This is a genomic window from Synechococcus sp. KORDI-49 (genome assembly GCF_000737575.1).
GTDB lineage: Bacteria > Cyanobacteriota > Cyanobacteriia > PCC-6307 > Cyanobiaceae > Parasynechococcus.
Genome location: NZ_CP006270.1, coordinates 818624 through 874174, shown reverse-complemented (window position 1 = coordinate 874174; position 55551 = coordinate 818624). Strand labels below are relative to the sequence as shown.

57 protein-coding genes (1 of these 57 running past the window's edge) are annotated in these 55551 nt (G+C 64.2%); 23 read left to right on the top strand and 34 right to left on the bottom strand.

The annotated features are described in order from the left end of the window. The 5 genes in view from KR49_RS04730 to hpf are tightly spaced (at most 44 nt apart) and all read right to left on the bottom strand, a layout consistent with a single transcriptional unit that may run on beyond the window. On the bottom strand, positions 1–485 hold the 5' end (the start) of the coding sequence (locus tag KR49_RS04730; protein WP_043692231.1) for a glycosyltransferase family 4 protein. The gene continues 685 nt to the left of window position 1, outside the view; only the first 485 of its 1170 coding nucleotides appear in the window; the start codon lies at positions 483–485; its stop codon lies beyond the left edge, outside the window. 34 nt (positions 486–519) lie between these two features. Next, positions 520–1827 (bottom strand): MFS transporter, encoded by a 1308-nt coding sequence (locus tag KR49_RS04725; RefSeq protein ID WP_084188106.1) that lies wholly within the window; start codon positions 1825–1827, stop codon positions 520–522. A 44-nt stretch (positions 1828–1871) separates the two neighbouring features. Continuing rightward, positions 1872–2681 (bottom strand): DNA repair protein RecO, encoded by an 810-nt coding sequence (recO, locus tag KR49_RS04720; protein WP_043692227.1) that lies wholly within the window; start codon positions 2679–2681, stop codon positions 1872–1874. 4 nt (positions 2682–2685) lie between these two features. After that, positions 2686–3363 carry a deoxyribose-phosphate aldolase gene (locus KR49_RS04715; protein ID WP_043692224.1) on the bottom strand — a complete coding sequence of 226 codons (678 nt, stop codon included), beginning with the start codon at positions 3361–3363 and terminating at the stop codon, positions 2686–2688. A gap of 14 nt (positions 3364–3377) precedes the next feature. Continuing rightward, complete coding sequence (gene hpf, locus KR49_RS04710) at positions 3378–3965, bottom strand: ribosome hibernation-promoting factor, HPF/YfiA family (protein ID WP_043692222.1); 588 nt, start codon at positions 3963–3965, stop codon at positions 3378–3380. Between the two features lie 11 nt (positions 3966–3976). Here hpf and lipB point away from each other — a divergent pair, with 11 nt between their 5' ends. The 5 genes from lipB (at position 3977) to queA (ending at position 9640) form a co-directional block, all read left to right on the top strand. Next, positions 3977–4672, top strand: coding sequence for a lipoyl(octanoyl) transferase LipB (gene lipB, locus KR49_RS04705; RefSeq protein ID WP_043692219.1), 696 nt, complete (start codon positions 3977–3979; stop codon positions 4670–4672). Positions 4673–4703: 31 nt separating this feature from the next. Next, entirely contained in the window at positions 4704–6629 is a 1926-nt protein-coding gene (locus KR49_RS04700) for an AMP-binding protein (RefSeq protein WP_043692216.1), read from the top strand. Between the two features lie 70 nt (positions 6630–6699). After that, a complete protein-coding gene (locus tag KR49_RS04695) occupies positions 6700–7143 on the top strand; it encodes a YlqD family protein (protein WP_043692213.1) in 444 nt (147 codons plus the stop codon). A 56-nt stretch (positions 7144–7199) separates the two neighbouring features. Continuing rightward, positions 7200–8534 carry a dihydrolipoamide acetyltransferase family protein gene (locus tag KR49_RS04690; RefSeq protein WP_084187959.1) on the top strand — a complete coding sequence of 445 codons (1335 nt, stop codon included), beginning with the start codon at positions 7200–7202 and terminating at the stop codon, positions 8532–8534. Between the two features lie 5 nt (positions 8535–8539). Continuing rightward, entirely contained in the window at positions 8540–9640 is a 1101-nt protein-coding gene (gene queA, locus KR49_RS04685) for a tRNA preQ1(34) S-adenosylmethionine ribosyltransferase-isomerase QueA (RefSeq protein ID WP_043692210.1), read from the top strand. Positions 9641–9646: 6 nt separating this feature from the next. Here queA and cysK read toward each other — a convergent pair whose 3' ends face one another. From cysK to psbD, 5 genes are all read right to left on the bottom strand, one after another. Further along, positions 9647–10633 carry a cysteine synthase A gene (cysK, locus tag KR49_RS04680; protein WP_043692206.1) on the bottom strand — a complete coding sequence of 329 codons (987 nt, stop codon included), beginning with the start codon at positions 10631–10633 and terminating at the stop codon, positions 9647–9649. Positions 10634–10726: 93 nt separating this feature from the next. After that, positions 10727–12181, bottom strand: a complete 1455-nt coding sequence (locus KR49_RS04675; RefSeq protein WP_043692203.1) for a PLP-dependent transferase — start codon at positions 12179–12181, stop codon at positions 10727–10729. Then, positions 12178–13347, bottom strand: coding sequence for a PLP-dependent aspartate aminotransferase family protein (locus tag KR49_RS04670; protein ID WP_253912822.1), 1170 nt, complete (start codon positions 13345–13347; stop codon positions 12178–12180). Before KR49_RS04670 ends, KR49_RS04675 begins: the two co-directional genes overlap by 4 nt. 137 nt (positions 13348–13484) lie before the next feature. Beyond that, complete coding sequence (psbC, locus tag KR49_RS04665; RefSeq protein ID WP_043692198.1) at positions 13485–14873, bottom strand: photosystem II reaction center protein CP43; 1389 nt, start codon at positions 14871–14873, stop codon at positions 13485–13487. Continuing rightward, the gene (psbD, locus tag KR49_RS04660) at positions 14857–15912 is read right to left on the bottom strand and encodes a photosystem II D2 protein (photosystem q(a) protein) (RefSeq protein ID WP_043692195.1); all 1056 of its coding nucleotides are present in this window, start codon (positions 15910–15912) and stop codon (positions 14857–14859) included. The genes psbC and psbD overlap by 17 nt, the downstream gene beginning before the upstream one ends. 187 nt (positions 15913–16099) lie before the next feature. Here psbD and KR49_RS04655 point away from each other — a divergent pair, with 187 nt between their 5' ends. Then, positions 16100–16636, top strand: coding sequence for a photosystem I assembly protein Ycf4 (locus tag KR49_RS04655; protein ID WP_043696814.1), 537 nt, complete (start codon positions 16100–16102; stop codon positions 16634–16636). 5 nt (positions 16637–16641) lie between these two features. Continuing rightward, a complete protein-coding gene (locus KR49_RS04650) occupies positions 16642–17328 on the top strand; it encodes a peptidylprolyl isomerase (protein WP_043692192.1) in 687 nt (228 codons plus the stop codon). 12 nt (positions 17329–17340) lie between these two features. On the opposite strand, the gene ilvN is transcribed toward KR49_RS04650, so the two are convergent. Beyond that, positions 17341–17871, bottom strand: coding sequence for an acetolactate synthase small subunit (gene ilvN / locus KR49_RS04645; RefSeq protein WP_043692189.1), 531 nt, complete (start codon positions 17869–17871; stop codon positions 17341–17343). Continuing rightward, a complete protein-coding gene (locus KR49_RS04640) occupies positions 17868–18824 on the bottom strand; it encodes an alpha/beta fold hydrolase (RefSeq protein WP_084188104.1) in 957 nt (318 codons plus the stop codon). Before KR49_RS04640 ends, ilvN begins: the two co-directional genes overlap by 4 nt. Positions 18825–18873: 49 nt before the next feature. On the opposite strand from KR49_RS04640, the gene KR49_RS04635 reads away from it, so the two are divergent. Genes KR49_RS04635 through KR49_RS04615 form a run of 5 tightly spaced genes read left to right on the top strand, consistent with a single transcriptional unit; the run spans position 18874 to position 22204 of the window. Next, positions 18874–19995: a N2,N2-dimethylguanosine tRNA methyltransferase gene (locus KR49_RS04635; RefSeq protein WP_253912821.1), complete on the top strand. Its 1122-nt coding sequence runs from the start codon at positions 18874–18876 to the stop codon at positions 19993–19995. A 28-nt stretch (positions 19996–20023) separates the two neighbouring features. Next, on the top strand, positions 20024–20122 hold the full coding sequence (gene petM, locus KR49_RS04630) for a cytochrome b6-f complex subunit PetM (RefSeq protein ID WP_011130544.1): 99 nt from the start codon (positions 20024–20026) through the stop codon (positions 20120–20122). A 56-nt stretch (positions 20123–20178) separates the two neighbouring features. Beyond that, positions 20179–21141 (top strand): NAD(P)H-binding protein, encoded by a 963-nt coding sequence (locus tag KR49_RS04625; RefSeq protein ID WP_043692184.1) that lies wholly within the window; start codon positions 20179–20181, stop codon positions 21139–21141. A 47-nt stretch (positions 21142–21188) separates the two neighbouring features. Beyond that, positions 21189–21404 (top strand): hypothetical protein, encoded by a 216-nt coding sequence (locus KR49_RS04620; RefSeq protein ID WP_043692181.1) that lies wholly within the window; start codon positions 21189–21191, stop codon positions 21402–21404. Next, on the top strand, positions 21401–22204 hold the full coding sequence (locus KR49_RS04615) for a methyltransferase domain-containing protein (RefSeq protein ID WP_052378169.1): 804 nt from the start codon (positions 21401–21403) through the stop codon (positions 22202–22204). Before KR49_RS04620 ends, KR49_RS04615 begins: the two co-directional genes overlap by 4 nt. On the opposite strand, the gene KR49_RS04610 is transcribed toward KR49_RS04615, so the two are convergent. Beyond that, positions 22158–22823: a pseudouridine synthase gene (locus KR49_RS04610; RefSeq protein WP_043692176.1), complete on the bottom strand. Its 666-nt coding sequence runs from the start codon at positions 22821–22823 to the stop codon at positions 22158–22160. The genes KR49_RS04615 and KR49_RS04610 overlap by 47 nt on opposite strands. 166 nt (positions 22824–22989) lie before the next feature. Here KR49_RS04610 and infA point away from each other — a divergent pair, with 166 nt between their 5' ends. Then, entirely contained in the window at positions 22990–23259 is a 270-nt protein-coding gene (gene infA / locus KR49_RS04605; RefSeq protein WP_006041809.1) for a translation initiation factor IF-1, read from the top strand. Positions 23260–23262: 3 nt separating this feature from the next. Here the strand turns inward: infA and trxB are convergent, their stop codons facing one another. The 3 genes from trxB to KR49_RS04590 all read right to left on the bottom strand — a co-directional run bounded on the left by trxB (position 23263) and on the right by KR49_RS04590 (position 26554). Then, positions 23263–24645 (bottom strand): thioredoxin-disulfide reductase, encoded by a 1383-nt coding sequence (gene trxB / locus KR49_RS04600; protein WP_043692170.1) that lies wholly within the window; start codon positions 24643–24645, stop codon positions 23263–23265. A gap of 112 nt (positions 24646–24757) precedes the next feature. Next, complete coding sequence (locus tag KR49_RS04595; RefSeq protein ID WP_043692166.1) at positions 24758–25006, bottom strand: hypothetical protein; 249 nt, start codon at positions 25004–25006, stop codon at positions 24758–24760. A gap of 96 nt (positions 25007–25102) precedes the next feature. Beyond that, complete coding sequence (locus KR49_RS04590) at positions 25103–26554, bottom strand: DEAD/DEAH box helicase (protein WP_084187955.1); 1452 nt, start codon at positions 26552–26554, stop codon at positions 25103–25105. Between the two features lie 101 nt (positions 26555–26655). Here KR49_RS04590 and KR49_RS14265 point away from each other — a divergent pair, with 101 nt between their 5' ends. Continuing rightward, entirely contained in the window at positions 26656–26832 is a 177-nt protein-coding gene (locus tag KR49_RS14265; protein WP_173402128.1) for a hypothetical protein, read from the top strand. A gap of 7 nt (positions 26833–26839) precedes the next feature. On the opposite strand, the gene KR49_RS04585 is transcribed toward KR49_RS14265, so the two are convergent. Beyond that, positions 26840–27418 carry an EF-1 guanine nucleotide exchange domain-containing protein gene (locus KR49_RS04585; RefSeq protein ID WP_043692159.1) on the bottom strand — a complete coding sequence of 193 codons (579 nt, stop codon included), beginning with the start codon at positions 27416–27418 and terminating at the stop codon, positions 26840–26842. Between the two features lie 126 nt (positions 27419–27544). Between KR49_RS04585 and KR49_RS04580 the strand changes: the two genes are divergently transcribed. Genes KR49_RS04580 through KR49_RS04565 form a run of 4 tightly spaced genes read left to right on the top strand, consistent with a single transcriptional unit; the run spans position 27545 to position 31564 of the window. Then, on the top strand, positions 27545–28684 hold the full coding sequence (locus tag KR49_RS04580) for an NAD(P) transhydrogenase subunit alpha (protein WP_173402127.1): 1140 nt from the start codon (positions 27545–27547) through the stop codon (positions 28682–28684). Beyond that, positions 28684–28989, top strand: coding sequence for an NAD(P) transhydrogenase subunit alpha (locus KR49_RS04575; RefSeq protein WP_043692155.1), 306 nt, complete (start codon positions 28684–28686; stop codon positions 28987–28989). Before KR49_RS04580 ends, KR49_RS04575 begins: the two co-directional genes overlap by 1 nt. Then, a complete protein-coding gene (locus tag KR49_RS04570) occupies positions 28989–30410 on the top strand; it encodes an NAD(P)(+) transhydrogenase (Re/Si-specific) subunit beta (protein ID WP_043692152.1) in 1422 nt (473 codons plus the stop codon). The genes KR49_RS04575 and KR49_RS04570 overlap by 1 nt, the downstream gene beginning before the upstream one ends. Positions 30411–30451: 41 nt before the next feature. Then, the gene (locus KR49_RS04565) at positions 30452–31564 is read left to right on the top strand and encodes a YheT family hydrolase (RefSeq protein ID WP_052378299.1); all 1113 of its coding nucleotides are present in this window, start codon (positions 30452–30454) and stop codon (positions 31562–31564) included. On the opposite strand, the gene KR49_RS04560 is transcribed toward KR49_RS04565, so the two are convergent. The 3 genes from KR49_RS04560 to KR49_RS04550 form a co-directional block, all read right to left on the bottom strand. Continuing rightward, on the bottom strand, positions 31527–32711 hold the full coding sequence (locus KR49_RS04560; protein ID WP_052378168.1) for a fatty acid desaturase: 1185 nt from the start codon (positions 32709–32711) through the stop codon (positions 31527–31529). The genes KR49_RS04565 and KR49_RS04560 overlap by 38 nt on opposite strands. Positions 32712–32825: 114 nt before the next feature. Continuing rightward, positions 32826–33161 carry a ferredoxin gene (locus KR49_RS04555; protein ID WP_043692150.1) on the bottom strand — a complete coding sequence of 112 codons (336 nt, stop codon included), beginning with the start codon at positions 33159–33161 and terminating at the stop codon, positions 32826–32828. After that, a complete protein-coding gene (locus KR49_RS04550) occupies positions 33158–34411 on the bottom strand; it encodes a 1-deoxy-D-xylulose-5-phosphate reductoisomerase (RefSeq protein ID WP_043696791.1) in 1254 nt (417 codons plus the stop codon). The genes KR49_RS04555 and KR49_RS04550 overlap by 4 nt, the downstream gene beginning before the upstream one ends. 79 nt (positions 34412–34490) lie before the next feature. Here KR49_RS04550 and KR49_RS04545 point away from each other — a divergent pair, with 79 nt between their 5' ends. Continuing rightward, the gene (locus KR49_RS04545) at positions 34491–35810 is read left to right on the top strand and encodes a sodium-dependent transporter (RefSeq protein WP_043692147.1); all 1320 of its coding nucleotides are present in this window, start codon (positions 34491–34493) and stop codon (positions 35808–35810) included. A 6-nt stretch (positions 35811–35816) separates the two neighbouring features. Here the strand turns inward: KR49_RS04545 and KR49_RS04540 are convergent, their stop codons facing one another. The 4 genes from KR49_RS04540 to KR49_RS04525 are packed head-to-tail and all read right to left on the bottom strand — an operon-like array spanning position 35817 to position 41758. After that, positions 35817–36047, bottom strand: a complete 231-nt coding sequence (locus KR49_RS04540; protein ID WP_043692144.1) for a hypothetical protein — start codon at positions 36045–36047, stop codon at positions 35817–35819. Between the two features lie 34 nt (positions 36048–36081). After that, entirely contained in the window at positions 36082–37563 is a 1482-nt protein-coding gene (gene cysS / locus KR49_RS04535; protein ID WP_043692141.1) for a cysteine--tRNA ligase, read from the bottom strand. Between the two features lie 46 nt (positions 37564–37609). After that, complete coding sequence (gene polA / locus KR49_RS04530; protein WP_043692138.1) at positions 37610–40561, bottom strand: DNA polymerase I; 2952 nt, start codon at positions 40559–40561, stop codon at positions 37610–37612. Positions 40562–40582: 21 nt separating this feature from the next. Further along, entirely contained in the window at positions 40583–41758 is a 1176-nt protein-coding gene (locus tag KR49_RS04525) for an efflux RND transporter periplasmic adaptor subunit (protein ID WP_043692135.1), read from the bottom strand. A gap of 52 nt (positions 41759–41810) precedes the next feature. On the opposite strand from KR49_RS04525, the gene ychF reads away from it, so the two are divergent. Both ychF and KR49_RS04515 read left to right on the top strand, forming a co-directional pair. Further along, complete coding sequence (gene ychF, locus KR49_RS04520; protein WP_043692132.1) at positions 41811–42902, top strand: redox-regulated ATPase YchF; 1092 nt, start codon at positions 41811–41813, stop codon at positions 42900–42902. 94 nt (positions 42903–42996) lie between these two features. Then, positions 42997–43299 (top strand): hypothetical protein, encoded by a 303-nt coding sequence (locus KR49_RS04515; RefSeq protein WP_043692124.1) that lies wholly within the window; start codon positions 42997–42999, stop codon positions 43297–43299. On the opposite strand, the gene KR49_RS04510 is transcribed toward KR49_RS04515, so the two are convergent. After that, positions 43234–44421: an MFS transporter gene (locus tag KR49_RS04510; RefSeq protein ID WP_253912820.1), complete on the bottom strand. Its 1188-nt coding sequence runs from the start codon at positions 44419–44421 to the stop codon at positions 43234–43236. The two genes, KR49_RS04515 and KR49_RS04510, sit on opposite strands and share 66 nt — an antisense overlap. Positions 44422–44522: 101 nt before the next feature. Between KR49_RS04510 and KR49_RS04505 the strand changes: the two genes are divergently transcribed. Then, on the top strand, positions 44523–46127 hold the full coding sequence (locus KR49_RS04505; RefSeq protein WP_253912819.1) for an alpha/beta hydrolase: 1605 nt from the start codon (positions 44523–44525) through the stop codon (positions 46125–46127). On the opposite strand, the gene KR49_RS04500 is transcribed toward KR49_RS04505, so the two are convergent. The 8 genes from KR49_RS04500 to KR49_RS04460 all read right to left on the bottom strand — a co-directional run bounded on the left by KR49_RS04500 (position 46121) and on the right by KR49_RS04460 (position 53711). Further along, positions 46121–47140 carry an ABC transporter permease gene (locus KR49_RS04500; protein WP_043692122.1) on the bottom strand — a complete coding sequence of 340 codons (1020 nt, stop codon included), beginning with the start codon at positions 47138–47140 and terminating at the stop codon, positions 46121–46123. The two genes, KR49_RS04505 and KR49_RS04500, sit on opposite strands and share 7 nt — an antisense overlap. Then, the gene (locus KR49_RS04495; protein ID WP_253912818.1) at positions 47140–48690 is read right to left on the bottom strand and encodes an ABC transporter substrate-binding protein; all 1551 of its coding nucleotides are present in this window, start codon (positions 48688–48690) and stop codon (positions 47140–47142) included. Before KR49_RS04495 ends, KR49_RS04500 begins: the two co-directional genes overlap by 1 nt. Before the next feature lie 102 nt (positions 48691–48792). Continuing rightward, positions 48793–49032, bottom strand: coding sequence for a hypothetical protein (locus KR49_RS04490; protein WP_043692115.1), 240 nt, complete (start codon positions 49030–49032; stop codon positions 48793–48795). A gap of 110 nt (positions 49033–49142) precedes the next feature. Then, the gene (locus KR49_RS04485) at positions 49143–50459 is read right to left on the bottom strand and encodes a homoserine dehydrogenase (RefSeq protein WP_043692106.1); all 1317 of its coding nucleotides are present in this window, start codon (positions 50457–50459) and stop codon (positions 49143–49145) included. A gap of 37 nt (positions 50460–50496) precedes the next feature. After that, the gene (locus KR49_RS04480; protein WP_043692104.1) at positions 50497–50940 is read right to left on the bottom strand and encodes a SufE family protein; all 444 of its coding nucleotides are present in this window, start codon (positions 50938–50940) and stop codon (positions 50497–50499) included. An 8-nt stretch (positions 50941–50948) separates the two neighbouring features. After that, positions 50949–51395, bottom strand: a complete 447-nt coding sequence (locus KR49_RS04475) for a carboxypeptidase regulatory-like domain-containing protein (protein WP_052378166.1) — start codon at positions 51393–51395, stop codon at positions 50949–50951. After that, positions 51392–52000, bottom strand: a complete 609-nt coding sequence (locus KR49_RS04470) for a 5-formyltetrahydrofolate cyclo-ligase (RefSeq protein ID WP_156957097.1) — start codon at positions 51998–52000, stop codon at positions 51392–51394. The genes KR49_RS04475 and KR49_RS04470 overlap by 4 nt, the downstream gene beginning before the upstream one ends. Positions 52001–53489: 1489 nt before the next feature. Continuing rightward, positions 53490–53711, bottom strand: coding sequence for a hypothetical protein (locus tag KR49_RS04460; RefSeq protein WP_052378165.1), 222 nt, complete (start codon positions 53709–53711; stop codon positions 53490–53492). A gap of 255 nt (positions 53712–53966) precedes the next feature. Between KR49_RS04460 and KR49_RS13220 the strand changes: the two genes are divergently transcribed. Beyond that, positions 53967–54257, top strand: coding sequence for a DUF3104 domain-containing protein (locus KR49_RS13220; protein ID WP_071839655.1), 291 nt, complete (start codon positions 53967–53969; stop codon positions 54255–54257). Between the two features lie 80 nt (positions 54258–54337). Here KR49_RS13220 and KR49_RS04445 read toward each other — a convergent pair whose 3' ends face one another. Then, positions 54338–54601, bottom strand: coding sequence for a hypothetical protein (locus KR49_RS04445; protein ID WP_043692091.1), 264 nt, complete (start codon positions 54599–54601; stop codon positions 54338–54340). Between the last annotated feature and the right edge of the window lie 950 nt (positions 54602–55551).

Genomic DNA, 55551 nt, shown 5'->3' with positions numbered 1-55551 from the left:
GCCTGCAGCTGGGAGAACACGATCACCCGGTCGTAACGGGCAAGCGCCGGGGCATAGAGCTGGTAGGAGAGCTGCTGGGTCCCGGCGGTGAGGTTGCGCATCCCCGCGTCGAAGGGGGGATGGAACGTGGCGACCAGGGGGACCCCCAGCTGCTGACAGAGGTCGGGTAAGCGGAAATCCAGCGGCGAGAGAGTCAGGCTGGCGTGGACGATGTCCGGCCTGATCCGTTCCAGGGAGTCCCTCAGTTCCCTCTGGGCGCCTGGAGAAGGGATGGTGTAAACCTGCGATTTCACCAGGTAGGGCAGGCTCACATCCGGATCATTGGCCAGCAGTGAGGTGGAACCGCTTTCCGGGCTGCGGGGATTGTCGAAATGAATGAAGTGAGTCTGGTGACCGCGTTCACGCAGGGCCTCAGTGGTGCTCAGGCCGTAGGAGACATTGCCGCAGAACGGAGATTTCTTACCCAGCCAGGCAATCTGCACCAAGCGCTCTGCGATCCTCCTCTGGCAAGGCAGCAAGTTAGCAGCGCTTCCAGGGTCTCTCCAGCACTGCCGCGCCGAGGGCCAGGGTCGCCAGCAGCAGCAGCACCGGCCTGAGTCCGACGCTGCTCACGAGGGTCCCCGCCAGCACCAGCGGCAGGCTGAGGGCGATGTTGATCAGGTTGTTCTGCAGGCCGAACACGCGGCCCCGTTCCCGTTCCGGGGTGTCCTCCTGCAGTGTCGTCTGGGCTGGGATCGCCACCAGGGCGGCACCGATGCCGAGCAGGGTGCAGAGGCTCAGTGTGATCAGCAGGCGCCCCTGAAGCTGGCCGAGCAGCACCAGGCAGCAGGTGATGGCAGCCAGTCCGGCGGCTCCGAGATGGTGGCGGCTGATGCGATGCCCGAGCTGGGCGGTCAGCACCGCTCCGATCGCCATACCCAGGCCACTCATGGCCAGCAGGCTGCCGAATCCCGTCGGCCCCAGGCTGCTGATCGACCCCGCCAGGCTGATGGCGAGCACGTACATCGCGGCCAGCAGGCTGTAGAGCAGCACCAGATTGCGCATGGCCCGCCGCACGGTCGGCCGTTTCACCAGCACCTGCAGTCCTTCACGGATCTCTTCCCCGATGCCGATGTTGTTCGGCCGCGAGGGGGTCTCGCGCAGACGGATGGTGCTGAGGCTGAGAGCCGCCATGCCGTAGCAGAACGGCAGCAGTAGGAATTCACCTCCCGACAGTCCCAGGCTGGCGAGGCTCTGATTGAGCAGTCGCAGGATCGGTTGACCGAGGGCGAAGCCCACGATGGTGGCTGCCATGCTGGTGGCCTGGTAAAGCGAATTGGCCGCCAGCAGCAGTTTGTTCGGCACCAGCAGCGGAATGGCCGCCTGTTCCGCCGGGGCGAAGAACTGGGTGAGCACCGACTCCAGGAAGGTCATCAGCAGCAGGGCCCAGTACCCCCAGCTGAGCCCGAGCAGTTCAGGACCCGGCAGGAGACAGACAGGGGCCAGCAGCACCAGCAGGGCCCGCATGGCGTTGGAGGCCACCATCACCCGCCGTTTCGGCCAGCGGTCGGCCCAGACCCCCGCCAGCATTCCCAGCAGCACGGCGGGCACGGTGTTGGCCACGTAGATGCCTGTCGCCAGCAGGGTGATGCGCTGAGCTCTGGTCTCGATGTCCATGCGGATGGCGGAGGCGACCTCCGCCATGGCGCCGCTGCTCTGAGCGTCCTGACTCACCCAGTGCTGGGCGATCAGGAACACCATCAGCACGATGTAGAACTTGTCCGCCAGCTGGGAGAAGATCTGGCCGATCCAGAGCCGGCGGAAGTCCTCGAGCCGCACCACGGCCATCAGACCCTGGCGTCCCTCCTCCCGCGCGCTGGAAACCGTGCCGCTCAAGATTCGCCCGCGTCGGGCACATGATCGCTCACCGCAGGGTGAGCCAGCGATTCCCGCAGCATCGGCAACGCCCGGCTGCCTCTCGGCAGATGGCTGCGGATCCAGAGCTCCACGACGGAGAGCAGCCTGAGCCAAACCGGTTCGGGGCCCATCAGCTCCCCGGAGCGTCGGCAGGGCAGATCCGGGCGGGGCAGCCGCTGCAGCAGGGCCAGCTCCGACGGATTCAGCATCAGCCTCGCCGTGGGTTCCGCCCCGATGGCGAAGCCGTCCTCGGGCAGAAGGCTGCAGCGCCAGTCCCACTGACCGATGGGGGGATCCAGCGGGGCGCCGCTGCGGCAGCAGCTCTGCAGCGGCAGCCCGTAGCCCCCGAGGCTCAGCAGGTGGACACAGCCCTGAACGGTGCTCGCCAGCACCATGGTCGGGGCCTCGGCCCGTTGCTCGAGCCGCTCCAGATGCAACATCAGGGTCGCCAGCATTCCGGTGATCGGATCGTCATCAGCGCCCATCAGCAGGCAGAGATCACTGAGGGCCTGAGCGGCGGCCAGGGTCTCCAGCCGCCGGCCCAGACCGCTGAAACTGCGCTGGACGCGCAGTTGCCGCACCCGGGCCAGTCCGCTGCGGCCTCCCACCTGAAGCTCCAGGAGGGTGAGCGGGGCAGCGGCGGCCAGGCTGCTTTTTGGTCGTCGCGCCCCAGGGACCGCCAGCCGGCTCACCCCCTCCGCCTCGCTGAGCAGAGTGAGCAGCCGGTCGTGCTCCCCCAGGGGACCCACCTTCAGGACGAGCCCTTCCAGCCGTCGTTCCGCCATGGGGTCAACCGATGGGCTGGCGCTGGGACTGGAGCAGTTGAGGCGCACTGCTGGTGCCGAGCAGGTTGGCGCCGGCGGCAACCAGATCGTGCACCAGCTCCAGGCTGTGGATCCCGCCAGCGGCCTTGATCGCGCAGCGGCCGCGACAGAGCTGTTTCAGCTGGCTCACCTGATCGGGATGGCAGGCGGGGCCGAAACCGTTTCCCGTCTGCACACCGCTGGCCCCGGCATCGATCGCCGCCTCCACCGCCAGTTCCAGCTGCGCGTCGCTGAGCCTGGCCATGTCGAGCACCACCCGCAGGGGGAGGCCCAGGTCACACAGAGCGGCCAGGTCCTCGGCGAAGCGGCCGGAGTCGCCATCGGCCAGGGCGCTGAAATCCGGCACCACATCCAGCTCGTCGGCGCCGTTGGCTGCCGCCCACTGGGCCTCAGCCAGTCGCAGACCGGCGGGGAGGGTGCCGAACGGAAAGTCGATGGCGGCGATCAGTCGTGGACCGTCACCACCCCCGAGTCGATGGCGCAGGGCCGGTAGCCTGGCCAGGGTGCCGCAGATGGCCCGGATGTTGCGTTCCCGGCTGGCATCGCAGCATTCGATCAGCTGCTCGGTATTCAGCAGCGGGTCGAGGATGGCCTGGTCCAGAAGGGGAGGCAGATCCGGAAGGTCCTGAAGGGGATCGGCCATGGCGGTTGCGGTCTTCAGTCCCGAGCCTGAATCACGCCGTAGCCCCCATGGTTGCGCCGGTAGATCACCTGCAGCTCACCGCTGTCACTGTCGCGGAAGAGGTAGAAGTCGTGATCGATCAGATCGAGCTGATGACGGGCCTCCTCCAGGCTCATCGGCGGCATCGCGAAATATTTGCGGCGCACGCCGGGGTCGGGGAGCTCGGCATGGCGGCCCTTCAGCAGTGAGCCGTCCACCGGTTCGTCATCGGTGATCGATTCGGTGCCGGGCGTCAGGCTGGCGCTGTGGCCGTGGCTGTGGTGGTGATCGCTGTGGCGCTCCTTCCAGCGCCGCAGCTGACGCGCCAGCTTCCCAGCGGCCATGTCGATGCTGGCGTAGAGGTTCTCACTGCGCTCCTGAGCCCGGATCACGGTGCCGTTGGCGAAGACCGTCACCTCCGCGGTCTGCTGAGGAACACGGGGGTTGCGGGCCACTGAGAGATGCACATCCGCCTCGCGCACCGCCTCAGCGAAGTGATGCGTCGCCCGTTCGAGCTTGGTCTGGGTGTAGTCCCGCAGGGCAGGCGTGATCTCGAGGTTGCGACCATGGATCAGCAACTTCATGCAACGCTCCTGTGCCGATTGTTGACGGCAAATTAGGAACGGTTGGCGATTCGGCACAGTCCTCCGGTGCAATTCTTTTTGAGCCTGCGGAGCCGGTGCCGTTCGAGCAGGCCTGGAGCGCTCAGCGGCGCTGGCAGCAGCGTCTTCTGGAGAATCCCTGCCAGCCGCAGGCGGTCTGGTTGCTGCAGCATCCGGCCTGTTACACCCTCGGTCGCGGTGCCAGCGCTGAGCATCTTCACTTCGATCCGCAGGTTCCGCCGGCTCCGCTGCACCGGATCGATCGCGGAGGGGAGGTGACGCACCATCTGCCAGGCCAGCTGGTGGCTTATCCGGTGCTGGATCTGCGTCGTCACCAGCCGGACCTGCACTGGTATCTGCGTCAGCTGGAACAGGTGCTGCTGGATGTGCTTGCGGAGTTCGACCTGGTGGGAGAGCGCATCCCGGGTTTCACAGGGATCTGGCTGGAGGGTCGCAAGGTGGCGGCCATCGGAACCGGATGCCGTCGCTGGATCACCCAGCACGGTCTCGCTCTGAATGTGTCCTGTGCGCTGAGCGGGTTTGAGCTCATCACCCCCTGCGGTCTCCGGGGCAGCCGGGTGGGTCGTCTGTGCGACTGGCGGCCTGGGTTGACGGTGGAACAGGTTCAGCCCCGGCTGCGGGAAGCCCTGCGCCGACGTTTCGATCTGGTCTGGTCCGCGGAAGCGTGATAGGCCTGAGCCCATCGATGGATCGCCTCCGATGACGGCCAGCTGGACCCCGACACGCCAGGAGCAGGACTCGCTTCGACGCCATCAGCACGTCCTCGAGCTGCAGCGGGTTGATGCGATCTGGCCCTGGCTGGCGGATCACCACGGCACCCTGACGGCCCTGGATGCGCCCCATGTGGCACATCCGGAACGGCTCAGCTTCGCGGAACTGGCTCAGTGCATCGCCACGGCGGCTGCGGCTTTCCGGGAGCAGGGTCTGGAAGCCGGCGAGGTGGTGGCGCTGTTCGCCGAGAACAGCCCCCGCTGGCTGGTGGCGGATCAGGGGCTGATGCGGGCCGGAGCTGCCGATGCCGTTCGGGGGGCGTCCGCTCCGGTGGAAGAGCTGCGTTACATCCTGTCGGACTGTCGGGCCACTGCCCTGGTGGTGCAGAACGCGGAGGTGTGGCGACGCCTGGCGTTGACACCGGAGCAGCGAGCCCCGCTTCGCTTCGTGCTGCAGCTGGAAGGGGAGCCTCAGGACGGGGTGATGAGCTGGGACGCCTTCCTGGCAAGCGGGCGTGGTCGCCCGTCGGTGCCATGCGACGCGGATCGTGAGCCGTCACGTCAGGCGGTGGCCACGGTGCTATACACCTCCGGCACCACCGGCCAGCCCAAGGGGGTGCCGCTGACCCACGCCAACCTGCTGCATCAGATGCACTCTCTGGCCTGTGTGGCCTATCCGGCACCGGGCTCGCCTGTGCTCAGCGTGTTGCCGATCTGGCACGCCTATGAGCGCAGTGCCAGTTACTACTTCCTGTCCTGCGCCTGCACGCAGACCTACACCACGATCAAGCAGCTGAAGAAGGATCTGCCGCGGGTGCGGCCGATCGCCATGGCCACGGTGCCGCGTCTGTGGGAAGCGGTGCAAGCTGGGTTCGAGGATGTGCTGAAAACCTTTCCGCCGTCGCGACAGCGGCTGTTGAGAGCGGCCCTGGCCAACAGTGCGGCCCAGCGGCGTGCGATCCGGACCGCGCGCAACCTGCTGCTGGAACCGATGGCTCCGGCCGCCCGGCTGGCGGCGGCTGCGGAAGCGGGGCTTCGCTGGCCTCTGCACGCCCTTGCCTCCACGCTGATCTGGCCGAAGCTGCGGCTTCAGCTCAGCGGCGGACAGCTGCGGTATCCCATCAGCGGTGGCGGAGCCATCGCCCCTCACATCGATGCGTTCTTCGAAGCGGTGGGGATCGAGCTGCTGGTGGGGTACGGACTCACGGAGACCAGTCCGGTGGTGAGCTGTCGCCGACCGTGGCGCAACATCCGCGGCAGTGCAGGCCTGCCGATGCCGGAGACCGAGTTCCGCATCGTGGATCCGGAGTCCGGGGAGGATCTGGGACTGCGCCGCAGGGGCCGGGTGCTGGTGCGTGGTCCCCAGGTGATGGGGGGCTATCTGGGCCGGCCGGAGGCCAGCGCCAAGGTGCTCGATGCTGAGGGCTGGTTCGACACCGGTGATCTGGGACTGCTGCTCGCGGATGGTTCGCTGGCGTTGACCGGCCGCGCCAAGGACACGATCGTGCTGAGCAGCGGTGAGAACATCGAGCCCGGTCCACTGGAGGAGGCTCTGGTGGCCAGTCCGCTGATCGAGCAGGTGATGCTGGTGGGTCAGGACGAACGCCAGCTCGGAGCACTGGTGGTGCCCCGGGTGGAAGCGCTTCAGACCTGGGCCTCGGAGCAGGGGATGGCCCTGGCGGAGGATCTCGGAGGGCGCCCGGGGGATGCACTGTTGTTGAAACGGCTGATGCAGGAGTGCAACCGGTTGCTCAAGGGACGATCCGGGTCCCGCGGGGATGAGCGCTTGGCCGGGGTGGTGCTGGTGGATCCCTTCAGCATCGAGAACGGTCTGCTCACGCAGACGCTCAAGCAGCGTCGCGATCGCATCACGGCCCGGGATGCTGCCCTGATCGAGCAGCTGTACGGCCGATGAGGGGATGATCATGGAGGTGATTGACCTGAGGCCGCACGGCTGAGACGCTTGCTGCTTCTCAAGCAGTCCCATGGCCGACGGCACCATCCTGACGATCAAGCGCCCGATCACCGTTCGTGCCGTGGTGACCCCCACCTGGAAGGAGGAAGCGGAGCGGGAGATCAGCAACGGCATCGCCAACTGCGATCAGCAGCTGGCCCAGCTGGAGCAGGAGGGTCAGCAGGTCGTGGATGAGGTGCGCCGTCAGAGCGCCAACCCGCTCGATCCCCGGGTGCAGGAGCAGGTGGCTCAGATTCAGCAGCAGGTCGCCGCCAAGCGTTCCGAGATCGAGGAGCAGAAACGCGGGTTGCTGCAGCAGCAGGCTCAGGTGCGTGAGCTCGAGCTGGAGCAGATCGTGGAGCAGGGCCAGTTGGAGAGCACCTGTGAGCTCGCCGTCGGCGACAACCTGGTGCAGAAGATGCAGGTGTCGATCGTCGTGCGGGACGGTGTCGTTCAGGCCATTGAGGAGGCCTGATCAGCAGCCATCAGCTGACTCGTAAACTCCCCTGATCTGCCCTCTCGGAGACGGTTTTGGCAACCCACGACATCTTCATGCCTGCCCTCAGCTCCACCATGACGGAGGGCAAGATCGTGGAATGGCTGAAGCAACCCGGCGACAAGGTCGGACGGGGGGAGTCGGTGCTCGTGGTCGAGTCCGACAAGGCCGACATGGATGTGGAGTCCTTTCAGGACGGCTATCTGGCCGCGGTGCTGATGCCGGCCGGCAGCACCGCGCCGGTGGGCGAGACGATCGGACTGATCGTGGAAAGCGAGGCGGAGATCGCTGATGCCAAGGCCTCGGCTCCGGCAGCCCCCGCTGCCGCTGCTCCTGCACCGACGGCCACAGCTCCTGCTCCCGCACCGACGCCTGCCCCCGCACCGGTGGCTGCGGCAGCTCCCGTGGCAGCTCCGCCTCCGGCAGCCATTCAGCCGTCTGCTCCGGTTGTCAACGACGGCCGCATCGTCGCCAGCCCCCGTGCCAAGAAGCTGGCGTCTCAGATGGGCGTGGATCTGGCCACCGTGCGCGGCAGCGGCCCCCACGGCCGGATCCAGGCAGAGGACGTGGAGAAGGCGAGCGGTCAACCGATCTCCGTTCCGAGGGTCGCCGAGGGCACAGCTCCTGCCGTCACTGGAGGCGCGTCCTCTGCTGCAGCGGCACCGGCCGCACCGGCTGGCAGCAGCTTCGGGCGACCCGGTGAGACCGTGCCCTTCAACACCCTGCAGGGGGCGGTCAACCGCAATATGGAAGCCAGCCTGGCGGTGCCCTGCTTCCGTGTCGGGTACACGATCACCACCGACAAGCTGGATGCCTTCTACAAACAGGTGAAGCCCAAGGGCGTCACCATGACCGCCCTGCTGGCCAAGGCCGTGGCCGTCACGCTGGCTCGCCATCCCCAGGTGAATGCCGCCACCACGGCGGCCGGTATGGCCTACCCCGCCGACGTGAACGTGGCCGTGGCCGTGGCCATGGAGGACGGCGGCCTGATCACGCCGGTGCTGCGCAATGCCGACCGCACCGATCTCTATGAGATGTCACGCCAGTGGGGTGATCTGGTGAAGCGCTCCCGCAGCAAGCAGCTGCAGCCGGAGGAATACAGCACCGGTACCTTCACCCTCTCCAATCTCGGCATGTTCGGTGTCGATCGCTTCGATGCGATCCTTCCTCCCGGCACCGGCGCGATCCTGGCGGTGGCGGCATCACGCCCCACCGTGGTGGCCGGCAAGGACGGTTCCATCGCCGTGAAGCGTCAGATGCAGGTGAATCTGACCGCCGATCACCGGGTGATCTACGGGGCTGACGGTGCGGCCTTCCTGAAGGATCTGGCGGAGCTGATCGAGACCCGCCCCGAGAGTCTGGCGCTCTGATCGGAGTGTCCGATCCCAGGGACCGGCAGCTCAGCAGCTACGACTATCCACTGCCGCCTGAGCGCATCGCGCAGGCCCCGGTCGAGCCACGGCACAGCGCCCGGTTGCTGATGGTGCCTCCTGCGGGCAGCGGCGTGGCGTCGCCCCGGCATCGTCAGGTCTGGGATCTGCTCGAGGAACTGCAGTCCGGTGATCTGCTGGTGGTCAATGACACCCGGGTGCTCAAGGCGCGTCTGAGGGTGCGCCGCGCCGGTGGCGGACTGTCGGAACTGCTGGTGCTGGAGCCCCGCGGTCAGGGGTTGTGGCTCTGTCTGGCCCGGCCGGCCAAGCGGATGCGGGCTGGGGACGTTCTCACCATCGATGGAACTGAGATCAGGCTCACCGTGGCGGCAGAGGATGCCGCCAGCGGCGGGCGCATCGTTCAGTTTCCGGACGACTGCACCGATGCGGCGACGATCGAGACCCTGCTCAACCGGTGCGGTGAGGTGCCGCTGCCGCCCTACATCGAACGGCACGACCCCGGAGATGCCGAGCGGTATCAGACCCGCTACGCCGAGCGACCCGGAGCCGTCGCAGCCCCGACGGCGGGGCTGCATTTCAGTGATGCACTGCTGGACGCGTTGGCCCGCAAGGGAGTGGAACTGGCCCGGATCACCCTGCATGTGGGACTCGGCACGTTCCGCCCCGTGGAGACGGAGGATCTCACCACGCTCGAACTGCACAGCGAGTGGATCGAGGTCAGTCCGGCGGTGGTGGAGACGATCCGCCACTGCTCAGGTCGGGTGATCGCCGTCGGCACCACCAGCGTGCGGGCCCTCGAGGGAGCAGCGCAGGTCCATGGCGGAGAGCTGAAGCCGTTCACCGGCCCCGTGGATCTGGTGATTCAGCCCGGCTATCGCTTCCGCGTGGTGCAGGGGCTGATCACCAACTTTCATCTGCCGAAGAGTTCGCTGCTGTTGTTGGTGAGCGCACTGATTGGCCGGGAGACGCTGCTGGGGCTCTACAGCGAAGCGATCAGCAGGAACTACCGCTTCTTTTCCTATGGCGATGCGATGTGGATCGCGCCGGAGGCGGTGCTGGATGCAGCCAGACCCCCGACGCGCTGATCGATCTCAGACAGCAACAGGTTCCTCGATGATGCCCGTGGGCACCTCGCTGAACATCACCGAGGAGAGGTAACGCTCGGCCAGATCGGGAAGCACCACCACAATGGTTTTTCCGGCGTATTCATCCTGTTCCGCCAGGCGGATGGCTGCAGCTGCAGCGGCGCCGCAGGAGATGCCCACCAGAAGTCCCTCCTCCTCGGCCAGGCGCAGAGCCATGGCGATGGATTCGTCGTTGGTCACCTGCTCCACCTTGTCGACCACGGAGAGGTCGAGGTTCTTGGGGATGAATCCGGCGCCGATGCCCTGGATCTTGTGGGGTCCGGGCTTGACGTCCTCACCATTGAGGGTCTGGGTGATCACCGGACTGTGGCTGGGCTCCACGGCCACCGATTCGATCGCCTTGCCGGCCTCGTTCTTGATGTAGCGGGAAACGCCGGTGATGGTGCCACCGGTGCCGACGCCGGCCACGAGCACATCAATCGCTCCGTCGCAGTCGTTCCAGATCTCCGGACCGGTGGTCTTGAAGTGGATCTCAGGGTTGGCGGGATTGTCGAACTGGCCGGGCATGAAGTACTTGGCCGGGTCGGTCTCGGCGATCTCCTTGGCCTTGGCGATGGCGCCGGGCATGCCTTTGGCAGCTTCGGTGAGAACGATCTCGGCGCCGAGCACGGCCATCACCCGACGTCGTTCGATCGACATCGATTCGGGCATGGTCAGGATCAGCTTGTAGCCGCGCGCAGCAGCCGTGAAGGCCAGGGCGATGCCGGTGTTGCCGGACGTGGGCTCGACGATCACCTTGTCCTTGGTGAGGGCGCCGCTCTTCTCGGCGTCCCAGATCATGTTGGCGCCGATGCGGCACTTGACGCTGTAGGCAGGGTTCCGGCCTTCGACCTTGGCCAGCACGGTGGCCTTGCAGTTCTTGGTGACGTGGTTCAGCTTCACCAGCGGGGTGTTGCCGATGGCCTGGCTGTTGTCGTCGTAGATGCGGGACATGAAGCGTCTGTAAGGGCCCGAAAGGTCAACCTAGAAACACAACCCGCTCGGGAGCCTGGTTGTTAAGGGCTTTTTCAGGCTTCCCTCCCGCTCTCAGTCGTCCAGGGCGTCGCGGAAGCGTTCCCAGAGTTCCCCGGGGTCCTCCAGTCCCACCGAAACGCGCAGCAGGTGGGAGGGCACGCCGCACTCCGCGGCCCATCCGAGTTCGTCGTAGTGCGCCAACTGGGTGTAGGGACAGGCCAGGGTGAATGAGGTGCCCAGGCTGGGTCCCTTGCAGACCCTCAGGGCGTCGTACACCCTCGATGCCTTGGCTTCCCCCTGCTTCAGCTCAAGGGACAGCAGGCAGCCGTGGCCTCCATCCGGGCGCATCAAGGCCAGGAAATGGGGGCAGTCCTTCGGGTGCTGCACGCGCGCCACCGCCGGGTGTCTCTCCAGCCGTTCCGCCAGCGCAAGGGCATTGGCATCCAGCTGCGGCACCCGCTGGTCAACGTCGCGGCTCGCCTCCTCCAGGGCGATGGCATCGCCATCCGCCAGCCGGGCAACCGGGGAGATGGCCGTCAACAGTTGATCACTCCAGGGGGAATGGGGGCTCACGAGCAGGCTGCCGGCCATCACATCGCCACGGCCGGCGAAGCTCTTGGTGAGCGAGGTGAAGATCAGATCCACATGGGGCAGGGCCCTGAGGTTGAGGCCGGTGCCGATGGTGTCGTCGGCGATCACGGGAATGCCATGGCGGTGGGCCAGCTCAGCCACGGCCGGCAGATCCACACAGCGCAGCAAGGGATTGCTGGGCAGTTCAACGATCACAGCTGCGGGATCGCGACGCTCCAGGGCATCCTTCAGCTCCTCCAGGTTGTTCCCCTGCAGCAGCTCGCCGCCGTGGAACACCACCTGCGGCTGCTTGAGCACATCCACGTAGGGGAAGCCCAGCTGCAGGGTGGGGCGATTCGGCTTGAGGCTTTGGATGGCGGAGAGCGCCGCATGCAGTCCGGCCATGCCGGCTGGGTGCAGGCTGATCCGATGGGCCTCGATGCCGTGGATGGCGGCTAACCGCTGTCGCACCGCTGTGCGGGCCGCTTCAGCCGTTGCTGGCGCCGGAGCTGATTCCCTTCTCAGCGCAACGGCGGCCTGACGGGAGGAGGCCCCCAGACCCGTGTGCTGCCAGAAGGCCTTGGCGTGGGGGCTGGTGCTGGCGTCGGTGTGCAGGGCCACAAGCGTCTCGTCACGGGTCAGCCGGGTGTGACCATCCGGTTCCTGGCGTTGGCAGTGGGCCTGGGCTGCACGGGCGGCTGCTTCTGTGGAAAACGGCCATGCGGTCAAACCATCCACGGCCATCTGGACGGACAGCTCCTGCAGCAGTGGGTGCAGCCCGAAGCGGGGATAAATCGTCTGCAGGGCCTTGCGACAGGCGGGATCCTTCTCCTCGTAGGCGATCACGTCCTGCCAGCGCGGCAGTGTCATCGAGACGGCATGGGTCGCGTCGGGGAGCGGTTGCCCCAGATCCTTCCCCTGCCAGCAGGGATCGTGCAGCAGATCGCGGGGACTCACACCAGCTGCTCCAGGGCCTGCTGCAGATCCGTCTGCAGATCCACCAGGTCCTCGCAGCCAACGGAGAAGCGCACCAGCCCGTCGTCGATGCCCAGCTTGGCCTTCACCTCTGAAGAGACAGCGGCGTGGGTCATGGTGGCCGGATGGCAGATCAGGCTCTCGATGCCTCCCAGGCTCTCGGCCATGGTGAACCAGCGCAGCCGTTTGCACAGGGCGTAGGTCTGCTCCTGGCTGGCATCGAAGCTCACCGTCACGATGGCGCCTCCGGCGGCCATCTGCCGGCTGGCAACCGCATGCTGAGGGTGATCCGCTCGGTGGGGGTAGCGCACCCAGTTCACCCTGGGGTGCTCCGCTAGCTGGTCGGCAAGAGCGGCAGCGTTGGCCATCTGCTGCCGCAGCCGCAGCGGCAGGGTCTTGATGCCCCGGGTGATCAGCCAGCAGTCGAACGGCGAGGGCTGCAGACCCAGCGCCTTCTGGGAGAACACCATTTTCTGGTGCCAGTCGGGGTCGTTGGTGCAGACGGCTCCACCCAGAGCATCGGAGTGACCGTTGATGTATTTGGTGGTGCTGGTGAGTGACAGGGTGGCTCCCAGCTCAAGCGGTCGCTGCACCAGGGCCGTGGCAAAGGTGTTGTCCACCAGCACGGGGATACCGAGGGACTGGGTCACGGCGCAGACCTCCTGGAGGTCGATCACCTTGAGCAGGGGGTTGGTGGGACTCTCCAGCCAGACCATCGCAGGCTTATGGGATCGGACCTCCTGCAGGGCCTCCGGGCGGGTGAAATCCACCCAGGCGGTGCGCAGGCCGAACTTGGCGAACACCTGCTCGAACAGACGCACGGTGCAGCCGTAGAGGTTCTCTTCGCACAGCACCAGATCTCCCTGCTTCAACTGGGAGACCACGGCGGTGATGGCGCTGACGCCGGAGGCGAACACGGTGGCATGGCTGCAGCCCTCCACCGAGGCGAGCACAGCGTCGAGGATGCGGAAATTGGGATTGCCGGAACGGGTGTAGTCGAAGCCGGCGGAATTGCCGTGGGCAAAGGTGGAGGTTGGAAAGATCGGCGGCATCACGGTGCCGGTGTCCCCAGCGAAGCTGTCGCCGTGATGGATCACCCGGGTGTTCAGACCTTCGTTGCCGCCTTCCTTCAATGCCACTGAAGCCACAGTGACAGGCTAAGAAATCAAGGTCGGCACGATTTCGTGAATAAATGCACCCGGAATCTTCACGATTTCGTGCCAGCAAAAAGCCCTCGCCGTTGGGCGAGGGCTGATGGACGATCGCAGACTGAACCGTTGAAGGATCAGTCGAGGTCGGGCATGCCCAGAACGGGCTCGGCCTGGCGATCGATGCCTTTCTCGAAACCGGCAGCGGCGGCGCGGGCGCGGCCTGCATGCCAGAGGTGACCGATCAGGAAGAAGAAGGCGAGCACGAACTGCGTTGCACCCAGCCACTGGCGGAGGTTCACGTAGTTCACCGAGTTGGGCTCGGTGATGATGCCGCCCACGGAGTTGATCGACGCGTTGGGAGCGTGGGTCATGTATTCAGCGGCGCGGCGAACCTGCCAGGGCTGAATGTCGTTCTGCAGCTTGTCGAGGCTGAGACCGTTGGGACCGCGCAGAGGCTCCAGCCAGGGACCGCGGAAATCCCAGAAACGCATGGTTTCTCCACCGAAGATGATCTCACCGGTGGGTGAGCGCATCAGGTACTTACCCAGACCGGTCGGGCCCATGGCGGAACCGATGTTGGCGCCGAGGCGTTGGTCACGCACCAGGAAGGTGAAACTCTGGGCCTGGGAGGCCTCAGCGTTGGTGGGACCCCAGAACTCGGAGGGGTAGGCGGTGTTGTTGAACCAGATGTAGGCCGAGGCGATGAAGCTCATGAAGCTCAGGGCGCCCAGGCTGTAGCTGAGGTAGGCCTCACCGTTCCAGATGAAGGCGCGACGCACCCAGCCGAAGGGCTTGGTGATCACGTGCCAGATGCCTCCGAAGATGCAGGTCAGGCCGAGCCAGATGTGGCCACCGATGATGTCCTCCATCGAGTTCACACCGATGATCCAGCCCTCGCCACCGAAGGGGGCGCGGAACAGGTAACCGAAGATCACGCCCGGATCGAGAGTCGGGTTGGTGATCAGGCGGACATCTCCGCCGCCGGGGGCCCAGGTGTCGTAGACGCCGCCGAAGAACATGGCCTTGAAGACCAGCAGCAGGCAGCCGACGCCCAGCAGGATCAGGTGATAACCAATGATGTTGGTCATCTGGTTCTTGTCGCGCCAGTCCTGAGAGAAGAAGGAGGAGTAGTTCTCCAGGATCTCCGGACCGCGCAGGGCGTGGTACAGACCGCCGAGGCCGAGCACGGCGGAACTGATCAGGTGCAGAACACCGACCACGAAGAAGGGGAAGAGATCAGTGACCTCACCGCCGGGACCCACGCCGTAGCCAAGAGTGGCGACGTGGGGCATGCAGATGAAGCCCTGCTCGTACATGGGCTTGTCGTAGGTGAAGTGACTCACCTCGAACAGCATCATGGCGCCGGCCCAGAACACCATCAGACCGGCATGGGCCACATGGGCACCAAGCAGACGGCCTGAAAGGTTGATCAGACGGGCGTTACCGGACCACCAGGCGTAGCCGGTGGAGTCGAGATCTTTGCCGCCAGTGGCGCCAAGACCGGGATTAGAGAGCGTTACCACGGGGCAGAACCTCTTCAGGGAAGACGAAGTTTTCGTGCGGCTGGTCAGCCGGTGCCATCCAGGCACGCAGACCTTCATTCAGAAGGATGTTCTTGGTGTAGAAGGTCTCGAATTCGGGATCTTCTGCTGCGCGGATCTCCTGCGACACGAAGTCGTAGGCGCGCAGGTTGAGGGCGAGGCCGATGATGCCGATGGAGCTGGTCCACAGGCCCATCACAGGCACGAACAGCATGAAGAAGTGCAGCCAGCGCTTGTTGGAGAAGGCGATCCCGAAGATCTGACTCCAGAAGCGGTTGGCCGTGACCATGGAATAGGTCTCTTCTTCCTGAGTGGGCTCGAACGCCTTGAAGGTGTTGGCCTGCTCGCCGTCCTCAAACAGGGTGTTTTCCACGGTGGCGCCATGGATGGCGCAGAGCAGTGCGCCGCCGAGGATGCCGGCCACGCCCATCATGTGGAAAGGATTCAGGGTCCAGTTATGGAAGCCCTGAAGGAAGAGGAGGAAGCGGAAGATCGCCGCCACGCCGAAGCTTGGCGCGAAGAACCAGCTGCTCTGGCCGAGGGGGTACATCAGGAAGACACTGACGAACACCGCGATCGGACCGGAGAAGGCGATGGCGTTGTAGGGGCGGATGCCCACCAGACGGGCGATCTCGAACTGACGCAGCATGAAGCCGATCAGCGCGAAGGCACCGTGCAGGGCCACGAAGGCCCAGAGGCCGCCGAGCTGACACCAGCGAACGAAGTCGCCCTGGGCCTCAGGGCCCCAGAGCAGCAGCAGGCTGTGACCCATCGCATCAGCGGGGGTGGAGACAGCTGCGGTGAGGAAGTTGCAGCCTTCCAGGTACGAGGAGGCGATGCCGTGGGTGTACCAGGAGGTGACGAAGGTGGTGCCTGTCAGCCAGCCACCGATGGCCATATAGGCCGTTGGGAAGAGGAGAATGCCGGACCAGCCGACAAAAACGAAGCGGTCGCGCTTGAGCCAGTCATCGAGGATGTCAAACCATCCCCGCTGAGGCGCGCGTCCTACAGCGATCGTCATGGAGGAAACGGAGCGGAAGAGCCGCAGGCTGTGGGATACCGGGCGACCTTAACAATCCTGAAGCGGAGCGCGGGGCCTGTTTGCTTCAGCTGAAATCCCTTGTATCGCTTTGTTTCTTTGGGATTTCTTCCTGTTTGGCCGCGGCGGCCTGCCGGAGGTCACAATGACGCTTCCCTCAGGGTCGGCCATGTCCACCGATGTGCTCGAGCAATCCGTGCTCGGCTCCCGGCGCATTTCCAACTTTCTCGTCGCCGCCGCCGTCAGCATCGGTGGCATCGGTTTCCTGCTGGCATCTCTCTCCAGCTATCTGGGCCGAGATCTGCTGCCGATCGGCCATCCGGCGGCGTTGATCTTCGTGCCTCAGGGTGTGGTGATGGGTCTCTACAGCATCGCGGCCGCCCTGCTCGCCACCTACCTCTGGTATGTGATCGCTGTGGATGTCGGCTCCGGCAGCAACCGCTTCGATCGGAAGGCCGGGTTGGTGACCATCAGCCGCCGAGGCTTCCGCAAGCCGATCAGCGTTGAGATCCCGATGCGGGATGTGAAGGCGGTGAAGGTGGAGGTGCGGGATGGTTTCAATGCCCGCCGCCGGGTGTCCCTGCGCATTCAGGGACGTCGCGACATGCCTCTGACCCGTGTCGGAGAGCCACTCCCTCTTGCCCAGCTCGAGCAGGACGGTGCCGAGCTGGCCCGTTTTCTCGGCGTCAACCTCGAAGGTCTTTGAATCCCATGCGTGCGCTGACCCGTTCCCTTCTCTGGTGTCTGCTGCTGCTGCTGACCCCTCTGGTCGTCAGTTGCAGTCCGTCCCCGACGGCTGCGGTGGCACAGGGCTGCGCCGAGGCAGATTCCGCCTGTCTGCAGGGCAAGGCCACCGTTCTGATGAGCACCAGCCGCGGCGACATCACCATCGAGGTGGATGGGGATGCGGCTCCTCTGACGGCGGGCAATTTCGTTGATCTGGTGCGTCGCGGTACCTACAACGGAACCCTGTTTCACAGGGTTGTGCGCGAGCCGGTGCCCTTTGTCGTGCAGGGTGGTGACCCCCAGTCCAGCGACCGCTCTGTTCCTCTGAGCCAGCTCGGAACCGGCAGTTTCGTGGATCCAGCCACCGGTCAGGCACGTCTGATCCCGCTGGAGATCAGCTTCGAGGGTGAGGACGGCCCCCGTTACGGCCGCGTCAGCACCAATCCGAGCGAGCTGAACAAACTGGCGCTCCGGCACGATCGCGGCGCTGTGGCCATGGCCCGTTCCCAGGCTCCCAATTCGGCCAGCGCCCAGTTCTACATCGCGCTCAAGCCACTGCCGGAACTCGATGGTCGTTATGCCGTCTTCGGCCGGGTGAGTGAGGGGCTGGAGGTGGTGGACGCCATCCGTCAGGGGGACCGCATCACCAAAGCCACCCTGGCTCCCTCCTGATCGCCTCTGCGCTCAGGCAGGAACTCTGCTGTCGCTTGGCGACACCTTGAGCAGCTCGGTGTTCACACCCGAGGCCCGTTCCAGGGCCACCTTGCCGGTGCGGGCGATCTCGAGAATGCCGAAGGCCGTCATCAGTCGCTCCAGAGCCACCAGCTTTCCAGGGTCCCCGACCACCTCCAGTGTCAGAGCTTCGTCGGCCACATCCACCACCTTGGCCCGGAACACCTGCACCAGGTCGAACACGGCGCTGCGCGTCTCCGGGGGGGCGGCCACCTTCAGCAGCATCAGTTCCCGCTCCACGGCAGGTCTCTGGGTGAGATCGAGCACCTGCAGCACATTCACCAGCTTGTCCAGCTGCTTGGTCATCTGCTGCAGGGTCTGGTCATCTCCCTCCACCACCATCGTCAGGCGTGACTGCCCACCGCTTTCGGCCGGGCCGACAGCCAGGCTGTCGATGTTGAAGCCGCGTCGGGCGAACAGGCCCGAGATCCGGCTGAGAGCGCCGGATTCATCTTCCACCAGCACGGAAAGGGTGTGCTTCATCTCCGCTGTTTGTCCCCTGCCGGGCTGCTTTCATCCAAACTACGGTCCAGCCAGGGCAGCACTGCCTGAAGAAAGGCGTCCGGCGTTTCGTCATGCGGGCAATGCCCGGTCTGATCGATCACCTGCAGCGACAGCCAGGGGTGCCGTTCGGCGGTTGTCCGGCCGATCGCGAGCGGAACGAAGCGGTCCTGCCGCCCCCAGACCAGCAGCAGCGGCAGTCGGCCGTTGAGTTGTCCGAGCAGGGCCGGTGCGGTGGCTCCCCTCGGCCTCAGCGCCATGCCGATGCTCATCGCCCGCAGTGATCGTGCGGCGGTGGCTCGACGGGCCGGGGCGGCGATGAGTTGAAGAAGTTCGCGGTCGTTGGCAACCGAACGGCGATAGGCCCCTTGCAGTCCGGCCCGCAGCAGCGGGGTGCGGCTGATCAACGGCACGATCAGCTCCAGAGGCAGCAGCCGCAGCAGGCCCACCACCAGAAGACGCTGCAGACGCCGGGAGGCAGGTGGCCGCCGGCGCGGCACCGGTTGCATCAGGGCAGGATCCGGCAGTGGCGCGGCCACCACCGCTGTCACCAGTTCAGGCTTCAGCAGCGCTGCGGTCAGAGCGGTCAGCCCCCCGAGTGAGTTGCCCATCAGCACGCAGGGACGCTGGACGACCTCCTGCATGAAGCCGATCACCTGACGTCCCCACAGTCGGTTGTCCACGGGGCGGGAGGAGTGATAGCCGGGTTGTGATGACGCTCCGAAGCCGATCAGGTCCAGCGCGTAGACCCGATAGCCGCGGGTGGCCAGCAGGGGGGCACAGCGACGCCAGTGCGCACTGCTGGCTCCGAAACCGTGGAGCAGCAGCACGGCCGGACCGTGCTCAGGGCCGAGGCAACGCCAGTGGCAACCATGGCCCTGCCAGAACCAGCGGCCATGCTCTCCCCAGTGGGCACTCTGGAGAGCAGAGGTCATCACGGCTCTGGAGAGTTCTTCTGCTCACTATTGCGAAGGGCGGGCCCGGTTGTCGCTCGGCGACGGATTCTTCCGGGCGCAATCGCGACCGGCCCGGGACATCTCGGTGCTGCTGGCCCGGTCTCTGGCCCGGCGTCCCCGTGGAGAAGGCGGCCAGCGCTGGCTGGATCTGATGGCAGGCTGCGGCATCCGGGCTCTGCGCTGGGGGCTCGAAGCGCTTCCGGAGGTCGGTTCCGGGGTGGAGCTGTGGGTCAACGACGCCGACCCAGACCGTCTGCCGTTGCTGAAGACCAACCTCGCACCGCTGGCTTCACGGGTTCAGGTTCTGAAGCTCAGCGCGATGCCTGCCGAGGTGCTGCTGGCGCGTGCCTTCGCGGAGAAGCGCTTCTTCGATCTGATCGACCTGGATGCCTTCGGCAGCCCCTCGGCCCTGATCCAGCCCGTGCTGCAGGTGTTGGCGTTCGACGGTGTGCTCCTGCTGGCCAGCACCGACGGCCGTTCCCCCACCGGCCATGACCGTCCGGGAGCCATCCGCAGTTTCGGCGCCGCAGCCCGGGCCCATCCAGCCAGCTGGGAGCTGGCGCTGCGGCTGCAGCTGGGTCTGCTGGCCCGGCAGGCCTGGATGCTGGGGCGGGGGGTGCAGCCCTTGCTCGCCTTCAGCGAAGGCCGCACGTTCCGCCTGGCGGTGAGGCTTGCGCGGCGCCCGACCGCTGCGGAGGAGGAGCACCTCGGACTGGTCGCCCGCTGTGAGCGCTGCGGCGATCAGCAGCTGCAGCCGCTGCTGCGGTTGCAGGGCTGGCCCCGCTGTCACTGTCCGGACGGGGCCGGTCGCTGGGCGATCAGCGGACCTCTCTGGCTTGGAGCGCTGCAGGATCCATCAGCGCTCCAAGCGCTGATGGATCCCAGGGAGGACCTGGAGACCAGGACCCAACGCCTGATCCAGCGCCTTCAGGCTGATCCCGGTGTCCCTGCCCGCGTCTGGCCCACGGATGAACTGTCCCGGCGGCTCGGCATGGATGGTCCTCCAGGGGTTGCTGATCTGGTGGAGACGCTCAGGCGTGCGGGGCATCAGGCCTGGCCGAGTGCCGTCATGGCTGGTCAGGTGCGGACCGATGCCGATCTTCCCGAGCTGTTACAGCTCTGTGCCGGGCTTCGCTCGGAAGGTCCTTAAATGGGTCGGTGAACATTGAGCCCTGACCATGGCTTCTGAGATCTTCGGTATTGCAGCCGTTTTCTGGGTTCTGATCCCGGTCGGTCTGGCCGGTGGTGCCCTGCTTCTCAAGCTTCAGGGCGACTGAGCCGCGACAGGTTCCATCCCGGGACCATTAAGCTCCCACCTTGAATGTTGGGCCCCATGCAGGTTCTTGTGGTGGGTGGCACGGGCACCCTGGGGCGGCAGATCGCTCGGAACGCTCTTGATGCCGGTCACCAGGTCCGCTGCATGGTCCGAGCGCCGCGCAAGGCGTCCTTTCTGCAGGAATGGGGCTGCGAGCTCACCCGCGGCGATCTGCTGGAGCCCGACAGCCTCGACTACGCCCTGGATGGCGTGGATGCCGTCATCGACGCCGCCACCAGCCGGCCCACCGATCCACAGAGCGTTTACGTCACCGACTGGGACGGGAAGCTGAATCTGCTGAGGGCCTGTGAACGGGCAGGTGTCTCCCGCTTCGTTTTCGTGTCGCTGCTCGGTGCTCACCGTCACCGCGATGTTCCTCTGATGGACATCAAGGCCTGCACGGAGAACCTGCTCGAATCGTCCGATCTCGACTACACGATCCTGCAGGGCGCTGCCTTCATGCAGGGCGTCATCAGCCAGTTCGCCATTCCGGTTCTGGAGAGTCAGACGGTCTGGGTGAGTGGCACTCCAACGGCCATCGCCTACATGAACACCCAGGACATGGCGCGTTTTGCCGTGTCGGCCCTGGGGCGTCCGGAAACCATCCGTGGCAGTTACCCGGTCGTCGGCCCCAAGGCATGGAACACCGGTGAGCTGGTGCAGCTCTGCGAGCGCTACAGCGGCAAGACGGCCCGGGTGTTCCGGGTTCAACCGTTGCTGATCCGTTTGATGCAGGGCGTCGCGTCGTTCTTCGAGCCTTCGGTGAATGTTGCGGAACGTCTGGCCTTCGCGGAGGTGACCGGAGGGGGGCAGGAACTCAACGCACCCATGGACACCTGCTATGCGGCTTTCGGGCTCGATCCCGAGCAGACCACGTCGATGGAGGCCTACATCCGTGAGTACTACGACACGATCCTGAAGCGGCTGAGGGAGATGGAGGCGGATCTGGACAAGGACGCGAAGAAAAAGCTGCCGTTCTGACCAGGTCGATGGTTCCTTTGTACTATTGAACGAGTCCCTGTTGTTCCATGTCCGTCGCCCAGCTCAAGAATCTGCAGCGGCGACTGCTGCTGCTCTCCGATGAGGCGGAGCAGGGTCTCAACCGTGCCTGCGGGCATGAGCTCTGGAAATCCCTCGGGCCTGACGCCATCGATGGTCTGGAGGATCCCGCCCGCCGTGCTGAAGCGAACTACTGGTATGGGCAGTGGAACGTGGTTCGGGAACTGCAGGAGGCGATCGGATGATCGATGACCCCGGCTGCTGTGGCTCTGCTCCACTGGATCAGACCAGGGCGGTGGAGGATCGCTACGGCGCTGCTGCCCAGGAGTTGGAGACCTGTCTCTGCACACCGGTCGGCTTTGACGCCGAGCTGCTGAAGGTCATCCCTGAGGAGGTGGTTGAGCGGGACTACGGCTGCGGCGATCCCACCCGCTGGGTTCGCAGCGGTGACAGGGTTCTTGACCTCGGCAGCGGCAGTGGCAAGAACGCCTTCATCTGTTCCCAGGTCGTCGGTGCTGATGGATGGGTGACGGGTGTGGACCGGAACGCCAGCATGCTGGCCCTGTCGAGGGAGGCGGCCGCACGGGTTGCTGAGGCAGTCGGCTACGCCAACGTCCGGTTCCTGGACGGGGCGATCGAGGCGCTGGATGCTCCCGGATCGGATGGGGCGCCGCTTGTTGCGGATGCCAGCGTTGATGTGGTTCTGAGCAACTGTGTTCTGAATCTGGTGAATCCCTCCGCCCGGGATCGGTTGCTCGGCAACATTCAGCGTGTTCTGGCACCCGGGGGCCGGGTCGCCATCAGTGACATCGTCTGTGATCGTCCTGTGCCCCGGCATCTTCAGGAGGATCCGGAGCTGTGGAGTGGCTGCATCAGCGGCGCCTGGCAGGAAGAGGCTTTTTTGGAGGCCTTCCGGCAACGCGGGTTTCAGGATGTGCGCTACGCCGATCGCAGCCTTGATCCCTGGCGGGAGCTGGAAGGGATTGCGTTTCGCGCCGTCACCCTGGTGGCGACCCATCCCTCGGCCGGCCGCGCCTGTTGCTGATCAGGCGTGTCAACCGCTTCTGCTCCTCCGCTGTTGTCGGCCGCCAGCAGCCCTGAGCCAGTCCCTCAAGGTTCAGGCGCGGGCCTCCATCCATCAGGTCGATGCTGCTGCGGACCAGCCGCAGTGTCGGCAGCCCCACTGCGGCGGTCATCCGGCGCACCTGGCGGTTGCGTCCCTCCCGCAGGGAGAGCTCGATCCAGCTGGTGGGAATGGAGGCTCGCCAGCGCACCGGCGGTGTTCGCTCCTGCAGGGCGGGGATGGCATCTCCCTGGAGCCAGCGCGCCTTTGCGGGCCGGGTCAGCTTCTCCTGGATCACCACGCCGTCACGGAGCTGCTGCAATCGCTGCTCATCAGGCACCCCTTCCACCTGAACCCAGTAGGTCCGCCAATGTCCGAAACGCGGATCGGTCAGCTGCTGCTGGAGGCGCCCGTTGCTGGTGAGCAGCAGCAGGCCCTCACTGTCTGCGTCCAGGCGACCTGCGGCATACACATCAGGAACGTCCACAAACTCAGCCAGGCATCCCCAGCGGCTGCCGGATTCACGGGTGAACTGGCTGAGCACGCCGTAGGGCTTGTGCAGCAGCAGGGTGGTCAACCGGCGTTCTCGCGTGCTCTCCACAGGTTCACGACACCGATCGAGATCAGCAGCAGCCCGAGATCCATCGTCAGGGGAGGAAGAATCATGGCTGCACACTCAACGGTGGGGCACCCTAAAGGGCTTTCAATACGGACGGGCCTGCGACCCACCCTCGTAAAGTGGTTTGAGGCAAACCGTTTAAGGGCGAATGATTGAAACCTCGGGAGTGATCGAGAAGGAACAGGGAAACGGGTTCTATCTGGTCACGCTCGAGCAGCCTGCCGGTCACCAGTGCCTTTGCCGAGCAGCAGGCAAGCTCACGAAGTTCAGGATCAAACTGCTCGCCGGTGACAAGGTGCTGGTGGAGATCAGCCCCTACGACCTCACCCGCGGTCGGATCACGTACCGCGAGCGGAACGCTGGAGCCCCCGGCGGGCGCCCGGGTGGCAACCGTCCCGGTGGGCCCCGCCGCCGCTGATCTTCAGGCTGGTTCCAGCAGCGCTTCGATCGCCGATTTGAACGTGCTGCGCTGTTTGACACCGCGCCACTGTTCCACCATCGATTTCCGGTGGAAGAGCTGGACTGTCGGGGTTCCGTTCACGCCGGCCTGTTCAGCAATGTCCTGATCGGCCTCGATGTCGATCACCACGGCCTGTGCCCGGCCTTCCAACTCGGTGATCACCCGCTTCAACTGCGGTTTGAGCACGTGGCAGGGTCCGCACGAGGGTGAGGTGTAGATCACAAGCAGCGGGCGGCTGCTGTCGTGATACAGCTTGCGCAGGGCATAGCTGCCTTTCTGCCAGGGAGCATCCGGGGCATAGGTCTCCTCGGTCGTGACGGCCACATTCACCGGCATCTCCGCCTTCGCGGGGTCAACCGAGCGTCTCTGCACCCGTTGCGCCAGATCGTGATGGGTCAGCCAGCGCTCAGCGGCCAGGGCCGCCTTGCAACCGCTGCCGGCTGCTGTGATCCCCTGCCGCCATTCGGCATCAGCGACATCTCCGGCAGCGAAGACACCTTCGATGGAGGTTTCCGGTCGGCCTGGCTCGGTGATCACATACCCCTTGGCATCCAGAGACAGCTGCTCCTTCAGCAGATCCGTGTTCGGTGTGTGGCCGATCGCATAGAACAGGCCCTTGGCAGCAAGGCTGGCCTGATCTCCGGTGGAACGGTCGCGCAGGGTCAGGCTCTCCATCCAGCCGTTGCCGCTCACGTCCACCACTTCGCTGTTCCAGTGAAGGGTGATGGCGGGGTTGGCCCGAACCCGGTCGGCCATGGCGGCGCTGGCCCTGAGTTGCTCGGAGCGCACGATCTGGTGAACGTGACTGCCGTATTTGGTGAGATAAACCGCTTCTTCGCAGGCGGAGTCGCCTCCTCCCACCACGGCCAGTTCAGCGTTGCGGAACTGAGGAGTCGCTCCGTCGCAGATGGCGCATGCACTGATGCCGCTGCTCCAGAAGCGCTCCTCTGAGGGCAGGCCGAGTCGGTTCGCGCTTGCGCCCGTGGCGATCACCAGGGCATGGGTCAGCAGAGTGCGTCCATCCGCCTTGATCCGGAAGGGCCGCTGACTGAGATCGATCTCATCGGCATCCGCTTCCAGCAGGTGTGTTCCCCAGCGCACGGCCTGGGCACGCATCAGATCCATCAGGTCCGGGCCCAGGACTCCGTCGGGAAAACCAGGGAAATTTTCGACATCGGTGGTGGTCATCAACTGACCGCCAGGAATACCGCCGCGTTGAAAGCCTGTGATCAGCAGCGGTTGCAGGTTGGCCCTGGCCGCGTAGATCGCTGCGGTGTAGCCGGCCGGGCCCGAACCGACAATCACGAGATTCTCGACAGTCTCCGAGGCGCTGCCGGCTGCCATGGCCTTATACGGAATGAATATGAGTTGACTTTAAAAGGAGGAGCCGCTCACCGCGCGCAGGCCGGTCAAGAAAAAATCTGCGGACAATGATTCCAGGAATTTAAGGATCTGTTCAGATTTCGAGGGGATTGTCGGTGCTGTTCTGGCCAAGCAGCCTGTATCGCTTGTCGGGATTGCGAGGAACGGCGTGCACGCTCTCTTCGAGCATGTCGCTGTTTTCTCCCAAACAGGTGATCCACTCGCGGAATTCCTGGGTCACCGCATAACTGTCCTCATAGCGCTCTTCGCTGTCCAGAACGGCGATCCTGGTGGACGCCCAGCCGGTGGCAACGCTCACCCGGCGTTCCATTGCTGCGTCCATGTTCACTCCTTTGCCGAGGTACAGGTTGAAGGATCGAGGTCCAGGGAAAGACCTGATTTCGCAGAAATTCGCATTTTTCTACCGATAAAGATGTCGTCAGCGCTGCAGAAATGTAGGCAGTTGCGGAGTTTTCAGGCGGATCACCTCACCAGCCCCGTCCTCCACTGCCTCCAGGGGCAGCTGCAGTGTTGCGCCGGATGCGGTGCTGGGATCAGCTGCGTCTCCCTCCTCCGCCGGATGGCGGAGGACGTAAGGCTCCGCCACGGACCAGGTGCGGGCGTAACCCATCAGCAGAGGGTCAGCCGGTGCATAGACATAGGAGGGGTGGCGCGGAATCGGTTCCGCAGCGGCCAGGTCCGCCGTCATCCGCACGGCCCGGGTGATGCCCTGCACGAAGCGGCTGCGGGTCACCACCGTCGTGAGATAGGCGACCACCCGCAACCGAGGTGCGTCGAATCCCTCCGCACACATGTCGATGCTCACCAGCCAGTCGGCCTGTCCCGTCTGGAACAGCCGCAGTCGATCGGAGGCCTCACGCTCCTGGGAGTGCACCAGATCCACCCGGTTGCCGTCGTCCTCGAGGATCTGGGTGATCGCTTCGGCATGGGCGATGTCTCTGGCGATGACCAGGCCGGCAGCCTGGGGATGGCAGCGGCGGATCTGCTCGAGTTTTCTCTGGGCCCGCAGCAGCACCTGCTGACCGATGCAGCTGCTGTCCGCCAGCCGGATCGCGCGACGCAGGTTGCGGGCCCGCCAGCTCTCCCGCCGTTCGCCGGACAGCGGGGAGACATCCCGGTCCGGCACCCCCTCACGACCGTGCTCCACCCAACCGTCCTGGAAATGGAACTCCAGGGGACGCACGTCTCCGGCGGCGATCAGTTCGCGCGGCTCCACGCACAGGTCGGGACTGATCAGCTCCACCGGCATTCCGCCCTGGACGCTCCGTACCCGGCGTGCGGCACAGAAGGCGAGGTTGTCCGCCCGGAACGGCGTGCCGGTCAACCCCAGCCGCAGGCGGCTGCGGCCCGTCAGATCAAGGAATGTCTGCCCCCAGGCCAGACCGTCGGGCTCGTCGGGATCCACCCCGAGGTGATGGGCTTCGTCCGCGATCGCCAGACAGGAGGTGCCCATCCAGGGTTCCAGGGTCTCGCTGAGATGGCCCAGCTGCCGGCGTGCCCCCTGGTAGGTCAGCACCAGACCGTCGGGGGGCTTGCCATCGGGGCCTTCGCCGTCGGCTGGCCATGGCCACTCCTGCAGGTTCAGCCCGAGCCGCTCCCCAGCGCTCAGCCACTGATGAAGGATCGAGGTGCGGTGGCAGAACACCAGGCAGCGCTCCAGCTGTCTGTCCTGCTGGAACGTCCGGAATGCCAGCAGGGCACCGAGGGTCTTGCCGGCTCCCGGACCGGCGAACACCAGCACATCCTGTTCGCGCTCGGCCGTCGTCAGCAGACGTCGCCGCAGCAGCTGGATCAGCTGCTGCTGCCAGCGTCGCGGCCGCAGGGAGGAGGGGGCCGCAGCACGCGGCAGATCAAAGGACGGCGCGGCGATGGCGTGCCTGGGGAAGATGAGTCTTTTTAACCATTCCTTTCGGCAGCGGCATCTCTACGGTCCGGCCATCGGCATCCGTCGGGTCCTTTCCCGTCACCGCCATGGCCAAGCGTCGTCCCTCACCTGAATTCCGAGATCAGTTGCGCCAGCAGCTTGATCGCTGCTGGCAGAACGATTGCGATATCGATCCCTTGATTCTTCGCGCACGACAGCTGCGCCGGCTCGGACGTTTCCGGCTGGCGCGCTGTGTGGATCAGGAGGTGCTTCCGATCGTCTGAAGCCCTTTCAGAGCGCTTCGGCGTGGTTCACCACAAGACGCTCCACCTCCATCAGGGCATCCTCGGCCGCTCCGAGTGCGGCCTGGAAATCTCCTTTGGCCGTGACCAGAAGCTGCTGAGCCAGCCGGTCGAGAAGCTCCTGACGCCTCTCTTCCAGCATCGCCACGATCTCCGTCTCCACCAGGGTGCGGACGGCCTGGATCCGGAGGTCATCAGCCGCTGCTTCGGCGAAGGTTCCCTGCACCAGTTCCTGGATGAACAGACGGTGCACCTCACTGCTGCGCAGGAAGCTCTCGGTGGCGTTGATGATCCCGTCGACCAGGGTGCGGTCCGGTTCCGATTCCTGCTCGTTGAGCTTGAACTCCCAGTCGAGATGCCGGCGCTGCCAGCCCGCGGAATGCAGGCTCGGCATCACGCTCTGGGAGAAGGTGTCGACGGAGATCTCGTAAATCCGTTCGGCCAGGCGCTCGCACCAGTCCTTCCCATGGCTCTCCAGGGTCGACTGCATGGTTTGCCGCTCGACCGCATGGCCACCGTGATGGCTGTGGCAGACGCCGTCAGGACATTCGATCGCGGTGAGGCCCATGGAAAGCACGGTGGTGTTTTCCTCACGTAGCCAGAGGTCCTGTCGTCGCTCGGTTTTCTTCAGGAAACCTCCCGGTCTCCCGGGGGTGACCTCGTAGTCTCGCTCGGGTCGGTGGATCTGCTCACCTTGCCCAGACTTCTCATTCCTGTGGAGGCAACGCCGGGTGAAACCCGGGTGTCGGCCACGCCCGAGACGGTCAAGACGTTCGTCTCTCTCGGCTGCAGTGTCTGCCTTGAGCGGGGTGCCGGTACCCCTGCCGGTTATCTCGATGCCGCCTATGCCGATCAGGGGGCTGACCTGGTGTCGCCAGGTGATGCGGATGCCTGGTCCGGTGCCGATGTGCTCCTGTGCGTTCAGACGCCCAGCAGCGACGCCCTGGGACGGCTGCGCCGCGGCGCCCTCGTGGTGGGTCTGCTGGAGCCCTATGCGAACGAAGCTCTCTCCGCTGCCCTCGAGCGCGGTGGATTGTCCGCCATGGCGCTGGAGCTGCTGCCGCGGATCAGCCGGGCTCAGGCCGCCGATGCGCTGTCGTCCCAGGCCAACATCGCCGGCTACAAAGCCGTGCTGCTGGCCTCCGGGGCGCTCGATCGCTATTTCCCGATGCTGATGACGGCGGCGGGCACGGTTCAGCCGGCGAAGGTGGTGATCCTCGGTGCCGGTGTCGCCGGTCTGCAGGCGGTGGCCACAGCCCGACGCCTGGGAGCGGTGGTCTACGTGAGCGATATCCGTCCTGCGGTGAAGGAGCAGGTGGAGTCACTGGGAGCCCGCTTCATCGATCCCCCTGAGATGGACGACAAGCCGGCGGAGTCCGGTGGCTATGCCAAGCAGGCCTCCGATGCCTTCCTGGCAGCCCAGCGCCAGCAGCTCTCGGATCAGCTGGCGGAGGCGGATGTGGCCATCTGCACCGCTCAGGTTCCAGGCCGGCGCGCGCCGCGCCTGATCAGCGAGGACATGCTCGATCGCATGCGTCCCGGTGCCGTGGTTGTTGATCTGGCGGTGGCCCAGGGCGGCAACTGCGCCGACACCGTTCCCGGCCGAACCGTGGACCGCAACGGCGTCAAGCTGATCGGCGGCAATGATCTGCCCTGCACCGTGGCCAACCACGCCAGTGCCCTTTATGCCCGCAACCTGGTGGCACTGCTCAAGCCCACCCTCGCCGATGGCGTGCTGACCCTCGACACCGAGGATGAATTGATCGCCGGTTGTCTCGTCGCTCAGGACGGTGGCATCCGCCGTGGTGACGTTCTCACACCAGGAGCCAAGTGATGGATCCCACCTTTGTTGAATTCCTCTGGGTGCTTCTGCTGGGCAGCCTTCTCGGTCTGGAACTGATCGGCAAGGTGCCTCCCACCCTGCATACGCCTCTGATGAGCGGCGCCAATGCGATCTCCGGCATCACCGTGCTGGCAGCGCTCACCGCCATCATCAAGGCCGGCGACAACATCGTTCTGCTGCTGCTGGGTTCGGTGTCCCTCGGCTTCGCTCTCTTCAACGTGATCGGTGGCTTTCTGGTCACCGACCGCATGCTGGCCATGTTCAGCCGCAAGCCTGCCCGCAAGGAGAACCGCTGATGACCGACATCCTTCGCTACGCCATCGAACTCGGCGCCGTCCTGCTGCTGGCGCTCGGCATCAAGGGACTCTCCAAGGTGCGTTCCGCCCGCGGGGCCAACCAGCTTGCCGCCGTGGCCATGGCCCTTGCGGTGCTGGGTCTGCTGTTCAATTCCCTGGCCACCAGCGGGATCAGTGCCTCTGCCTGGATCTGGATTCTTCTCGGCACGCTGGCCGGTGGTGTGCTCGGCGCCATCACGGCCCAGCGGGTCCCGATGACATCGATGCCCGAGACCGTTGCGCTGTTCAACGGCTGCGGTGGCATGTCGTCGTTGCTGGTGGCTCTGGCGGCAGCGCTGTATCCCCAGGCCCTGGAGGCCACCGGGGCTGTGGCTCTGGTTTCGATCGTCGTCTCGGTGTTCGTCGGAGCGATCACCTTCACCGGTTCGATCGTGGCCATGGCCAAGCTCCAGGGCTGGCTCTCCACGCCGGGCTGGATGCAGAGCCGGCTGCGACATGCGGTGAACATCGCTCTCGCCGTGCTGGCCCTGATCGGCGCGATCGAGATGTTGCGCACCTCCGGTGGTGCCACCGGTCTCTGGATTGTGGTGATCGCCTCAGGTCTGCTGGGCATCGGCGTCACCCTGCCCATCGGCGGTGCCGACATGCCCGTCGTCATTTCCCTGCTCAACAGTTATTCCGGCGTTGCGGCCGCTGCAGCAGGCTTTGTGGTGGGCAGCCAGCTTCTGATCGTGGCGGGTGCCATGGTCGGGGCCGCTGGCCTGATCCTCACCCAGGTGATGTGCGACGGCATGAACCGTTCGCTGCTGTCGGTGCTGTTCGGCGGCGCACTCGGCGCCTCGGCGACCTCCGGTGGCGGCGGTGGTGAATACACCAACATCACCAGCTGCAGCACCGAGGAGTGCGCCCTCACTCTCGAAGCCGCTGAACGGGTGGTGATTGTGCCTGGCTACGGCCTCGCCGTCGCCCAGGCCCAGCACACCCTGCGGGAGGTGACACGGGTGCTGGAGAGTGCCGGAATCGACGTCACCTACGCGATTCATCCGGTCGCCGGCCGCATGCCCGGTCATATGAACGTTCTGCTGGCCGAGGCGGACGTTCCCTACGAGCAGCTGATCGAGATGGACCAGATCAATCCTGAGTTTCCGGCCACCGATGTGGTGCTGGTGCTCGGGGCCAACGATGTGGTGAACCCTCAGGCCAAGAGCGATCCAAGCTCTCCTCTCTATGGCATGCCGGTGCTGGATGTACAGGAGGCCCGCACGGTCTTTGTGGTCAAGCGCGGCATGAGCGCCGGTTACTCAGGAATCAAGAATGATCTGTTCGAGCTGGCCAACACCTCGATGGTGTTCGGCGATGCCAAAAAGGTGCTCGGGGATCTGCTGGTCGAGTTGAAGGATCTCGGACTCGGCAAGACGTGAACGATCGGGCCGTCAATGTCATCGATGACCCCCAGCTGCTTATGCAGCTGGGGGTTTCTGTCTATCGGCAGCGCTGGCCTTGGTTGGGGGGCGATCTGCAGACCCTGAGGGACACGCTCCGGCCGGCGGCTTTCCCCGTTGATGGGGGGGAGCCCGTTCAGATTCCTGTGCCTCCGCTGGCGAGTGGTGCTGCTGATGCAGGAGAGCTGCTGGCCTATCTCGATCGTCCGCTCCGAACGGGTGAAGGTGGTTCAGCGACGCACGCAGCGATCGCGCCGAAAGCACTGGTGGTGGTGTTGCACGGCCTGGGGGGCTCGAGCCGCAGACAGGGGTTGCGCAGGTTGACACTCAGCCTTCAAGGGGCTGGGTTTGCTGTGTTGCGGCTGAATCTGCGCGGTGCTGACCCTGGCCGCCATCTGGCCGGTGGCACCTATGCCGCCGCTTGCAACAGCGATCTGCTGCCGGTGCTGGAGCGGGCTCGGCATCTGGCCGCGGCCTTGGCCCTGGAGGCTGGCCTGTCCCAGCCGGTGCCTCTGCTGGGCGCAGGGATCTCCCTGGGGGGAACGATGCTGCTGAACGCCTGTCTGGATCAAGCCGGGGCTCTGGATGCGTTGTTTTGTGCCAGCAGCCCTCTGGATCTGGCTGCCTGCAGCGCCTCGATCGAACGCCCGCGCAACAGGGTTTATCAACGCTGGCTGCTGCAGCGTTTGGTGCGACAGACCCTCGCCGATCCCTTCGGGGTGAGTGCTTCAGAAGAGCGTCAGCTGGGTGGCAATCCTCCACGCTCGATCCGCGCGTTTGATGCGGCTGTCACGGCGCCGCGCTGGGGATTTTCTTCGGTGGATGAGTATTACCTCAGTGCTTCTCCCCTGCAGCGTCTGGCCAAATCGCCGCAGGGACTTCCTCCGACGTTGCTGTTGCAGGCCCTTGATGATCCCTGGGTTCCGGCAGCTTCAGCACGGCAGTTGCAATCGTCGCTGGCTGAGCGTTCGGCACAGGGATCGCAGACGCCCGTGGAGATTCTGTTGACGGCCCGTGGTGGACACAACGGCTTCCATGGCCCCGGGGACAATCTCAGTCTCGGTTGCTGGTCGGATCGGTTGGCTCTCGCATGGTTCAACCGCAGCATTCCATCTGCGGTTTGTCGTCCTTAGATGTGCGGTAATAAAAGGCCTGATCGGTTGCATCCTGATAGACAGTTCCACACGTTGTGGCAATACGCCAAAGGGCTTGAGGAATCGGGGTTGAGTCGTAACGAACGAGATCGGGAAAACGTTGCCTCAGCAGGGCTGTGCCGCGCCAGGCGTTGTAGTGAGGGATCGTGGAATTGATGTGATGACAGACATGAGTTGATCCGATGCCATGGTGCAACAAGTTCAGAATGCCGCCGTAAGGGCGATCAACTGTTTGCAGCGCGCCTTTCGACCAGCTCCATGTCTCGTCAGAGAAATGAGGAATGTTGCGATCAGTGTGTTGCAGCCAGGTGTATGTCGTCAGCCAGATATTGATGACAACGTAGGGAAGTCCGTAGAGGCATAGAATCCGCAAAGGTGAAAAATAACTCCCCGCTGTGATCAGAAGCATGATCATCGCAATCAGGCCCAGGTTCGAGCGCACCATCAGATGGCGAAAAGAAGCTGGAAAGAGTTCACGTTTGCCGTTTGTGAATGGAGCTCCATTCCAGAAGTGAGAGGTGGGAAAGCCGTAGTCTTCACCTCCAGTAGCGCCTGAAAAAAGATAAATCTGCCAGCCGATGATCAAGTGATTAAACAGCGAAATGATGCCAAACAATCGCCTGTTGAGCTTGCGCTGCAGATGTTCCATTGCCTGCCCCTGAGGTGAGCTTGCTCGCGGTGGAACATGGGTTTCGCCGCCCTCGAGATGGTTGCAGTGAGCATGGTGAACGGCATGACTGCGCGCCCAGCTGTAGTAAGGAACCAGCAAGGTGCTGTGCAGAACAAATCCGACGACTCCTTCAATCCGCCTGTTCGGGTGAAAAGCGTTATGGCCGCATTCATGAGCCAGCACCCAGCAGCCCATGGCGATGGTGCCGGTGACAGCGGCGTAGATCACCCAAAGTGGGATGGCCGTGAGCGTCAGCGGAATGGTTGTACCAATGCCAACAGCTGCAAGGGAAAGGCTCACCGACATCGCCAGACTTCCCCAGGCTTTGCGAGGATTGAAGGTGGTGAGGTCAGTGGGTAAGACGCTCAGAAGCTCTTTCTTGCTTGGATAGCTTGGGGCTGCGGTGGTTGTCGCTAACGCGCCCTCAAACGGTGGCGAGGGAGAAGTGAGTGTCAAATGAAAAGATCAGGCAGGCCAAGAAATGCCTGGTCTGTTTAAAACGCTCCGGCAGTCTAGGTAGCGCTCCTGGTTGCTGTGGACGCCAGAGAAAAGCAGATCAGACGTTCATGTTTAAAAGCTCGATGTTCTGAGGATCCACTCCTGAATGGGTTGCCTGTTAATGATGTGTTGATGAATGATTTGATTGATCCTCTCGACGGTCACTTCCGAGTACCACACGCCATCAGGCCAAACCAGAAGGATCGGACCTTTCTCGCAGATCCTCAGGCAGTCAACTTTGCTTCTGAGGACGACTCCTTCCGGTCGATCACTGTGTTCCAGTCCAAGCTCCCTGACGAGCCTTTTCAATTCATTCCAGGTCGCCAGGCCTGCTTCCGGGTCGCAGCATTTTGCCTTGGTGGGAGTCGCGCAGAGCAGCAGATGGTGGCTGACCTGGTGGGTGCTCATGCCGCCAGGGCGGCGACCGGCACGCGCCGGGTGCCTCGGCTGACCTGCTCACGGACGGCCTCGCGGGCCCAGCGGTCGACGCTCAGCACATCCTCGAGCTGGGGATGGTTCATCAGATCCGGTTTGTGGCGTTCACAGGCAGCCTCGATCACCTCCGGGATATCCAGGAAGTGGATGCGTTCCTCGAGGAATTGAGCGACGGCTTCCTCGTTGGCCGCATTCAGCACGGCAGGCATGGTGCCACCCGCTCGCCCGGCGGCGTAGGCCAGTTCCATGCAGGGATATTTGGTGGTGTCAGGAGCGCGGAAGGTCAGCTGTCCAACCTCGGTGAGATCAAGTCGTCGCCATGGGGTCTCCAGGCGGGAGGGCCAGGAGAGGCAGTACAGGATCGGCAGTTTCATGTCCGGCCAGCCCAGCTGGGCCAGCACAGAAGAGTCCGCCAGCTCGATCATCGAGTGGATGATGCTCTGCGGGTGGATCACGATCTCGATGTGGTCGTAATCAAGGCCGAACAGGTAATGGGCCTCAATCACTTCCAGGCCCTTGTTCATCAGGGTGGCTGAGTCGACCGTGATCTTGCGCCCCATGCTCCAGTTGGGATGGCTGGTGGCATCGGCCACGGTCGCGTTCTCCAGGTCGGCCGCCTGCCAGTCCCGGAAGGCGCCGCCGGAGGCGGTGAGTTGAATCCGCCGCAGGCCAGGGGTGGGCACGCCGGTGGACAGGCGGGCGTTCTCGGCCCAGGGGGTTCCCTGCAGGCACTGGAAGATGGCGGAGTGTTCGGAATCCGCCGGCAGCAGCCGGCTGCCGCTCTTCTTGAGTTCCGGCAGCACCACCGGTCCGGCCGCGATCAGCGTCTCCTTGTTGGCCAGGGCCAGATCCTTTCCGGCGCGTACGGCGGCCAGAGTCGGCAGCAGCCCCGCGCAGCCCACGATTCCGGTGACCACCAGATCGGCTGTGTCCCAAGAGGCCGCCACGTTCAGTCCATCCGGACCGCCCACCAGCTGAGGGGGCTGACCCGGCTTTTGGGAGGGGTCGAGGGCGTCGAGACGCTGCTGCAGTTCCGGCAGCCGCTCGGCATCGGCGAGGGCCACGAGCTCAGGCTGGTGGCGTTGGATCTGCTCAACGAGGAGATCGAGATTGCGCCCTGCTGTGAGGGCAACCACCCGGAACTGATCGGGGAACTCCTCGGCGATCTGAAGGGTCTGGGTGCCGATCGAGCCCGTGGAGCCCAGCACGCTGATGGCTTTCACGCTGATCCGGCAGTTGCGACAAGTCTCCCACCAGGACCGGCAAACGCTGGCAAGCTGGCCCACAGCGTGATCAGAGCCGTTGGCGAAGGAGCAGTGGAGATCAGGGCTGGGCTTTGTGCTGGCAGCGGCGGGCAGTGCCGTTGGCCTCGGCAATCTCTGGGGATTCGCTTACCGCGCCTCCCAGGGCGGCGGTGGCGCCTTTCTGCTGCTGTACGTCCTGATCGTGCTGCTGGTCTGCCTGCCGGTGCTGGTGGCTGAGATGGTCCTGGGCCGCAGCACGGGGCACAGCCCCCTGCTGGCACCGGTGACCGCTGCGGGCAGTCGCTGGCAGCCGATGGGGTGGCTGTTCGTGCTGGCGGCCAGCGGCATCCTGGCCTTCTACGCCGTGCTCATGGGCTGGACCGGCGCCACGCTGGTGCAGACCCTCACCCAGGGCCTCCCGAGCGATATCGATGCCGCCGAAGCCTTCTTTGCCGGGCTGAGCGGAGGTCGCACGGCACTGATCGGTCAGCTGCTCAGCCTGATCGTCACCGCTGCGGTGGTGGCTGCCGGCGTCCGGGACGGGATCGAGCGCCTCTCCCGCTGGGGGCTGCCGCTGCTGTTCCTGCTGCTGATCGGTCTGGCTGTGTGGGCCGCCGGGCTGGACAGCGCAGCTGAGGGCTACCGCACGTTTCTGCTGCGCTGGGACAGCGCGGAACTGATCAATCCCACCACCATCCGCAACGCCTTCACGCAGGCCTTCTTCTCGATCGGCACTGGAATCGGCTGCATCCTGGCCTATGCGGCCTATCTCGATCGCCGGGCTCACCTGCCCCGTGAGGCCGTCGCGGTCGTGGGCATGGATACGGCCGTCGGCATCCTGGCCGGCATGGTGACCTTCCCGGTGGTGATGAGTTTCGGGCTGGAGGAGGTGATCAGTGGATCCACTCTCGGCACGATCTTCATCGCCCTGCCCACCGGCCTGGCCTCGCTCGGAGCAGCTGGACAGGTGGTGGCGGTGCTGTTCTTCGCGCTCGCTTTGATCGCGGCGATCACCTCGGCGGTCTCGCTGCTGGAGGTGCCTGTCGCCTGCCTGATCGACCGCCTCGGCTGGAGCCGATCGCGGGCCGTCTGGCTTTCAGCGGCCCTGATCTTCGTGGCGGGGCTGCCTGCCGCCACGTCGATGGAGGTGCTCGGTTGGATGGATTCCGTCTTCGGCGGATTGCTTCTGATCCTCGGTGGACTGCTGCTGGCCCTGCTGCTGGGCTGGGTGGTTCCCAATCGCTTCGAGGACGATCTCGCCCGGTCGCTGACGCCGCCGCCGTTGCGACGTCTGCTGCTCGTGATGCTGCGCTGGGTGTCGCCGCCGGTGATCGCCACCGGATTGGTGATCAGCGTGGTGGATCTGCTGAAGAGCTGAACCGACTCAGCCCTTCGGATCGGGTTTGTCCTTCATCAGGTCCTGCATCTTGCGGATCCGCAGCAGCATCTTTTGCCACACCTCAAGCCTCCAGATCTCCTCGGCATCTCCACCACCGGCGATCTGGGCCTGAGCGTCCAGTTTGGCGTCGAGATCCTCTCCCGCTTCGAACGCCTTCATCAGCTCCATCTCCAGCTTGGCGGTCTCCATGAAATTGAGGCGCTTCAGCCAGAGCATCGGAGTGATGGAAGGGCTCGACAGTCTGCCCGCATCAGGAACGGATCCACTCGGTGATGCCACCGGGTTTGTCGATCAGTTCGATGCCCTGGGCCGTCAGTTCGGCCCGGATCCGATCCGCTTCGGCATAGTTCTTCGCTGCCTTGGCTGCCGTCCGGTCGGCGATCGCCGCATCGATGGCCGTGTCATCCAGTGCCGCAGCGGCCTCCGCTTCATGGCGCAGCCCCAGGACTGCAGCCAGATCGCGCAGCAGCAGCCAGCGGGTCGCCAGGGTCTGCACTTCCTCGCCGGGCAGGCCGGCGGCATCGCCGCGCTCCAGCCGGTTGGCCAGAGCCCGCAGGGGCTTGGCCAGATCAAAGAGCACAGCGAGAGCACCTGAGCTGTTCAGGTCATCGTCCATCGCTTCGATGAAGCGTTGTTCCAGGCCCTGCAGAGCCTGGTCGGCGGAGCCGCTGCCGCTCTGGAGCGCCCCATCCGGCAAGGGAGAGGGACTGCCCCAGCCGAGGGGAACACCGTGACGGTCGCCCAGGCCAAGGGCTGCATTGAGCCCCTTCCAGCCGGTGGCGGCGGCTTCCAGGGCTTCAGCGGTGAAATCAAGCGGTTTGCGGTAATGCGCCTGCAGCACGAACAGGCGCAGGGTCATGGCGGAGACACCGCTCTCCAGAAGGGCGCGGATGGTGGTGAAGTTCCCGAGCGATTTGCTCATCTTCTGTCCGCCCACATTGACCATGCCGTTGTGCATCCACACCTGGGCCAGCTGGCGGCCGGTGGCGGCTTCCGACTGAGCGATCTCGTTCTCGTGGTGGGGGAACACCAGATCGGCACCGCCCAGATGGATGTCGATCGTGTCGCCCAGTTCCGCCCGCACCATGGCGGAGCATTCGATGTGCCAGCCCGGACGCCCGTCTCCCCAGGGCGAGGGGAAGCTCGGCTCCTCCGGCTTGGCCCCTTTCCAGAGCGCGAAGTCGAAAGGATGCTGCTTGCGAGCCTCCTCGGCATCCGCGATCCGACCGGCGGCATTGTCCTGCTGCTCGCTGAGGTCGCGGCCGCTCAGCTTGCCGTAGCCGGCATGTTTCATCACAGCGAAATAGACATCGCCGCCGGCGCTGTAGGCGGCTCCTTTGGCCTCAAGTTCGCTGATCAGATTGCGGATGCCATCGAGGCACTGAGTGGCGCGGGGCATCCGGTCCGGCCTCAGGATCCCCAGCGCATCCATGTCCTGGTGGAAGGCGTCGATGTTGCGTTCGCTCACCTCCGTCATCGAGCTGTTCTGCTCGGAGGCCCGTTTAAGGATCTTGTCGTCGATGTCGGTGAAGTTCTGAACGAAGGTCACCTCCAGTCCGCGCCAGATCAGAAACCGACGCAGGACGTCCCAGTTGATGTAACTGCGGGCATGGCCCAGATGGCAGAGGTCGTAGACCGTGACACCGCAGCAGTAGATGCTCGCTTTGCCTGGGGTCAGCGGTGTGAACGGCTCCGTGCGGCGGGTGAGAGTGTTGGTGAGCCGCAGCGACACAGCTGTTCAAGAGCTGAAGCTGAGATTACGGCGTTCCCTGCAGGAGCTATTTCGCTTCCATCCAGTTGGCGCCGACCCCTGTTTCCGCCACCAGAGGAACACTGAGCTGCACGGCGTTTTCCATGGTGGTCACCACCAGGTTGCGGGTGGCTTCCAACGCGTCCGGCTCCACTTCCAGCACCAGTTCGTCGTGCACCTGCAACAGCAGCCGCGCCGGCAGTGCCTGGCTCTGCAGCGCCGCCTGAAGCTGCACCATCGCCACCTTGATGATGTCGGCGCTGGAACCCTGGATCGGAGCATTGGCGGCGGCCCGCAGCTGCTGTGCCTCCATGCCGCCTCGCCGGGCCACATCCAGATCGATCTCCAGCGGATCCTTCCCGAGCAACCGACCCAGACCGTTGCGGTCGAAGTGGAACGGGCGGCGGCGACCCAGGATCGTCTCCACGTAACCGCGGCTCAGGGCCAGCCGTTCCTGCAGCTCCAGGAAGGCGAACACGTTCGGGTAGCGCTGCTTGTACTTCGTTAGGAACTCCTTGGCCTCCGCCTGGGAGACGCCGGTCTCCCGTGCGAAACGCTGCGCCCCCATGCCGTAGATCACACCGAAATTGATCGTCTTCCCGAGGCGTCGTTCATCGGAGGAGATCTCATCCTTCTCGAGCAGAAGCCGCGCGGTGAGAGCGTGCACGTCGTCTCCTGAGCGATAGGCCTCCTGCAGCACGTCTTCTCCGGAGAGGTGGGTGAGGATGCGCAGCTCGATCTGGGAATAGTCGGCGCTGATCAGCGTCCATCCCTTCTGGGGCAGGAAGGCCTTGCGGATGCGTCGGCTGTACTCGGTGCGAACCGGGATGTTCTGCAGATTCGGGTTGCTGCTGCTGAGGCGACCCGTGGCTGTGACCGCCTGGTTGAAATCGGTGTGCACCCGTCCGGTCTCTGCTTCCACCAGCTGGGGAAGCGCATCCACATAGGTGCTCTTGAGCTTGCTGAGCACCCGGTGCTCCAGCACCAGCGGCACCACCGGATGATCGTTTTCGAGCTTCTCCAGCACGGTGGCATCTGTGCTGAAGCCGGTTTTGGTGCGCCGGGATTTCCTGCGGTCGAGTCCCAGGGTGCCGAACAGCAGTTCACCGAGCTGTTTCGGCGAACCCAGGTTGAAGTCGGTGCCGGCCGCCTGTTTCGCGTCGGCCTCCAGCCGCTCCAGGGTGCTGCCCATCTCACTGGAGAGTTCCGCCAGGTAGGGAACATCGATGCGGATGCCGGTGGCTTCCATCAGGGCCAGCACCGGTTCCAGCGGTTGTTCCACCTGCATCAGCAGCTGAACCATCTGGGGGCCCATGGCTTCGAGCTGCCCGCGCAGCCGCAGGGCCAGACGCCGGGTCACGTGCACATCCATGCCGCAGTACAGGCTGGCGGGTTCGATCGCCACATCGGCGAAGGTCTGCTTCTTTCCCACCAGATCGCTGTAGGCAGTGGGCGAAAACCCGAATTCCCGCTCAGCCATCACCTCCAGGCCATGCTTGGCCGCGGCATCACGCAGGTAGTCGGCCAGCAGTGTGTCGATCACCACGCCCTCGAGGGCCAGGCCGTGGCGCAGCAGGATCAGCCGGTCGTACTTGGCGTTCTGCAGCGCTTTGGGGTGATCGCCGCTGGCCAGCCACGGGGCCAGGGCGGTGAGCACGCTCTCCAGCGGCAACTGCTGGATCTGTTCCGAGGTGAGATCCTCCGCCGGCCGATGGCCGATCGGGATGTAGGCGAGGGCTTCCGGCTCGTCTCCCCAGCAGACACCGATGCCCACCAGCTCGGCCTGGAACGGGTTCAGGGCCGTGGTCTCGGTGTCGAGTGCAACCGGTGTGGCGGCGTCGGTGATGGCCATCAGCCGTTGCATCAGGGCAGCGAGGTCGGCTGCTGTGCTGATCAGCTGGGGCCGCAGCATCGGAGTCCGGTCGTCAGCACCGGCGTCCTCAACAATGTCTGCCCTGACCTTGCCGTCCTTGGCACCGTCATCGTCACCGCCTGTCGGGGCTGCCGCCGTGCCTGCGGCGGAGAAGGTGACGGTGAAACCGTTCACCTGCCGCAGCAGGCTGTTGAGTTCCAGATCCTCCAGGCTGCTGCTGAGAGCGGCGGCATTCACGGCCGCCAGCGGCAGGCGAGGTTCCTCCGGCAGCGGGATGTCCACCAGGATCTCGGCCAGCTTGCGGGAGAGATAGGCGTTGTCCCGATCGCTGCTCAGCTTTCCCTTCAGGGCTCCCTTGATCGCACCGCGGCTGGCCTTCGGACCCTCCGCCTCCACCTCGGAGAGAGCCGCATAGATGGCATCGAGGTCGCCGTTCTCCTTGAGCAGGTTGATGGCGGTTTTGGGCCCCACCCCACGAACGCCGGGGATGTTGTCGGAGCTGTCGCCGGTGAGGGCCTTCAGGTCCACCACCTTCTCCGGCATCACCCCGAGCTTGCCGACCACACCCTCCTCATCGATCAGGGTCGGGCCGCTGTTCTTGGCGTAGGGGCCGCCTCCCATGTACAGAACGGCGATGTCCCGCCGGTCGTCGACAAGCTGGAACAGGTCGCGGTCGCCGGAGAGGATCCGCACCCGCCAACCCTGCTCAGCTGAGCGGTTCGCCAGCGTGCCGAGCACGTCATCGGCCTCATACCCCGGAGCCATGCACAGGGGCAGCTGCAGCTGCTCCCGCAGGATCTCCTGCAGCTGCTCGAGATCCTGGAAGAACACCTCCGGGGCGACATCCCGGTGTGCCTTGTAGTTCGCATCCGCGACATGCCGGAAGGTGGGCTCAGCGGTGTCGAAGGCGATGGCGACGCCCTGGGGGGTCAGGCTTCTACCGATATCCAGCAGGGATTTGAGGAAGCCGTAGGTGACGCTGGTCGGTCGACCGTCCTTGGTGGCCAGACCCCCTTCACCTCCCTTGCTGAAGGCGTAGAAGCTGCGGAAGGCCAGCGAGTGGCCGTCCACGAGCAGCAGCAGGGGCTTGTCGGCGGCCTCGGGCATTCTCAGCAGGGGTGATCAGGGTCAGTTGCGCTCACGCTTCGCCCAGGGGGGCAGGTCGATGAACACGCGAGTGCCGGATGGCAGGCCATTCAAGATCGCCGTGCGATCGCCGCTGCTGCTGCCCAGCTCCACCGCCTGGAAACTGGGCTGCTGCTGTTCGCCCACCAGCAGCACGCCGGGTTTGCCGTTCTCCGTGACGATCGCAACGGTGGGAACGAGGGTTTTCGGTGCGCTGCGACCGGTCTGGAAATTGATATCGGCCGTCATGCCGATCCGCAGCCGCTCCGGAGGATCCTTCAGCTGCAGCTTCACCGTGAACGAGGTGACGTTGTCGCGTTTCTCGGCCCGTGGCGCGATTTCATTCACCGTCGCCTGAAAGCGTTCGTCAGGGAAGGCATCCACCCGGATCTCCGCCTGCTGCCCCAAGGCGATCCGTCCGATGTCGCTCTCCGGAACCTTGGCGGCCACCTCGCGTCCCTGGGACAGCTCGACGATCGAGGAGCTGGTGGCCCCTGCGTTGGCCGAGGCCGTGGTTGTCGGCGTCACGAAGGCGCCGGGTTCGGCGAAACGGGCGGTGATCGTGCCGCTGAAGGGGGCGCGGATCCGCAGTTCCCGGCCTTCTTCCTCCAGCTGCTGGATCCGTTCCCGTGCGGCGATGACGGCCGCCTGGCTGGCCAGCATCTGATTGCGCACGCGACTGAAGTCATCAGCGCTCACCACCTCCTGCTCATGGAGCTGGCGTCGCCGCTCGAATTCATCCCGTTTGCCGAGGAAGTTGGCTTCCGCCTGGCGCAGCAGCGCACGGCGTTCGTCGAGGCGGTCGCCGTAATCCCCCGGATCCATCAGCGCCACGACCTGGCCGGCCTCGACGACATCCCCCTCATCCACCATCAGCTCCTTGAGAAGCCCCTGTTTGCGGGGGCTGATGTTCACGCGGCGGTCGGCCTGCAGTTCGCCACTGGCGGTGATCACACCGGACAGGGAGCCGGTTTCGGCCAGCACGGTGTAGGGCGTCAGATCACGTTCCCGTGCGCTCCAGGGGGCGAATCGCAGCAGCGCCGTTCCGCTCGCCAGCAGGGCCAGCAGCAGGCCGAGCCCAAGAAGTCGGTTGCGCTGGAGGAAGGATCGCTGTGGAGGAGGGCTGTCCGGCACGGTTGGGGTGGGCTGAAGCGCAGGGCGCTGCTCGGTCTTCAGCATGGGCCAACAAAAGTTCACAACAGTCTCGCCGCTTGCCGGTAGATTCCGGCGCATGCTCAAAGCTGGAATTGTCGGGCTGCCCAACGTCGGCAAGTCCACCCTGTTCAATGCGCTTGTGGCCAACGCTCAGGCCCAGGCGGCGAACTTCCCTTTCTGCACGATCGAGCCCAACGTCGGCAGCGTCGCCGTGCCGGATGAACGCCTGGACCGGCTCACGGAGCTCAGCAGCAGTCTGAACACGATTCCCACCCGGATGGAGTTCGTCGACATCGCTGGCCTGGTGAAGGGTGCCAGTCAGGGTGAAGGCCTGGGCAACAAATTTCTCTCCAACATCCGCGAGGTCGACGCGATCGTTCACGTGATCCGTTGCTTCGAGGACGATGACGTCATTCACGTGTCCGGTTCCGTGGGACCGTCCCGTGACGCTGAGGTGATCAACCTGGAGCTGGGGCTTGCGGATCTCGCTCAGATCGAGAAGCGCCGCGAGCGACTCAAGAAGCAGGTTCGCACCAGCAAGGAGGCCCAGACCGAAGACGCCGCCCTCGAGCGCATCCAGTGCGTTCTTGAAGAAGGGGGTGCGGCGCGCAGCGTTGCGTTGACCGAGGAGGAGGCGCCTCTGATCAAGCCGCTCGGTCTGCTCACCGGCAAACCGATCATCTACGCCACCAACGTCAGCGAGGAGGATCTCGCTGGCGGCAACGCCTTCTGCACCGAGGTGATCGCACTGGCCGAAAAGGAGGGCGCGGAAACCGTGCGGATCTCCGCTCAGGTGGAGGCGGAACTGATCGAGCTCGGGGAGGAGGAACGGGCCGACTACCTCTCCGGACTGGGTGTCGAAGAAGGTGGATTGCAGAGTCTGATCCGGGCGACGTACCGCCTGCTGGGCCTGCGCACCTACTTCACCACCGGCGAGAAGGAGACCCGTGCCTGGACCTTCAAGGCCGGCATGACAGCGCCTCAGGCCGCCGGCGTCATCCACACGGATTTCGAGCGCGGCTTCATCCGGGCGCAGACCATCGGCTGGGAGAAGCTGCTGGAAGCCGGATCCCTGGTGGAAGCCAAGAGCAAGGGGTGGCTGCGCAGTGAAGGCAAGGAGTACGAGGTGGCGGAAGGGGATGTGATGGAGTTCCTCTTCAACGTCTGAATCACCGCTCGCCGAGCGTCCCGTCCGGTTCGGATCGGTGCCGGTCCGATGCATCGCGCACGTGTGACACTGGCGATCCTCCAGGGACTGCTCGATGCCACGCAGCCGGCTTCGTCAGACACTTCTGATGGGTTTCATGCTGCTGGCGGCGCCAGCGTCGATGGCCGCGATGTTCACGTTGCGCCCTGGAACCAGTCTGTATTCCAGGCCTGGCTTCCGGATGACCCATCGGCTGGATCTGCGCAGCGAGGAAATTGTGGTGGAAGGCCCGGCGATCGAGCAGAGCGAGCAGTTCTGCCTCTACCGCCTGCTGGACCGATCCGGACGACCGTCAGTCCCCGAGAAAGCCTGGGTTCCCTGTTACGCCATCGACCGTCTCTTCGAGAGCCCCCGATGAGTCGGTGAAGCGGGGTTGGATGCTGCGCACCACCGGAAGCATCAGCAGGCAGGCCGCTGCCGTGAGCAGCCAGAGCAGCAATCCATGCCCCTGACGGTCCAGGAGGGCACCTCCGATCAGAGGTGCCGCCATCGCACTGATGGCGAAACACTGGGAGAACAGTGCCATCGCCAGCCCCCGATGGCCGGGCGGCGTCTCCTCGATCACCGCCTCCGTGGCGGTGGGCAGAAAGGCAGCCTGTGCCAGGGCCATCGGCATCAGGGCCGCCAGAACGAAGTGGAGGCCGTGTTCGGAGAGGGAGGAGAGCGCCAGCAGCACCGAACCGACGCTGAAACCCGCCACACTGACGCTCAGGCCGAACATCACGCTGCGATCCGAAAGCCAGCGGCCGACTGGCCACTGCAGCACGACCAGAAGGCTGAGCTGCAGAGCGATCAGGCCGCCACTCTGGCTTTCGCTCAGACCGGGGCGCTGCAGGCCTCCCTTCACCAGATCCAGGGGCAGGGCACTCTGCTGAAGCGCCAGGATGCCTGTGGCGATCACGCTGACCGCCAGAACGGGCAGCAGTGGACCGAGCCAGCGCAGGCCGCTGGATCCGGCTTCCCGTTCGGTCGGTCTGGTGCTGTCCTTCCCGGGGCGAGCGCGGGAATCCTCGAGTGGATGGAGGCTGATCAGAATCAGCACAGCCGTCATGCACAGCGCTTCCACCCCGTAGACGAGGCGCAGCTGTCCCACCAGGGCGGCCACGGTGCCCAGCAGAGCGCCCAGGCCGATGCCGAGGGCATCAGCACTGCGGACCAGGGCATACCCCCGACCGGAGGGAACACTGCCGCAGCTCAGCGGTACAGCAAGTTCGATCGCCGGCCAGTAGAGCCCTGCCGCAGTGCCCAGCAGCAGCTGGCCGAGCAGGTATCCGCCGTAGGTGTCGGCCCGAAACAGGGTCAGATCAGCCAGCACCGCCAGCAGCGTGGTGGCGCGCACCGGCCATGAGCAGCGGAGACCCCGATCCAGCAGCGACCCACTGAGCAGGCGGACGGCCGTGCCGATCAGCGCGGAGACCGCAAGCCCGCTGCCGACCTGACTGGCGGAGAAATCGATGGCATGGAAGATCAACGGGGTCATGAAGATGACTCCGCCAGCCCCGATGGATGCGAGCAGCCTCAGCCGGGTGACATTTCGCAGGCCTGAAGGAAACTGGTTCCACCACCGCATGGGGTCAGGCGTTGCTGCGCGGACGCTTAACAGGGCGAAGACTCGCGATAGGACTTGTCGGCAGTCTGCTGCTCTCTCCCCTCGCACCGTGGCCCGTCCGGGCTGCTGAACGGCTCGAGGTGGTGATCGACGGCATCACGTTGCCGATCACCGTGGATGAGCTTCAGGGTCTGGCTGGCGCCGGCGCTGGCGAGCGATCCGAGCTCACGACCTGGTTGAGGCTGCTGGACCAGGACAGCCGGTCTGGGTTGATCCGTCTGTTGAACGCGCCGGTGCTGACCCGCAGGAGCCTGGGCCAGCAGCTTCTGCGCAGCTGGGCGGCCCAACCGCTGATCGATGCGCTCGGTGATCTGATCCAGGTCGACAGCGTCAAGGGCACGGAACGGATCAGCAGTGAGCGGATTCTCTCCACCATGGAGAAGCTGCTGACGGAGGCACCGCAGGTTTCGACCCTCGATCTGCTGGAGGCCCTGCCCGCCGAGCGTCTGAGGGTGAACCTCGATGCGTTGCTGCTGGCTGCAGGGCGCTGGAAAACTCAGGTGGAACGCCAGCAGCGGCTCACCAGTCATCTGTCCCGCCAGCCGGTCGAGGTGCTGGACCCGGTCGCATCAGGGGTGGAGCGCTCCAGGCCGGGACCTCGACGCATCCGGCTGTCGGTTCCCCATCGTGTCGAGGATCTGGAACTGCAGAGCTGGTCAGCGGTCCGCTCCGATCGTCGCCGGCCCTGGATCCTGGTGATGCCTGGGCTCGGAGGCGATCCGGATCATTTCCAATGGTTGGCCCGCGGGCTGGCATCAGCCGGGTGGTCTGTCGTGCTGATGGAGCATCCAGGCAGCGACTCCGCCGCCGTGCAGGCCTTGCTGGAAGGTCGCGAGCCGTTGGCGGGTGCAGAGGCTCTGCGTCAGCGGATGCAGGATCTCCAGGCTGTCCTGCTGGCCCAGCGCCGCGGCACCCTCGATGTGCCGGGGGATCGCGTGGTGCTGATCGGCCATTCCCTCGGAGCCTTCACGGCCTTGATGGCCACGGGTCGGGCACCGCAGCCAGGCCTGCCGCAGCGATGTCGGCAGGCTCTCGATGAACTGCCGCTCACCAACCTCTCCCTGCTGCTGCAGTGTGAGCTGGCCAAGGAGGGTGCTCTGGAGGCGCGGATCTCAGTTCCGGAGCTGGCAGCTGTGGTGGGTCTCAACAGTTTCGGCAGCCTGATCTGGCCCCCCGGCCCGTCGCGCCCCGCTTCGATCCCGGTGCTGCTGATGGGCGGCACGCTGGATCTGATCACCCCGCCGCTGGCCGAGCAGCTGAGGATGCTCGCCTCCTTCGGACAGCACCCCTTCAGTCGGGCGGTGATTGTGGAGGGGGGCAGTCATTTCTCCGCCATCCGGGTTGAGGGCCAGAGCAGCAGCGGCGACGGAGATGATCTGTTCCGTCTGGGCGAGGAGCTGGTGGGGGTCAATCCCCTGGCAGTTCAGGAGCTGCTGCGTCGCGAACTGATCGCGTTCCTCGAGCAGCTCGAGGGGCCCGCTGAGGCCACGGCTTCGCACCATTACCAGGAGGGTTCCGTTCGCTGGCACCGCTTCAGCAGCAGGGATGCCGCCGCGCTGGAGTCGGCGCTTCAGTAGCGGATCCGCGGGTCGAGAGCTGCCACCAGCAGGTCCACCGCCACACTCACCAGCACCACCAACGCGGCGATCACCACCACGATGCCCTGAACCACCGGGTAGTCCCGTTGGTTGATCGCTTCCTGCAGCCGCAGGGCGATGCCGGGCCATGAGAAGGTCACCTCGATCAGCAGCGCGCCACCGATCAGGGAGGCCACGGTGATGCCGGCGATGGTGAGCACCGGCAGCAGTGCATTGGGCAGCCCATGCCGCAGCACCACCCGGGATTCCATCAGTCCCCGGCTTCGGGCCGATTCGATGTAGTCGCTCCTCAGCGTGCGGCGCAGGTTCAGGCGCAGGGCTGTTGTGAACGTGCCGCTGAGCAGCAGGGCCAGGGTCCCCGCCGGAAGCAGCAGATGCCGGATGGTGCCGCGCAGCGCCATCCAGTCGGCCTGTCGGATGCTGTCCAGCAAATAGAAGCCGCTGCCCTCCGGGGGGAGGAGGCTGGGGGGGAAGCGTCCTCCCACCGGCAGCCAGCCCAGACTCACCGCGAACAGCAGCTGCACCAGCATCGCCACCCAGAAGGGGGGCAGGGCGTAGGTGCCCAGTCCGTAGAGCCGCCCGGCGAGATCGAGCTTGCCCTCAGGGCGTGCGATACCGCTAAACCCGACGCTCAGACCCACGATCGCTGCCACCAGCAGCGCGATCGAACTCAGCTCGAGGCTGGCCGGAAGTGTGCGCCCGATGATCGTGCTCACCGGTTCCTGGTTGATCAGGGCCTGGCCGAGATCGCCGTGCAGCAGGCCGTTGAGGTAGTCCAGATACTGCTGCAACAGGGATTGATCCAGGCCGAGCCGGGCCCGCATCGCCGCCTTCGCCGCTGCGGGAGCCCGACTGCCGAGCACCGCATCCACCGGATCTCCAGGGGCGAGTCGCAGCAGCAGGAACACCAGGCTGGCGATCAGCCAGAGCATCAGAGGTGCCAGCCCCAGCCGTGTGGCGCTGTAGGTGAGCAGTGCGCGGGCGCGTCCCATCAGCGAGTCCTCCGAAGCCGGTTCAGCCGCACGTGGCCGCTGCCGTCGAATTCGGGCACCGAGAGATCGGTCTGCCCCCAGGCGCGCGGTGATTCGAGCCAGACCGGGATGTAGGCCGCTCCAAGCGCGGACATGCGTTCGATGCGCTTCAGCTCAGCGTGACGGGCGGCACCCCTGAGCTCATCGCTGCTGCGCAGGGCCTCCTGCAGCCCGGAGGTGGACCAGAAGCTGCCGCTGATCGCTGCTTCGCCGTCGAGGCAGATCTCGCCTGATGGATTGCTGCAGCTGAGCAGCGGCGTCAGATAGGCCTCCGGATCGGGATACGTGCCGCGCCAGTCGAGCATCACGGCCTTGAAAGCACCTTCTCCGAGCTGGCGGTAGACGGTGGTGGATTCCACTCCATCCAGTTCCAGCACGAGGCAGTCGGACAGATCGCGCTTCACCTGCGCCTGCCAGGTGAGGGCCAGCAGCTTGTCTGCCGGCACATTGGATCGGAAGGTGAGTGGCACCTGCAGGAGCCTGCCGTCGCAGTACCCGGCGCTGCTGAGCAGGGCCCTGGCCTGCATGGGATCGTGCGCCGGCCAGATCGGGCCGCCTCCCCCGGCGAGGCTGGGAGGGACCAGGGCACGCAGGGGGCGACGCAGGCCGTAGCTCACCCGTGCACTCAGCTCCGTGCGGTTCAGACTCAGCGACAGGGCACGACGCAACCGCGGATCCTGCAGCGGCATGGCGTTGCTGAGCAGGGTGATGTAGCCGATCTCCATGGCCTGCCCCACCGCCTCATGCAGCTGTCCCGCCTCCGCCTTGCGGTGCAGCGCATACCTCTGGTCCTCATCGATGGAAGCAGAGAGCAGCACATCCACTTCACCGCTGCGCAGGGCGCCGTAGAGAGCAGTGGAGTTGCTCAGGGTGATCAGGTCGAGTCCGCTGTTGCGGGGGGCCTCTCCCCAGTAAGCCTCGAAGGGTTCCAGTCGCTGCTGGTGTTCGCTGAAGCTGCTCAGGCGGTACGGTCCGGTGCCGACGAACCGGTCCGTCAGGAAGCGATCGCGGTGGTCCCGGTAAGCCTGCGGCGAGACCGGGGTGAGGTTCACCGAGGTGAGCAGTCCTTCGAGGGATGTGGACGGGCGGCTCAGCCGCAGCCGCAGCCGGTCGGGGGCGGCCACCTCCACGGCGGCGATGCGGTCTCCGACGACATAGCTGAGGGTGCCGATGCGCAGGAAGCGCCGCAGGCTGAAGGCCATGGCGGCCGCATCGAAGCGGCTGCCGTCATGGAAGCGGACGTCGGTGCGCAACGGGATCGTGACGGTCGTTCCGTCGGCGCTGATCTCAGGAGATGCCGCTGCGAGACGGGGTTCCAGCTCGCCGTCTTCGGAGAGGCTGTAAAGAGGGTCGCCGAGGGCGCTCAACAGCTGGATCGTGTTGACGGTGCTGGCCTGAGCGGGATCCAGCGAACTGATCTTTCCCGCTGAAGCAACCGTCAATTGCTGGTCCGCGCGGCGGGGCTGGCAGGACAGCTGACTGAAGCAGACGCTGATCAGCGCGAACGCCATCACCAGTGGCTGGCGCCATGGCCGTTCTGCTGACATCCGCTCCGAAGCGCTCTCGCGGCTTATTCAACAGCGAAAGAACCCTGACGCCAATCAACGTTCCTCTCAGGCCGCGACCGGCTCGATCTGCTGCATGGAGATCTCGAACACCGGGGAGCCACCCTTCGCCTCGATCGGCCAGCGCCGCACCCAGCAGCGATTGTGTTCTCCGTCGACACCGATCACCTGGAAGGTGCCCTGATCACTGCGAAGGTTCACGCAGTCGCCCTGATGCACATCCATCGTCGGAGGGGGGTCCAGGAGGCTGCAGCCTGAAACACCGTTGGTCATGGTGACGTTCGTCATGAACGGGACCCAACACAGATCAGCAACTTCAAATCAGAGCTGTCGTGATTATTGACACTCTGGACCATCCAGCGCTGTTCCCGCCAGTCCGCCTTGGCTCGGTCAGGGCTTCAGAGACACCCGAGATGGGCGGCGAGTCCCGAAACGTCCGGCAGGGCGCGGATCGCCGCCAGGGCCTCGTCCATGCGCCGCTGGTCGACTTCGTGGGTGATCACGACGATTTCAGCTCCGGCAGAGGTGGCGTTGAACTGCACGATCGACTGGATCGAGATGTCGCGATCGCCGAAGCAGCCGCCGATACGTCCGATCACACCCGGAGCATCCTGTGTGTTGAAACGGACGTAGTGCCTCTGGCGGACATTCCCCGGGTCAACAAGGCTGCAAGTCCTCCAGCTGCCAGCCGCCAGCAGCGGATCCAGCCGGCCGTCACCACCACTGGCCTGGCGGATCCCGGCGATGTTGAGAATGTCGGCGACCACCGCCGATGCGGTCGGTCCTGCTCCGGCTCCCGGGCCGTAGAACATCACCTGCCCGATGGGATCGCCCTCGACCAGGATGGCGTTGTTGACGCCCTGAACGCCCGCCAGGGGATGGTGACTGGGCACCAGGGTCGGCTGCACCCTCAGTGACAGTGCCAGCACTTCTGCGCTGGCATCGGATGTCGCCATCCGTTCGGCCACCGCCAGCAGCTTCACGCCATAGCCCAGCTGGCGTGCGTAATCCACGTCTTCTCCCTGAAGCCGGCTGATGCCCTCGGTCGGGATGCTCTGGCGATCCACGCCTCCGCCGAAGGCGAGGGTCGAGAGAATGGCGATCTTGTCCGCCGCATCGAGACCGTCCACATCCGCTGCGGGGTCGGCTTCGGCGTAGCCGAGTCGCTGGGCTTCCGCCAGAACATCTTCATAGGCCGCGCCCTCATCGGCCATGCGGGTGAGGATGTAATTGGTGGTTCCGTTGATGATTCCGCTGACCCGGTTGATCCGGTTGCCACCGAGGGACTGCTTCAGCGGTTCGATGATCGGGATCCCCCCGCCGACGGCGGCTTCGATCAGCACGTACACACCTGCGGCTGCGGCGGCCTCTGCAATCTCTCCGCCGTGACGGGCGATCACCGCTTTGTTGGCGGTCACCACCGATTTGCCCGCTTTGATCGCCGCCAGGATCAGAGAGCGAGCCGGTTCGATCCCTCCGATCACCTCCACCACGACGTCCACGCGCGGATCATCGACCACGGTCTGAGGATCTGTGGTGAGTTGTTCGGGCGACAGATCGACCGGTCGGGGCCGCTCCAGATCACGCACGGCCACACGGATCAGCTCAAGATCAGCGACCAGAGGATGACGTTCCTGCGGGGACAGCAGGATTGAGGCGACCCCGCCACCCACCGTGCCGAGGCCTAGCAAGCCGACGCCGATCCGTGCACCCATTCCCGTCGATCCGCCCACTGAACGATCAAACCTGACTCTATGAATCAGCGGGGCCGCCGGAACTGTCCAGGGCGGCCGCCTGGGCCTGCATCATCCGAAGGATGTTCAGGAAGCCGTTGGCCCGGGAGGGGGTCAGGCTCGCCTGCAGTCCGGTGGCTTCGATGAAGCCGGGGTCGATGGCCTTGACCTGTGGTGGGGTCAGTCCATTCAGACCCTCGATCAGAAACGCCAGCAGTCCTTTGGTGATCAGCGCGTCGGAGTCTCCCTGCCAGCGCATCACACCCTGATCCAGTTCCCCCCGCACGAAGACCTGGGACACACATCCCCGCACCCGCAGGTTGTCGGTCTGCTGCTCCACAGGCAGTGGCGTCAGTTTCTTGGCCAGCCAGAGGACGTACTCATACCGACGTCGGGGATCCGCTGTTCCCCCGAGTCGTTCCACCATCCGGTCAAGAGCCTCACTGCCGGTGCTGGCGGCCATCGTTGCGATCAGTCACATCGACGTCGCACGCTAACCAGCAAACCGACGAGCATCAGCGTCAGGGGGGCCTGCACCACCTCATCCAGCCGGACACGTCCCTGCTGGACCGGAATGTCCAGATAGTCCCGGTGCCCGGGCCCGCCGTCCACCTGAAGGTCGTAGCGACCGTCCTCGATGGCCTGCAGATCAAGCCTCACCTGGCCATCGGCATCCGTGCGACCGAGTTCGACCCCAGGGGTGCCATCTGGATTGAGCAGACGCACGACGGCACCGCTGGCCGGCTCACCGTTCGAAAAACGCGTACTCAGTTCCAGATCGCCATCGAGATACTGCAGGGCCGACTCGATCTGGTGCGCCTGTCCTGGGGAGGCGATGCCTGCCGCGAGACACGCCGCTGAGAGAGTCAGGAAGGCGAGCAGGGGACGCATGGCAGCCGGGTAGCAGGTGACGCTCATGATGCGGTGGTCCCCTGGGGACGACCAGGTCCCTGCTCGCTGATCCAGCCATCGAAGGGGATGTCCCAGGGATCCCGTGGCAGTGGCGTGTCGGTGATGCAGGCCGACGACAGCACCGCCAGGGCGCGCACGGCCCGCCAGGGCGTCTGTTGCCGCAGCCGGTCGTAGTAACCGCCGCCGTAGCCGAGGCGGACTCCCTGGCGGTCGATGGCAAGGGCCGGCACCAGCAGGCAGGCCAGCTGCTCCGGCCGCAGAGTCCGGCCTTCCGCGGGAGCAGGGATGCCGCAGCCGTCAGGTTTCAGGATCTGAGCGTTCTCACTGTCCACGGCCCAGTGGCGGTAGACGAGCCCCCCCTGACCATCCGCCACCGGCAGCGCGACGGGCCCCTGCTGTCGCAGCGCACGCAGATCCACTTCATCCGCCAGCGGCCAGTAGATGCCGATCATCTGATCGCTGGACAGCGGCCGATGGGCGGCCTCCATGTCTGCTTCAACGGCGGCGCGAATGGCGGGGAAGAGGCAGGACTGCTCACGTCGCAGCTGCCGGAAGTGACGGCGAAGCTTCTGCTTGGTGGTGATCGCCGGAACCAGGCCTTCATCACGCATGTCGACCTAATGGTTGTGAGAGTTCTGGTGTTGTTCCGGGATTGTTGCGGTGAGGGATGCGACGAACGGAAGGTCAGGCAACGGGCTGTTCCTCGATCCAGGGGCCCTCAGCGTGGGTCTTCGGACTCCCGCAACGCATCATGAGCCGTGATTGATCAGGCGCTTGTCTCAATTCCTTGATGGCACGAACAAAATCGCACGAATCTGCCCTTCATCGTTGATTTTTGGTCTTGGAATGTGATGAACAGAAAGTAGCGATTCAACCTCGATCACTGGAGGTTGATTGAGCACTGAACTGCTGTGCCTGAAGATGAAGATCTCACTCTTTGAGGCAAGGAAGAGGTGGATGGAGAAGGGATGCAGCTCTGCAAGTCCCCTCCTCATCCGCTGGGAATTTATGATAATCAAGACGAGGGGTCAATCAAATGCATTCTTTTTGTATCCCCCCACATCACGCATGAGAATGGTTGTCATTTTTAGGTCATGCATGGAGGTCTTCCCGATGCACGGAGTGCCTGAACGCCGTTATCTGGACTGATCAAAAGGATGGGGATGGGGTGGCAGGCTGACCCTGTGGAGCTCTTCGGATGCGGGCTTCCATTGCACAAGATGTAGAGGATCAATTTGATTGCTTTCGAGGCATGCCCATATGTCATTGCCTATCAAGGTTGTCTTGGACCAGTTGTCACCCTGGCTGATCATCTGCTTCCGGTTGTCATCTTTCCAGTCTGTCCATTTCAGTTGTGAATAGGAGGGAATATGCTTATCAAGAATGACAATTGTGAACTCCACGGTGCAGTTGATAGCTCAATCGTGATTCTACAACAAATGGCTTCTTGCATTCACGTGTTCAAAGGCGGGGAAGTCGGTGATCTTCGGCGGAACGATCTGGATTCCGTTTTGTTGATGGAGGGGCTTCCACCAATGCTTTCAGCTTCGACATCCCTGGATGTTGGTTGTCCTCCGGTTGATCAAGGCCAAAAAATGCTTGTTGATCACTGCAGGTGCAAGGATGTCGTTAGAACAGATCAATAGTCCGTCTTAATTGTACAGATATTTAGCGAATGACCATAGTCAGCTGGACTCAATACCTGACCCAGCGATAAGACATGCGGCCTGTTTTCGATGCCTCGTTGATGGCGTTCTTGTAATGTTTGCGTTCGTATTTAATTTGAGTGTGAGTCTGCGGATCGACAGAAGTTTCGTAGCGAACGCCTCGATAGGTGCAGACAGGCATGTGAGCGGAAGTGTTGCACGCGCAACTATGCAGGCTTTTTTTTAGCTTTCAACGCGATCTGTATCGCCAGCGCCGCCATTTAAGGATTAATCCAGAATTATTGTGCTGGTTGCTACTGTTTTTTGCTTTTTTCGTAGCGGATTAGACCGTCAGTCAGCAGCTTTGTTAAGAGCTGTTCAAGAGGTTTCTCGGCATGGCTCCGATGGTCGGCCGAGCGTTCTGAGGGTTCAGATCGGACGCGTTCCAGCTGCCTCAGTTGATGCTGTGGAGTTGCGAGAGCAAGGTGGCTGCTCGTTGCCTGGACAGGCGACGCTTCACCAGCAGATCGCAGATCCAGTCGAACAGTGGTGGGGCATCCTCGACTGACGCCAGTCGCTGCTCAAGTTCCTTCAGCTGTGTGGCCTGTTTGCACCCACGTAAGGCGTCGATCAGGGTCTCTTCCGCTGGCTTCTCAAGCATTGGCAGCGCTTGCATGGTTATGGACTTCCAGATCTCATTCCTGGTCTAGTTCAACGCAGGCCCGTGTGTCAGCGGTCCAGCTGCCATGAACGCTGAACGCTGATTGCTGGACATGAAAAAAGGGCAAGCCCTCCCACTCGCCCAGTGCCTGGGCCCCCAACGACCCGACAGACTCATTGTGTATCCCGGCAAACTTTATGACCTGAGTAGGAGTGCTCATGGATTCTCCCTCTAAGCAGGCTTAGGACAGATGTATCAGGGAATGGTCAGATGTCTGTTGACTACAGCAAACCGCTCCAATCAACGCTTCGGCCTGCATTTCTGGATGTCAAGCCAGGTGATGTCGTCGTTGTCTGGGAGCACCCCGAGCTGGTCAACACCGATACCAACGGCTGGTACTTGGCAGAGGTGCTCTTCTGTGAAGGCAGTGCCCGTGATCCACGGTCTCCTTCGCTCTTCCAGGTTGCGGATGTGGATACAGGTGCTCTTCGTTGGTGCAATGCCGACTGCGTGCAAAGAGTGTTGATTTCTGTCACTCACCCTGTGACCGACTTCTGTTAGGTGTTGACAACTCAAGTTGATGTTTTGAGTCTTCGGGTGTTCATTGTTGTCCTTCTGGATGGACCATCGACCGATGGCTCTTAGTACCAGATCGCTCCGTAGGCGTTGGGGTATAACGTCCTTGACTTCTCGGCGATTTGGCGCATTTTTGTCAGGCAATCGCCTTTTCCATCAATCAGACCTTTGTCTTGTGCGTCGGATAGTGCGTAGTAAATCGACATTCCTTTTGCCATGTTCTGTTCAACGTCGTTGATCGCAGTCCACGCAAGGCAGCGTGAATGTGCGGATGTCGCGCCGAACCCGATCAATAGAAGAGTCGTGGCGACAGAGGCAAGCGCTTTCATCGCAGACGCATGACTTGGCGAATGTTAACAACTGACTGTTCTCGCGTCCAACGGAGGTCGCTTTCGCAAGATTGAGTTTTCATATCCAAATATCACCTTTGGTTTGGCTTTGTCTCGATGGCTGATGCGGTCTAGCCTAAGTGCGAATGAGGGCTCGGGTTATGAACGGCAGGCTCCTTGTCATTGGCATCGTCATTTTCTTCTTTCTGTTCTTTGTCTATGAATCCTGGTTGATGCGCGGGTTGCCGCACTGAATTTGGACGTTCTGCAGAGGCTTTGAAACGAAGAAGTGGTTCTTCAATCAATGCTGTACAGCTTTTTCAATCTCTTTCTGGCAGTCCTCTCTTGTTGCCATGTGGACCATCGTCGCCACTCAATTTCGTGGGCGGTCAGGCATTGATCCTGAAGTGAATCTGGATCATCAATGCTCTCAAGAGCCATTCGTATCGGGCAGCTTGGCGCTGAATTCACGAAAATTTTATTCCAGTTTAAGTGAGATTTTGGCTGCTGATTTTCCGGGTGTTTGTAAGGAATGAGACAGTTTGTCAAGGTTGAGCATATCTGCTTAGTTGTGCTGAGCAGGGCGGCGAGCCTGTGGCTTGTCGTGCGATGGAGATCATTTCAATCGGATCAAAAATCAAGTGTTCCAGAGCAATCTCTGCAACTGGAGGATTCAGGTGAAAAGGACTTGAACGTCAGTGGAGATCGGGGCATGTTTTTTGGTTCTTGACCCGTGGATGGGGGGTGGTCCAGGCAGCTTTTGCTTGAATAAGAACTGTTGATTGGCACTTCTCATCGCTGCTCCGGAGTCGCAATGTGAGCGCTAGCGATCAAGCGAAACATGGGGCCCTTCTCTGGACGACAACTCCGGATCACCACTGGAGTCGCGAATGGCTCCAGGCCTTCCACTTCGCGCGCCATCAGCCTTGACACCCGATTCATGGGCCAGT

What these genes read in the sequence shown, in the direction of transcription:
- polA (WP_043692138.1), bottom strand. Translation starts at nt 40,561, where the DNA reads ATGCCCGAGGCCGCCGACAAGCCCCTGCTGCTGCTCGTGGACGGCCAC.
- KR49_RS04445 (WP_043692091.1), bottom strand. Translation starts at nt 54,601, where the DNA reads ATGAAAGCGCTTGCCTCTGTCGCCACGACTCTTCTATTGATCGGGTTC.
- KR49_RS04510 (WP_253912820.1), bottom strand. Translation starts at nt 44,421, where the DNA reads ATGACCCCGTTGATCTTCCATGCCATCGATTTCTCCGCCAGTCAGGTC.
- KR49_RS04460 (WP_052378165.1), bottom strand. Translation starts at nt 53,711, where the DNA reads ATGCAAGCGCTGCCAATGCTTGAGAAGCCAGCGGAAGAGACCCTGATC.
- KR49_RS04700 (WP_043692216.1), top strand. Translation starts at nt 4,704, where the DNA reads ATGACGGCCAGCTGGACCCCGACACGCCAGGAGCAGGACTCGCTTCGA.
- KR49_RS04490 (WP_043692115.1), bottom strand. Translation starts at nt 49,032, where the DNA reads ATGACGAACGTCACCATGACCAACGGTGTTTCAGGCTGCAGCCTCCTG.
- KR49_RS04525 (WP_043692135.1), bottom strand. Translation starts at nt 41,758, where the DNA reads ATGCTGAAGACCGAGCAGCGCCCTGCGCTTCAGCCCACCCCAACCGTG.
- cysK (WP_043692206.1), bottom strand. Translation starts at nt 10,633, where the DNA reads ATGTCCCGCATCTACGACGACAACAGCCAGGCCATCGGCAACACCCCG.
- trxB (WP_043692170.1), bottom strand. Translation starts at nt 24,645, where the DNA reads ATGGCAGCCGGCAGCGCCTCGGAGACTGTCGAGAATCTCGTGATTGTC.
- KR49_RS04725 (WP_084188106.1), bottom strand. Translation starts at nt 1,827, where the DNA reads ATGGCCGTGGTGCGGCTCGAGGACTTCCGCCGGCTCTGGATCGGCCAG.
- KR49_RS04595 (WP_043692166.1), bottom strand. Translation starts at nt 25,006, where the DNA reads ATGGACGCAGCAATGGAACGCCGGGTGAGCGTTGCCACCGGCTGGGCG.
- KR49_RS04515 (WP_043692124.1), top strand. Translation starts at nt 42,997, where the DNA reads ATGCCACGCAGCCGGCTTCGTCAGACACTTCTGATGGGTTTCATGCTG.
- KR49_RS04500 (WP_043692122.1), bottom strand. Translation starts at nt 47,140, where the DNA reads ATGGGACGCGCCCGCGCACTGCTCACCTACAGCGCCACACGGCTGGGG.
- KR49_RS04470 (WP_156957097.1), bottom strand. Translation starts at nt 52,000, where the DNA reads ATGCGTGATGAAGGCCTGGTTCCGGCGATCACCACCAAGCAGAAGCTT.
- ychF (WP_043692132.1), top strand. Translation starts at nt 41,811, where the DNA reads ATGCTCAAAGCTGGAATTGTCGGGCTGCCCAACGTCGGCAAGTCCACC.
- KR49_RS14265 (WP_173402128.1), top strand. Translation starts at nt 26,656, where the DNA reads ATGGCCAAGCGTCGTCCCTCACCTGAATTCCGAGATCAGTTGCGCCAG.
- infA (WP_006041809.1), top strand. Translation starts at nt 22,990, where the DNA reads ATGATTGAAACCTCGGGAGTGATCGAGAAGGAACAGGGAAACGGGTTC.
- ilvN (WP_043692189.1), bottom strand. Translation starts at nt 17,871, where the DNA reads ATGAAGCACACCCTTTCCGTGCTGGTGGAAGATGAATCCGGCGCTCTC.
- KR49_RS04625 (WP_043692184.1), top strand. Translation starts at nt 20,179, where the DNA reads ATGCAGGTTCTTGTGGTGGGTGGCACGGGCACCCTGGGGCGGCAGATC.
- KR49_RS13220 (WP_071839655.1), top strand. Translation starts at nt 53,967, where the DNA reads ATGTCTGTTGACTACAGCAAACCGCTCCAATCAACGCTTCGGCCTGCA.
- KR49_RS04695 (WP_043692213.1), top strand. Translation starts at nt 6,700, where the DNA reads ATGGCCGACGGCACCATCCTGACGATCAAGCGCCCGATCACCGTTCGT.
- KR49_RS04615 (WP_052378169.1), top strand. Translation starts at nt 21,401, where the DNA reads ATGATCGATGACCCCGGCTGCTGTGGCTCTGCTCCACTGGATCAGACC.
- KR49_RS04570 (WP_043692152.1), top strand. Translation starts at nt 28,989, where the DNA reads ATGACCGACATCCTTCGCTACGCCATCGAACTCGGCGCCGTCCTGCTG.
- hpf (WP_043692222.1), bottom strand. Translation starts at nt 3,965, where the DNA reads ATGAAGTTGCTGATCCATGGTCGCAACCTCGAGATCACGCCTGCCCTG.
- recO (WP_043692227.1), bottom strand. Translation starts at nt 2,681, where the DNA reads ATGGCGGAACGACGGCTGGAAGGGCTCGTCCTGAAGGTGGGTCCCCTG.
- KR49_RS04585 (WP_043692159.1), bottom strand. Translation starts at nt 27,418, where the DNA reads ATGGGCCTCACCGCGATCGAATGTCCTGACGGCGTCTGCCACAGCCAT.
- KR49_RS04540 (WP_043692144.1), bottom strand. Translation starts at nt 36,047, where the DNA reads ATGCTCTGGCTGAAGCGCCTCAATTTCATGGAGACCGCCAAGCTGGAG.
- KR49_RS04565 (WP_052378299.1), top strand. Translation starts at nt 30,452, where the DNA reads ATGCAGCTGGGGGTTTCTGTCTATCGGCAGCGCTGGCCTTGGTTGGGG.
- petM (WP_011130544.1), top strand. Translation starts at nt 20,024, where the DNA reads ATGGCTTCTGAGATCTTCGGTATTGCAGCCGTTTTCTGGGTTCTGATC.
- KR49_RS04485 (WP_043692106.1), bottom strand. Translation starts at nt 50,459, where the DNA reads ATGGGTGCACGGATCGGCGTCGGCTTGCTAGGCCTCGGCACGGTGGGT.
- KR49_RS04495 (WP_253912818.1), bottom strand. Translation starts at nt 48,690, where the DNA reads ATGGCGTTCGCGCTGATCAGCGTCTGCTTCAGTCAGCTGTCCTGCCAG.
- KR49_RS04640 (WP_084188104.1), bottom strand. Translation starts at nt 18,824, where the DNA reads ATGACCTCTGCTCTCCAGAGTGCCCACTGGGGAGAGCATGGCCGCTGG.
- KR49_RS04650 (WP_043692192.1), top strand. Translation starts at nt 16,642, where the DNA reads ATGCGTGCGCTGACCCGTTCCCTTCTCTGGTGTCTGCTGCTGCTGCTG.
- KR49_RS04715 (WP_043692224.1), bottom strand. Translation starts at nt 3,363, where the DNA reads ATGGCCGATCCCCTTCAGGACCTTCCGGATCTGCCTCCCCTTCTGGAC.
- KR49_RS04620 (WP_043692181.1), top strand. Translation starts at nt 21,189, where the DNA reads ATGTCCGTCGCCCAGCTCAAGAATCTGCAGCGGCGACTGCTGCTGCTC.
- KR49_RS04655 (WP_043696814.1), top strand. Translation starts at nt 16,100, where the DNA reads ATGTCCACCGATGTGCTCGAGCAATCCGTGCTCGGCTCCCGGCGCATT.
- KR49_RS04575 (WP_043692155.1), top strand. Translation starts at nt 28,684, where the DNA reads ATGGATCCCACCTTTGTTGAATTCCTCTGGGTGCTTCTGCTGGGCAGC.
- KR49_RS04555 (WP_043692150.1), bottom strand. Translation starts at nt 33,161, where the DNA reads ATGAGCACCCACCAGGTCAGCCACCATCTGCTGCTCTGCGCGACTCCC.
- KR49_RS04475 (WP_052378166.1), bottom strand. Translation starts at nt 51,395, where the DNA reads ATGAGCGTCACCTGCTACCCGGCTGCCATGCGTCCCCTGCTCGCCTTC.
- KR49_RS04480 (WP_043692104.1), bottom strand. Translation starts at nt 50,940, where the DNA reads ATGGCCGCCAGCACCGGCAGTGAGGCTCTTGACCGGATGGTGGAACGA.
- psbD (WP_043692195.1), bottom strand. Translation starts at nt 15,912, where the DNA reads ATGACGATCGCTGTAGGACGCGCGCCTCAGCGGGGATGGTTTGACATC.